Source organism: Fischerella sp. JS2, assembly GCF_032393985.1.
GTDB lineage: Bacteria > Cyanobacteriota > Cyanobacteriia > Cyanobacteriales > Nostocaceae > Fischerella.
In genome coordinates this window covers 4,959,756-5,017,426 of sequence record NZ_CP135918.1, presented here as the reverse complement: position 1 = coordinate 5,017,426, position 57,671 = coordinate 4,959,756, and the positions used below count along the sequence as shown (strand labels likewise).

The 57,671-nt window shown below is 40.6% G+C and carries 42 protein-coding genes and 1 pseudogene (1 of these 43 only partly in view); 19 read left to right on the top strand and 24 right to left on the bottom strand.

The features are described from left to right. Positions 1–556 precede the first annotated feature (556 nt). Positions 557–2,542, top strand: coding sequence for an AAA-like domain-containing protein (locus RS893_RS21325; RefSeq protein WP_315787701.1), 1,986 nt, complete (start codon positions 557–559; stop codon positions 2,540–2,542). Here RS893_RS21325 and RS893_RS21320 read toward each other — a convergent pair. Together RS893_RS21320 and RS893_RS21315 are read right to left on the bottom strand one after the other, a co-directional pair. Continuing rightward, positions 2,539–2,736: a hypothetical protein gene (locus RS893_RS21320; protein ID WP_315787699.1), complete on the bottom strand. Its 198-nt coding sequence runs from the start codon at positions 2,734–2,736 to the stop codon at positions 2,539–2,541. The genes RS893_RS21325 and RS893_RS21320 overlap by 4 nt on opposite strands. A 142-nt stretch (positions 2,737–2,878) precedes the next feature. Then, positions 2,879–3,583: an ROK family protein gene (locus tag RS893_RS21315; RefSeq protein WP_315787697.1), complete on the bottom strand. Its 705-nt coding sequence runs from the start codon at positions 3,581–3,583 to the stop codon at positions 2,879–2,881. Between the two features lie 497 nt (positions 3,584–4,080). Here RS893_RS21315 and RS893_RS21310 point away from each other — a divergent pair, with 497 nt between their 5' ends. Then, a complete protein-coding gene (locus RS893_RS21310; protein WP_315787695.1) occupies positions 4,081–5,559 on the top strand; it encodes a CoA-acylating methylmalonate-semialdehyde dehydrogenase in 1,479 nt (492 codons plus the stop codon). A gap of 130 nt (positions 5,560–5,689) precedes the next feature. On the opposite strand, the gene RS893_RS21305 is transcribed toward RS893_RS21310, so the two are convergent. From RS893_RS21305 to RS893_RS21290, 4 genes and pseudogenes are all read right to left on the bottom strand, one after another. Beyond that, positions 5,690–9,262 carry an Eco57I restriction-modification methylase domain-containing protein gene (locus tag RS893_RS21305; RefSeq protein WP_396336468.1) on the bottom strand — a complete coding sequence of 1,191 codons (3,573 nt, stop codon included), beginning with the start codon at positions 9,260–9,262 and terminating at the stop codon, positions 5,690–5,692. Between the two features lie 299 nt (positions 9,263–9,561). Beyond that, positions 9,562–9,721: pseudogene (locus RS893_RS21300) on the bottom strand (DUF1016 domain-containing protein); the annotation flags it as partial. Positions 9,722–9,736: 15 nt separating this feature from the next. Then, positions 9,737–13,117 carry a helicase-related protein gene (locus RS893_RS21295; RefSeq protein WP_315787692.1) on the bottom strand — a complete coding sequence of 1,127 codons (3,381 nt, stop codon included), beginning with the start codon at positions 13,115–13,117 and terminating at the stop codon, positions 9,737–9,739. Positions 13,118–13,288: 171 nt separating this feature from the next. Continuing rightward, entirely contained in the window at positions 13,289–13,780 is a 492-nt protein-coding gene (locus RS893_RS21290) for a hypothetical protein (protein WP_315787690.1), read from the bottom strand. Positions 13,781–13,950: 170 nt separating this feature from the next. Here RS893_RS21290 and RS893_RS21285 point away from each other — a divergent pair, with 170 nt between their 5' ends. Next, a complete protein-coding gene (locus RS893_RS21285) occupies positions 13,951–15,819 on the top strand; it encodes a serine/threonine protein kinase (protein ID WP_315787689.1) in 1,869 nt (622 codons plus the stop codon). 2 nt (positions 15,820–15,821) lie between these two features. On the opposite strand, the gene RS893_RS21280 is transcribed toward RS893_RS21285, so the two are convergent. Then, positions 15,822–16,826, bottom strand: a complete 1,005-nt coding sequence (locus RS893_RS21280; protein WP_315787688.1) for a sodium:calcium antiporter — start codon at positions 16,824–16,826, stop codon at positions 15,822–15,824. Between the two features lie 433 nt (positions 16,827–17,259). On the opposite strand from RS893_RS21280, the gene RS893_RS21275 reads away from it, so the two are divergent. After that, the gene (locus RS893_RS21275; RefSeq protein ID WP_315787686.1) at positions 17,260–19,371 is read left to right on the top strand and encodes a TIGR00300 family protein; all 2,112 of its coding nucleotides are present in this window, start codon (positions 17,260–17,262) and stop codon (positions 19,369–19,371) included. A 183-nt stretch (positions 19,372–19,554) separates the two neighbouring features. On the opposite strand, the gene tnpA is transcribed toward RS893_RS21275, so the two are convergent. After that, a complete protein-coding gene (gene tnpA, locus RS893_RS21270; protein ID WP_315787365.1) occupies positions 19,555–19,956 on the bottom strand; it encodes an IS200/IS605 family transposase in 402 nt (133 codons plus the stop codon). Between the two features lie 46 nt (positions 19,957–20,002). Between tnpA and RS893_RS21265 the strand changes: the two genes are divergently transcribed. Next, complete coding sequence (locus RS893_RS21265) at positions 20,003–21,127, top strand: transposase (RefSeq protein WP_315787367.1); 1,125 nt, start codon at positions 20,003–20,005, stop codon at positions 21,125–21,127. Between the two features lie 562 nt (positions 21,128–21,689). Here RS893_RS21265 and patX read toward each other — a convergent pair. After that, positions 21,690–21,995 (bottom strand): heterocyst-inhibiting protein PatX, encoded by a 306-nt coding sequence (gene patX / locus RS893_RS21260; RefSeq protein WP_315787684.1) that lies wholly within the window; start codon positions 21,993–21,995, stop codon positions 21,690–21,692. Positions 21,996–22,105: 110 nt separating this feature from the next. Beyond that, positions 22,106–23,881 carry an FAD-dependent oxidoreductase gene (locus tag RS893_RS21255; RefSeq protein WP_315787683.1) on the bottom strand — a complete coding sequence of 592 codons (1,776 nt, stop codon included), beginning with the start codon at positions 23,879–23,881 and terminating at the stop codon, positions 22,106–22,108. 261 nt (positions 23,882–24,142) lie between these two features. On the opposite strand from RS893_RS21255, the gene RS893_RS21250 reads away from it, so the two are divergent. After that, entirely contained in the window at positions 24,143–24,358 is a 216-nt protein-coding gene (locus tag RS893_RS21250; RefSeq protein WP_315787681.1) for a hypothetical protein, read from the top strand. Positions 24,359–24,438: 80 nt separating this feature from the next. Beyond that, on the top strand, positions 24,439–27,051 hold the full coding sequence (locus RS893_RS21245) for a chloride channel protein (RefSeq protein ID WP_315787679.1): 2,613 nt from the start codon (positions 24,439–24,441) through the stop codon (positions 27,049–27,051). Between the two features lie 236 nt (positions 27,052–27,287). On the opposite strand, the gene RS893_RS21240 is transcribed toward RS893_RS21245, so the two are convergent. Both RS893_RS21240 and RS893_RS21235 read right to left on the bottom strand, forming a co-directional pair. Further along, positions 27,288–29,180 (bottom strand): protein kinase domain-containing protein, encoded by a 1,893-nt coding sequence (locus RS893_RS21240; protein ID WP_315787677.1) that lies wholly within the window; start codon positions 29,178–29,180, stop codon positions 27,288–27,290. A gap of 131 nt (positions 29,181–29,311) precedes the next feature. Continuing rightward, positions 29,312–30,571 carry a WD40 repeat domain-containing protein gene (locus RS893_RS21235; protein WP_315787675.1) on the bottom strand — a complete coding sequence of 420 codons (1,260 nt, stop codon included), beginning with the start codon at positions 30,569–30,571 and terminating at the stop codon, positions 29,312–29,314. 459 nt (positions 30,572–31,030) lie between these two features. Between RS893_RS21235 and RS893_RS21230 the strand changes: the two genes are divergently transcribed. The 3 genes from RS893_RS21230 to RS893_RS21220 all read left to right on the top strand — a co-directional run bounded on the left by RS893_RS21230 (position 31,031) and on the right by RS893_RS21220 (position 36,069). After that, positions 31,031–32,077 (top strand): zinc-dependent dehydrogenase, encoded by a 1,047-nt coding sequence (locus tag RS893_RS21230; RefSeq protein ID WP_315787673.1) that lies wholly within the window; start codon positions 31,031–31,033, stop codon positions 32,075–32,077. Positions 32,078–32,233: 156 nt separating this feature from the next. Beyond that, positions 32,234–33,619, top strand: a complete 1,386-nt coding sequence (locus RS893_RS21225) for an anion permease (RefSeq protein WP_315792059.1) — start codon at positions 32,234–32,236, stop codon at positions 33,617–33,619. Positions 33,620–34,119: 500 nt separating this feature from the next. Beyond that, on the top strand, positions 34,120–36,069 hold the full coding sequence (locus RS893_RS21220) for an EamA family transporter (RefSeq protein ID WP_315787671.1): 1,950 nt from the start codon (positions 34,120–34,122) through the stop codon (positions 36,067–36,069). Between the two features lie 485 nt (positions 36,070–36,554). On the opposite strand, the gene RS893_RS21215 is transcribed toward RS893_RS21220, so the two are convergent. Further along, a complete protein-coding gene (locus RS893_RS21215; RefSeq protein WP_315787669.1) occupies positions 36,555–36,878 on the bottom strand; it encodes a hypothetical protein in 324 nt (107 codons plus the stop codon). Positions 36,879–36,967: 89 nt separating this feature from the next. Between RS893_RS21215 and hetR the strand changes: the two genes are divergently transcribed. Beyond that, on the top strand, positions 36,968–37,867 hold the full coding sequence (gene hetR / locus RS893_RS21210; protein ID WP_016871868.1) for a heterocyst differentiation master regulator HetR: 900 nt from the start codon (positions 36,968–36,970) through the stop codon (positions 37,865–37,867). Between the two features lie 415 nt (positions 37,868–38,282). On the opposite strand, the gene RS893_RS21205 is transcribed toward hetR, so the two are convergent. Further along, positions 38,283–39,872, bottom strand: a complete 1,590-nt coding sequence (locus RS893_RS21205) for an alkaline phosphatase D family protein (RefSeq protein ID WP_315787658.1) — start codon at positions 39,870–39,872, stop codon at positions 38,283–38,285. 197 nt (positions 39,873–40,069) lie between these two features. Here RS893_RS21205 and RS893_RS21200 point away from each other — a divergent pair, with 197 nt between their 5' ends. Then, complete coding sequence (locus RS893_RS21200) at positions 40,070–40,474, top strand: nuclease A inhibitor family protein (RefSeq protein WP_315787657.1); 405 nt, start codon at positions 40,070–40,072, stop codon at positions 40,472–40,474. Between the two features lie 79 nt (positions 40,475–40,553). Here RS893_RS21200 and RS893_RS21195 read toward each other — a convergent pair whose 3' ends face one another. Continuing rightward, positions 40,554–41,399 carry a DNA/RNA non-specific endonuclease gene (locus RS893_RS21195; protein ID WP_315787655.1) on the bottom strand — a complete coding sequence of 282 codons (846 nt, stop codon included), beginning with the start codon at positions 41,397–41,399 and terminating at the stop codon, positions 40,554–40,556. Positions 41,400–41,913: 514 nt separating this feature from the next. Next, on the bottom strand, positions 41,914–42,777 hold the full coding sequence (locus tag RS893_RS21190) for a LysR family transcriptional regulator (RefSeq protein ID WP_315787653.1): 864 nt from the start codon (positions 42,775–42,777) through the stop codon (positions 41,914–41,916). A gap of 100 nt (positions 42,778–42,877) precedes the next feature. On the opposite strand from RS893_RS21190, the gene RS893_RS21185 reads away from it, so the two are divergent. Next, positions 42,878–43,759 (top strand): alpha/beta hydrolase, encoded by an 882-nt coding sequence (locus RS893_RS21185; RefSeq protein ID WP_315787651.1) that lies wholly within the window; start codon positions 42,878–42,880, stop codon positions 43,757–43,759. Between the two features lie 335 nt (positions 43,760–44,094). Here the strand turns inward: RS893_RS21185 and psb34 are convergent, their stop codons facing one another. From psb34 to RS893_RS21145, 8 genes are all read right to left on the bottom strand, one after another. Beyond that, positions 44,095–44,265 (bottom strand): photosystem II assembly protein Psb34, encoded by a 171-nt coding sequence (gene psb34 / locus RS893_RS21180; RefSeq protein ID WP_146006363.1) that lies wholly within the window; start codon positions 44,263–44,265, stop codon positions 44,095–44,097. 423 nt (positions 44,266–44,688) lie between these two features. Then, on the bottom strand, positions 44,689–45,591 hold the full coding sequence (locus RS893_RS21175) for a hypothetical protein (RefSeq protein WP_315787647.1): 903 nt from the start codon (positions 45,589–45,591) through the stop codon (positions 44,689–44,691). 102 nt (positions 45,592–45,693) lie between these two features. Beyond that, entirely contained in the window at positions 45,694–46,563 is an 870-nt protein-coding gene (locus RS893_RS21170; protein ID WP_315787645.1) for an oxidoreductase, read from the bottom strand. Positions 46,564–46,619: 56 nt separating this feature from the next. Next, positions 46,620–47,933, bottom strand: coding sequence for a carboxymuconolactone decarboxylase family protein (locus RS893_RS21165; protein WP_315787643.1), 1,314 nt, complete (start codon positions 47,931–47,933; stop codon positions 46,620–46,622). Positions 47,934–48,004: 71 nt separating this feature from the next. Next, the gene (locus tag RS893_RS21160; protein ID WP_315787641.1) at positions 48,005–49,618 is read right to left on the bottom strand and encodes a GMC oxidoreductase; all 1,614 of its coding nucleotides are present in this window, start codon (positions 49,616–49,618) and stop codon (positions 48,005–48,007) included. 14 nt (positions 49,619–49,632) lie between these two features. After that, entirely contained in the window at positions 49,633–50,652 is a 1,020-nt protein-coding gene (locus RS893_RS21155; protein WP_315787640.1) for an NAD(P)-dependent alcohol dehydrogenase, read from the bottom strand. An 18-nt stretch (positions 50,653–50,670) separates the two neighbouring features. After that, positions 50,671–51,726 carry a gluconolaconase gene (locus tag RS893_RS21150; RefSeq protein ID WP_315787638.1) on the bottom strand — a complete coding sequence of 352 codons (1,056 nt, stop codon included), beginning with the start codon at positions 51,724–51,726 and terminating at the stop codon, positions 50,671–50,673. A 102-nt stretch (positions 51,727–51,828) separates the two neighbouring features. After that, positions 51,829–52,668, bottom strand: a complete 840-nt coding sequence (locus RS893_RS21145; RefSeq protein WP_315787637.1) for an SDR family oxidoreductase — start codon at positions 52,666–52,668, stop codon at positions 51,829–51,831. A gap of 160 nt (positions 52,669–52,828) precedes the next feature. Between RS893_RS21145 and RS893_RS21140 the strand changes: the two genes are divergently transcribed. From RS893_RS21140 to RS893_RS21115, 6 genes are all read left to right on the top strand, one after another. Further along, positions 52,829–53,734: a LysR family transcriptional regulator gene (locus tag RS893_RS21140; RefSeq protein WP_315787635.1), complete on the top strand. Its 906-nt coding sequence runs from the start codon at positions 52,829–52,831 to the stop codon at positions 53,732–53,734. Positions 53,735–54,829: 1,095 nt separating this feature from the next. Beyond that, positions 54,830–55,237, top strand: a complete 408-nt coding sequence (locus tag RS893_RS21135) for a hypothetical protein (protein WP_016869945.1) — start codon at positions 54,830–54,832, stop codon at positions 55,235–55,237. A gap of 81 nt (positions 55,238–55,318) precedes the next feature. Further along, positions 55,319–56,314 (top strand): beta-ketoacyl-ACP synthase III, encoded by a 996-nt coding sequence (locus tag RS893_RS21130; RefSeq protein WP_315787631.1) that lies wholly within the window; start codon positions 55,319–55,321, stop codon positions 56,312–56,314. 32 nt (positions 56,315–56,346) lie between these two features. Then, positions 56,347–56,775, top strand: coding sequence for a holo-ACP synthase (locus tag RS893_RS21125; RefSeq protein ID WP_016869943.1), 429 nt, complete (start codon positions 56,347–56,349; stop codon positions 56,773–56,775). A gap of 21 nt (positions 56,776–56,796) precedes the next feature. Further along, a complete protein-coding gene (locus RS893_RS21120) occupies positions 56,797–57,579 on the top strand; it encodes an alpha/beta hydrolase (protein WP_315787629.1) in 783 nt (260 codons plus the stop codon). Between the two features lie 68 nt (positions 57,580–57,647). Then, positions 57,648–57,671 carry the start of an acyl carrier protein gene (locus RS893_RS21115; protein ID WP_315787627.1) on the top strand. It continues 240 nt past the right edge of the window, so 24 of the gene's 264 nt are visible here — the first part of the coding sequence; its start codon is at positions 57,648–57,650; its stop codon lies off the right edge, out of view.

The window sequence follows — 57,671 nt, the reverse complement described above, 5'->3', positions numbered from 1 at the left end:
TTGATTCCACAGCATATTAGTAGGGTATATCAGATATCAAAAATTTATTGCTGATTACCGATTTATCAAATAGTAGCGCACTCTACCAGATAGCTTGAGTGTGACACACAGCTTTAGCCCTATGAGTATTCAGCAAGGAACAAAAAAGAAAGAAAAATAGACTTTTTATAAAGTAACTAAGCGTGAGAAATGGGTAATGGTTCAAGACTCAAGAGACTTTTAATCGTTCCTCAATACTATTTCTCTCTATTTTTGTCAGTTTAATTTTTATGCATGTTTGTATATATAGTTTCTGACTAGTTAACAGGAAAAAGCAGAGTCAACAAAGCAGAAGTATAAAATTTTTCTTAATTAGCCTGAATATCTTATTTTCATGAGTTATTTTCCAAACATTATTACAATTTTTGCTGGTAAGAGATTTTTCAATTTGCATAGCTGCTGGTACGATGATAAAAATATCCTATTTTTTCTAGTAAATTGTAAAATGTTTTAGCACCCCGATAAATGGAAAGAAATAATTTGAGGCAAAATTATATACAATAAGAGCCGATGACTGATGACTATAGATGAAGTAATACTTCTATTAAAAGCAACCTTACCCAATGCATTGACTCCACTCCAAGAATTAGTATTACGTTCTTCTTGGGAAGGAAAAACTTACACTAACATAGCGTCAGAAGCACACTACGGAGAAGAGCGAGTTAGGAAAGTTGCTTCTCATCTATGGCAATTAATGAGTGATTTTTGGAAAGAACCGATTAACAAATTAAACTTTCGTCCAACTCTGGAGCCTCGTCCACTCAGTAGAATGCAGCACCAGTTGATTAGAGAATATAATCGTGCTGCTACAGCAATATCCTTAGAATTCCCAGCAGGGCCAGTATCTCTTGATTCTAGATTTTACATTCCTCGCCCACCAATTGAAGAATTAGCGTACACAGAAATTGCTGAGCCAGGAAGTGTGATCTGCATCAAAGCCCCTAAAAAAATGGGTAAAAGCTCCCTAGTTTTAAGGATTTTGGCTCATGCAACCAATCTTGGCTATAAGACTGTGAGTCTGGACTTTCAACAAGCAGATAAAGCAGTATTTGTCAATCTTGATAAATTTTTGCGCTGGTTTTGTGCCAATCTCAGTAGAGAGTTACAGCTAGAACCGAAACTCAACGAGTTTTGGGATAAAGATATGGGCAATAAAATTAGCTGTTCTTTGTATGTTCAGACATACTTGCTACAGTCAATCAAAACTCCCCTGGTTTTGGTATTGAATGAAGTAGATTGGGTATTTGAGTATCCAGAAATTGCCTCAGAATTTTTACCATTATTGCGTTCTTGGTATGAACAAGCAAAACGAGTGGAGATTTGGCAAAAACTCCGCATGGTAATGGTTTGCTCTACAGAAATTTTTTTGCCTTTGAAGGTAACTCAATCTCCATTTAATATTGGTTTACCATTGCGGTTGCCACCGTTTACAAAAGAGCAAGTGCAGAATTTAGCCCAGTGTCACGGATTAGACTGGACAGATAACTTTGATGCTGACAAATTAATGGCGATGATAGGTGGACATCCTTACTTAGTCAGGTTGGTATTGTATCATCTGATCGGTAAGGGGGGCTTAGAAAACGATTTAGGACAGATATTACAACAAGCACCCACAGACACAGGAATTTATAGAGACTATTTGAATCAGTACATGCTGATGCTGCAACAGGAAACACAACTAGCAAATGCATTTCGTGAAGTAGTTACAGCTATAGAGCCTGTAAAAATAGAACCAATACTGGCATATCAATTACATAGTATTGGGCTTGTGAAATTAGAAGGCGATCGCGTTAGTGTAGCATGTGAATTATTTCGCCTATATTTTCAAGAAAAACTCAATACAAGTAATAGTAACAATAGTTGGCGTGTGGCAGAATTGGAAAAAGAAAACCAACAATTACGTATTCTTTCTAGTTTAGATGAATTAACGCAGTTAGCTAATCGCCGTTATTTTTATACTTATTTGCAACTGGAATGGCAACGTTCAATGCGCGAACGTACTCCCTTATCAATGATTTTATGTGATATAGATTATTTCAAAATTTATAATAAAACCTACGGAAATAACGCCGGAGATCTTTGTTTGCAGCAAATTGCTTATACTATCCGTGAGAGTATTAAGCATTTTTTGGTAAATAATCATCTTTCCTATGTCAGCACAGCTTTAGGTGCGGAAAATTCTCGCAATCTGAATATGAGACATGAAAATAACTCATTATTAGTGGCTCGTTATGGGGGAGAAGAATTTGCAATTTTGCTGGATGTGGATGCAGTTACTGCTGTATACATTGCGGAAAAGATTCGCGAACAAGTCAAAGCTTTAGCAATTACCTGCGAGTATCCTGGTATTGGTGGTTTGCCAGCTAACGTTTTAACTGTGAGCTTAGGTGTTGCTAGCATGATTCCTGAAGGGGAAAGCGAACCTGAGATTTTAGTTAATACAGCAGAAAAAGCACTTTACCAAGCCAAAAGAAAGGGACGCGATCGCGTTATTCTCAGTTAATCAATTACCCGAAATTCACTACGAGTCAAAGACACCAAAATATTTTCATCATCTACTTTAATTAGCCAGCGATCGCTTGGTTGATCATCAGAAGGTTGTTCAGGACAAAAAACAACTCCAGTTTTGCCAGCCACATAGGCTGGTTCGAGAATTAATACTCTGGCTCCTACTTGAACATTCTCTGAGTTATGCAATAGCTCTGTTAGTTATGTAAGTAAAATCCGATGTTAATCATAACCTAAAATTAACCTTCTCTTAATCAAAATATCTATTTTCTCTGTTTTTCCAGCATAACAACGCTTGTTGACTATATACCAACAACAGACTGATCAGAAATTAATCGCGCCACAAAGCAATTCCACCCAATAAACCAGTAATGTTAGGAATAATTTTTACATTTGTCGGCAACTGAATTTTGATCCTAGTGGCTTCACCGCCACCGATATACAGATAATCATAATTAAATAGATGTTGCACAGTTGCGATCGCCTTAAGTAAACGCCTGTTCCATTTGTCATTCCCGACTTTTTCTAAAGCTGCTCTTCCTAGCTGTTGTTCGTAGGTTTCGCCTTTACGGAAAGGATGATGTCCCATTTCCAAATTTGGCACTAATTTCCCATCCACAAATAAAGCTGAACCAAACCCAGTACCCAAAGTAATCACCATCTCTACACCTTTACCTTGGATTGCTCCCAAACCTTGCATATCGGCGTCGTTAACAACTCGCACAGGTTTACCCAAGCGTTGTGATAACACACCAGCCAAATCAAAGCCAATCCAATCTGCATCTAAATTGACAGCAGTTTGGGTGACACCATTGCGTACCACACCAGGAAAACCCACCGAAACCCGATCAAATTCACCTTGAGTAGAAGCTAAAGTTGCGATCGCACTAATAACAGATAATGGTTTGGCAGGTTGGGGTGTTTCTAAACGCGACCTTTGAGTCAAAGGATTGCCTGTAATATCTAAAACAATTGCTTTGACACCACTACCACCAATATCAACCGATAAAGTCCGGAATTGCTCTGTGTTTTCCATTATGCTTTATGCTGTTTAGTTCCTATATTGACTGGTGATAATTGTCACTAATATAGGTAAAATTTTTGTTAAGACCTCGTTATTTTCTTTTGTTACGAAAAAGGTAGCTGGGCAAAAGATTTAAATTATGCGTACACCAAAACATAGGAAAACTCTTCGTGTCTTGGTGTCTTAGTGGTTCAAGATTTTTTTACCACCAAGACGCAAAGTCACCAAGTATTTTCATGCTAGACGGTCGTGTGATTTATCACAAAACGAGGGTATAAAAATATGACTCCTCCTACACCCCTACACCTTTATACCCCCACACCCATTTGATGAAAATTTGAACGTAGACGCGCAAGCGGCTTCCGTAAGGTACACAGAGATACACACCGATGGATTATGGGTTTGCTGTTAAGTTAGTGAGAAGTCTCTGACTACAAACAAGGGAATTTTTGAAGGACTAAGATATTTATATTCTTAGATTTTTATTTTGGGAATAAAATATCTGGCTAATGGCAACAACTATCACATTACCTAATTACATCAACGGTGAATGGTGTGCATCTAATGCTACAGAGTTTCTCGATGTAATTAACCCAGCGACGACAGAAGTACTGGCAAAAGTCCCGCTATCAACTGCATCAGAGGTTAATCAAGCCACAGAAGTCGCCGCCACAGCTTTTGTTACATGGCGACGGACTCCACCTACGGAACGGGTACAGTATTTATTTAAACTCAAGAATTTATTAGAAGAAAACTTTGAAGATTTAGCCCGTACTATAACCCAAGAATGCGGAAAGACTTTGGCTGAGTCGAAGGGTGAAATGCGCCGCGCCATTGAAAATGTCGAAGTCGCTTGCGGTATTCCCATGATGATGCAGGGGACAAACCTGGAAGATATCGCCCGGGGAATTGATGAGATCATGATTCGCCAACCACTGGGAGTATGTGCGGTGATTGGCCCCTTTAACTTTCCGGGGATGATTCCATTTTGGTTTATGCCTTATGCGATCGCTTGCGGTAATACTTACATTGTTAAGCCTTCAGAAAAAGTGCCACTGACAATGCAAAAAATCTTCCAGTTATTAGACAAAACTGGTTTACCTAAAGGTGTAGTCAATCTCGTGAATGGGGCGAAGCAAGCTGTAGATGCAATTTTGGATCATCCCCAAATTCGGGCAATTAGTTTTGTTGGTTCTACACCCGTAGCAAAGTATATTTATAGTCGGGCAGCAGCAAACGGCAAGCGTGTCCAATGCCAAGGCGGCGCGAAGAATCCGATTATTGTCTTGCCTGATGCAGATATGGAAATGACAAGACGCATTGCTGCTGATAGTGCCTTTGGTTGTGCAGGACAACGTTGTTTAGCAGCATCGATCGCTGTCACAGTCGGGGAAGCACGACACACTTTTACAGAAGCGATCGCGGAAACTGCCAAAAAGCGGGTGGTAGGTAATGGTTTAGAACAGGGTGTAGAGATGGGGCCAGTGATTTCTGCCCAAAGCAAAGAACGAATTGAGGAATTAATTCAAAAAGGCGCAGACTGTGGCGCAAATTTGTTAGTAGATGGACGAAAATCAAATATTTTGGGGCATGAGAAAGGGTATTTTGTCCGTCCGACAATTTTGCAAAACGTCGATCCGGCGAGTGAAATAGCTAAAACCGAAATTTTTGGGCCAGTACTGAGTTTAATGCATGTGAATACTATTGATGAAGCGATCGCTCTCGTCAACAGTAGTCAATACGGTAACATGGCTTGTTTGTTTACTACCAGTGGCGCAGCCGCACGGAAGTTTCGCTATGAAGCAGAAGCTGGGAATATCGGTATCAACATCGGCGTTGCGGCACCGATGGCATTTTTCCCCTTTAGTGGTTGGAAAGAAAGCTTTTTTGGTGATTTACACGGTCAAGGTAATCATGCAGTTGAGTTTTTTACGCAAACGAAAGTCGTGGTTGAACGCTGGCCGAGTGAATGGTCACGTCAGTTTTGATCGGGGATCGCACGGTGGTTTCATACAACCCAATAAAAATTCACCAATCCCTACCAACTAGCTTGAAAGTAATCTCACCCCGTCCTCTCCGCGAGTTCGGAGAGGGGAGGGGGTGAGGTTTTTACGCAGTTCATGACGGCTTGTGAAACTCTTGTGTTCTTTGCGGCTGAATTAATGTCACAATTTCTGCATCGCCAGACAGGGGTGCAAAGGTGCGATACGCTGCTAATGCATCCTGTTTGACTTGTTCTGGAACGATGGGAAATGTGCTGAGAATGTAAGTAAATTCTGCTTCGGTGAAGCCGTACAGGTGCGCTATGATTCCGTCGAGTTCGGCGCGGAGTTTAGCGCGAGTGCTTTCGTCGGTAACGCCGTTTTTGTGGGAACCGAGTCCGACTTCTTGCGCGAGTTCGTCAAATTCTGGAGTGGTGCAGATGAGTTTGGCGGCGCGTTGTACGATGTCGCAGAAATAGCGATCGGCTTCTGTTAGGCGTGGGACAGGTAACTGGTAAACAAAGAACATATTGAGGTTAGTAGTTACCTTCTGGCGCAAATAGTAATCAATTACATAACTATTGAATACTGCTGCACTAAATAGCATCTCTAAGTTATTCAGGCTGATTTGATTATCTTCTGAAAACCTCAATGATATTAAAAGTGAGTTTCCACAAAATACTGATTTAGGTATAATACTCGCAATCAGCGATCGCTCATTTGTACTAGATGCCACTGACCTAAAAGCAAGCCGATAGAATTGATAATCGAACTTTTGACCTTTATCACTCTCATTTCTTCCTAATAAAGCTTTCCTTGCTTCCTGTTCATCTACCCAATATCTCGGTTCAGCAAATTGGTGAGTAAACTGATGAATCATCTTACCTTCATAAAGTGGTAATCGTCCCTTTCCTGGTTGCTGATTAAATAAATGACTATCATTAGTCATGTGAAATTCCGCAGATAACCGCAGATTCCACTTACCATCAATCCTTTCCCCCAACAAGGGAAACTTGAGCATTTTCTCCGCAATGCGGATGTCTGACTCGTTTTTAAACTCCATAACTGATAGTGAGTCAGGAGATAAACGCCAAACTAGTGGAACTGAAATATGAACTTGTTCATCTTTATTTTTGAAAAATTTTTCTAACTGTTCTACTCTAATTGCTTCACGCGGATTAATGCGAAAAGCAGCAGGAAATGTATTAGTTACTCTACCTTTCTCAAAAGTCAGTAAAGAAAACTTGAAACGATGATCTACAGCATCAAAAATAAATCTTTCATTAGATAATCCAAATAAAGTATCAATTTTAGTCTGGGAAAATAGCATTTCTCGTAGCTGCTTTGCACCCAGGTCTGTGTAAATACCTGATGGCACAATAATTCCACATAGTCCACCATTACGTAGCAGATTAAAAGACTGTTCTATAAAAATTTTGTAGAGATTAATATCCGTACCTGCTTTCTTACCCTTAACAATGGAAATCTGATTTTTATACTGTTCTGCTGAACGATAGTAAGCACTAACATGAGGAAATTGACTTTGATATTCTAGCCAAGCAGTAGCAATTTCATGGTCATTTAATAGTTTTTTCTGCTCTTCTTCAAAAGCCTTAATATCCATTTTTTTCTTCATAACCAAGTTGCTATACTCGGCAAAGAACTCTTTAGCATTAGGTTTGAATATTTCCCAAGGTGGATTAGTGATAATCGCATCAAAACCACCCCGTTCTAACACCTTGTCAAAGTGATAACCCCAGTGAAAAGGCTTCAAAGCAGTAATATCTTTAGCAGTCAAAACACGCTTCTTTGACTTACCATTTAACTGCACTTCCTCATATTTAATACCTAAACGCTGACTAAACTCATCCAACAACAAAAGGTTTAACTTTTCTTGTGATTCCTGGTTGAGTTTTTCAATATGTCGCCGCAGATTTAACAACCTTGTATCTTGATGGGTTCCCTCATCACCACCAGCTAACTTTTCCTCACCAGGAATAAAAGCGTGTTTCTTGTAAAGTTCAATCGACTTATTTTTATCTTCTAAAATAGCCTTGTAATTAGCAGCAGCTAGCGCCTGTAATAAATTCCCTTGTTTGGTATTCCCTACCATATCAAATGCAGTTTCATCTACTCGTATCAACCCAATCAGCGAATTCCCCGCCATAATATTAAAATCAATATTAGGTAGCGGTTCTAATTCCTCAACATCATGAGCAGAAGAAACCAACGCCAAGAAAAGACGTAATTTAGCAATTTCTGTCGCTTCCTCCATAATGTCAACACCATAAAGGTTGTCAGTTACAATTCGCTTTTTAATGTAATAAGATAATGACTTATGTAATTTTCTTGTGTCTTCAAGTTCCTTTTTTAAATTTGCATCTCCCATTAAATCAATAGTGCCAATCACCGCACTATACACTTGAATTAGTGTTTTTAATCCAGCGATGAGAAATGCACCTGAACCGCAAGCCGGGTCAAGAATTGATAAATTGGGGAGAATATCTTTAATCAGTAGACGACAGATATTAGCATCTAATTTGAGGAACAGTTCGTTAATATCCTCAAATTGTTTATACTTGTCTGAAATAGAATCATTTACACGGTCAACTATTAACTTGTGAATCGTTCTATCACAAAGATATTCAGTAATCTGCGGTCTGGTATAGTAAGCACCAAAAGCCTTTTGGTTAATATATTTTTCAAAAATATAACCCAACACATCGGGGTTAATTTCATCATCCTTTCCCTCTGGCGTATCATCCAAGTTCCAAGAATAACCAGCAAATAAATCTAGAACTTGTTCAAACGCCTCATCGGCTATAGCAATATCATATTCTTGCTCAATTCTATGCTTTAAAAATAATCCCCCATTGAGATATTTAATATTTCCTACCAATGCTTGTACAGATGCATCCCGGTCAGACTCTGGTTTAGCAAAACTCTCAAAAAATAACGCTTTGAGAAATTCACTATAAAAGCGATTTTCGCCTCGCTGCTTACTTTCTTCAAGTTTATTTTGCAGATAATTTAAATCACCATTATCAATAAATCTCTTCCGTTGGAGAAAATAAACAAACATCATCCGATTGAGAAGCACCGAAGTATACCAACGTCGGTCATGAGGATTATTAATCCCTTTAACATACCCTAAAAACTGCTGATGCTGCTCTTGAAATTCCTTATAAAACTGTTTAGTAACCCGCTCAACATCAAAAGCCTTTTGCAGTCGATAAGCAATTTTGACAACTGATAAACTATTATCCTCCAGTTCAGTGATATCAATAACGAGAGAACCAAGCTTACTTAAAAATAAATCTCCCGGTTGACCCTTTACATACAAATGGTCACGAACTGTAAAGACGCGATTAATCGCGTCTCTACGTTCTCGCTTTACCCAATACCAAAGACTGCGAGTACGTTGATTCCCAATAAAAATCAGCAGATTTTCAGCTTTTAATTTAGTAATCTCTTGGTGAATAGCAGCGCGAATTTTCGCTTCTGGAATAGCACCATCTGCTGCGGTCACTTCAAAAACACCTACACCAGAACTCTCAGCAATAGGCTGGTATTCATAGGTCTTGTCCTCAATCTCCAACAGAACAGGCTTTTTACGTGTCGGTTGTGACCAACCTAACTCCTCTATAAACAAATCCTCAAATTGAAAATTATAGAGTAAATCCCGTGTACGTTGAAAATTCAGTGCTATAGTATACGCATTAATCCTACGCAGTTTAGGCCCAATATTTAAGCATGAAAAACTTGCTCCAACAGACATATAGCCTGGAGCTAAAAGCATTTATTTAAAGATTCAAAATGTAATAACTTTATAAAGTAGCGATCGCCCTGTATCTGTAATAATTGTTTTTATTACAAATAGCTTCAGTATCTATACTTAAAATAGTACTGACTTGTAAATACGCAGGCATAAGCTTACTAGCTGACTTAAGGTCTTGGTGGTGAAAAAATCTTGAACCACTAAGACACTAAGAGTTTTCAGGCTAATTAAGGCCAAGAAAGCTTGTTGACGAATATTTTCTGGAACAGTTTGGTCAAAATTAGTTTGATTTAATAAAGTTTTCTCATAACTTTGGTTTTCAATCTGGTTAATTAAAACATTTTTCGTCCAGTCAAACTTCCACGTCATGCGGATATAAAATTCTCGTTCTCAGTCGTCTTTAGACTACTCCTGAAATAATCCCAGCGAACAAATAATTTGAGGTTCTCGTTTCTCTAGTTCTTCACTGACAATACACAAACGGTCATCCATCCGCAGGGCTACTACTAATTCTGCCAATTGCTGATTACTAATGCCGCTTCTGATTTGCCGATTTAAAGTATCAATGGCTGACTGTCGTAACGGGTAACGATAAATATCATCAATTGCTTTTTCCAATTCTTGAGTAACAAATAATGTCCCTTTCATTTCGCGAACATAACTTTTTAATCGTTCATAAGTGCGGAATCTTGCACCTGATGGTCTTCCCAACTGACCGCCTGCATTTTTTTCTTCCTCAGCAATCAGTTCAGCACCTTTTTTAACTAACTCGTGATGCTGTTTGTCTTTGGGAATGGCAGGGGTAGTTTCTTCACACGCCACTATTTTTAAAATTGCTAATTGCGACTGAGTGACACTATTTCCTTCGCGATCAACATAAATTAAAGAATCATTACCCTCAGTGGTTTTCATATAAAGCAGTACCCCCTCTGGTTGCATAGGTTGGGGAGTATGGCCGCGAGTAGAATAAACCACATTTGGCATTTCCTCAATCATCTTTTTCAAAGCAGGATTATCATCTGTGGCTTTTTTCCAAATTTGAAATGCTTCTGAAGTTAAGTCTACTTCAGTATCCTCTTCGCCATCCAAAATCCCAGATTTTTCATTGTAGAGGTCGAGAATTACTTGAGTAGAATCATCTTCAAAAAATGCTTCATCAGTTCCCACCACCTCCGCATTTTCTTGTAGTCGCTGGCGCAATCGTCCCCGCAAATTAATAATGCGTTCTACTCCCTCTGCTGGTAAGAAAGAATAACAGAGAATTTTTTCGGCATTTTGTCCAATCCGGTCTACCCGTCCCGCCCTTTGGATCAGCCTAATAATAGCCCAGGGTAAATCCCAATTGATGATAATTGCACAGTCTTGCAGATTATGGCCTTCACTGAGAACATCGGTAGCAATTAAGATACGTAATTCTTGAGAAGGGGTGATGCGATCGCGTTTTCCATTACTCATAGGACTAAACCTTCCCGTCAGTTCCGTAGGGTCTTTTGATTGACCTGTTACCCCTGCTACATGAGTAATATTTGTTGCCTGTAAATTCTCAGTTAGATAACGTACTGTATCGGCAAACTGGGTAAAAACTAGTATCTTATCTTTTGGATGAGTTTTTGTTAGTAATTCGACCAAAGCGGCAAACTTTTTATCTTCTTGACAATTCCACTTACCCCAGTGTTGCAACACATTGATTAGTGCTTTAGCATCTGCCAATAAATCCCGTTTTAATCTTTTAATATCAAATAGTGTAGAACGCAACCACTTAAATCGCCGTTTATATCGGGTTGCATAGAGAGTGTAAATTGACTCTGCTTTTTGTCGAAAACTTTTTTCTGTTAAGTTTTCTGCCTCTGTTTCCTCTTGTACAGAGGATTCATCAACATCATCTTCAGTTTCTGTATCAAACAAAGTTGCTACAATCGAATCAGCATCTTCATCGTTATTACTTGTATTTAATAACTCAGCCTCCTGAGTACCAATAGGAATATCAAGTCCCTGTTCTAGGGCATATAAATAAATAAAATTCCGTAAAATATGGCGTTCAATTGATTGGATAAAAGCAATTCCACTACTTTCTAAACGTTTAAATAAATTGGTGCGAGAAAATCCCATCAATCTACGTCCACCCCGAAATAATGCATGAAGCTGGCGTTGTTCAGTTTCTGTGGGTGATTGTTTGTATTTATTGACAACGTAATTTCCTAACCCATAACGAGGTAGATTAAGTTGATTAATTATCTCTACTATTGACTCAGAATAAAGGCGAGAATAAACGTCAGTATCAGATCCTTCTAAAGTAAACTTGACAGTACGAGGAATGCGGTCTGGAAAATAAGAACGACTGCCATCAGAAAATTCTAAATATTTACGTCCAGTGGCATCTGTGTGGGCATAATTATCTTTAATAAACGATCGCGTTCGCCGCACCATGTAGCGTTTCATCAATTCTCGCCAGTCGTCGGGATGTTCGCTTTTTTCAAAAGCCGCTAAAGAACGTACAGAACATTGATGTCTTCTAATAAACTCTAATTCTCCAAGTTCATTGATTAAAGCTTCTGGTCGAAAGCCTAAATCTTGGTCTTCTGGCACAAATAATCTTAATTGGGAAGAAAGATCAAGATAGGTTTTATTGTAAGGTGTAGCAGAAAGTAAAATACATTTACTTTCGTTGGCAGTAATATATTCTGCGATCGCTCTATATCTTTTCCCTTCCCGATTACGTAAATTGTGACTTTCATCTATTAACACAACTCGGTAGCGGCGTAATTCTGGTAACTGATTCTGCACTTTATTAATCGGCAACACTTTGGCATAAAGCCGATATTTATCAACATATTCCTGCCACATTTGCACCAAGTTCTTGGGGGAAATAATCAATGTTTCTAAAAAACAATCTTCCTGTAAGATTTTGGCAAGGGCAGTTCCCACTAAGGTTTTACCTAAACCAACCACATCCCCCACCAACACACCACCACGTCTGGTCACATGCCGCGCTGCTAGCTGTACTGCTGCTTTTTGGAAATCAAACAAATTGTTAAATTCACGGGGAATGCGGAATTCTGAAAGTCCAGCGATCGCCTCACCAGATAAATGATAAGCAATCTTTAGGTAAATGTGGTAAAGCGGGATTAATTCTTCCCTTGCCCAACTCTCATCAATAATTTCCGCTAGTTCTTTGGAAATATCTACACAACCGTATTCTTGCCAACGGTCATCAAACCATTTTTGCAGTTTGTTGCCAGCATCGTGGTCTAAAATATCTACATTTAATTCCCCTTGTTTCGCCAGTCCCGGCAAAGTCAGGTTACTACTACCCAAAAATCCGACTATTGGTGCATTTGGATCTTGTCGGTGTATAAGGTACAACTTAGCATGGAGGGGGTGACGCAGAAACAGTTTAATAATTAGTTTCTTCGTTTTTAGCTGCTGACTTAACCGCCGCAACCCTGCTTCATCTTGATTCGTAGGCGCACCGATAGTTAACTGCTTGCGAAATTCAGCCGCCATCCGTTTTTTCAGCCGGGCGATCGCACTATTATCAATCCGCCCGTCACCACTACTAAGAGTGAAAGCTGCATGGACTTCATCACTCTCACGACTTTGCATCCCAATCAGCAAACGACAACAAGCTTTTTCGCTGCCAACATACTGTTCAATCAAATCATCTATTTTTCGCCAACCTCTAAGATTGAAGTAGCCAACGCAAAAATCTGCCCGATAAGAAACTTTGAGAGTCTCTCGCAAAATCGGTAGCAGTTGCAAATCTATGTTGTCAAAAATGCGTGGCATGGTTTCATACTCAATAGCAGATGTTGTGGTGAGTTATTCACCGACAATGTTCTACGAGTATAAGCAACAGAAAGTTGTGAATACCATATTGGACAAAACGAGAATCCCCTTCGCCCCTAATCCCCACTCCCTTTAGGGAGTGGGGGCTGCACCTTCCCTAATTCCCGATCCCTATGCCGACGGTAAAGAAGCAAACACCTGTTCGACTAACTGCTTAGCCTTATTATCTAAACGTTGCCAATCCACATCGCCCACCTCATCAATTAAACTAGTATCAATCTCCACTACATCATTGTTGGGTAAATTGTAATCAAGGAAACAAACTTGATAACATAATTCCCATAAATCTACGCTAACTTCTTGCTCTTGACGCTGCAAACACAAATGATATCCTGGATGGGGAATTGGCAGATGAGCTAGTGTTTCCCTGATTTCCACAGCTTTGTCTGGTGTTGCAGTTTCTAGTTCTTGCAAAAGCTTCGTAACGACTGCTTTTGTGTCTTCTGTGGTTTCTAGGGGCCAAATCAGTACATCCTGGTAAGTTCCTTTCCAATCAGATAGATCAAGCAGCTTGCGAATGTTATCAACAACGCGAATGAAAGCAGGTTGCATGAGGAGTTCAGCCTGCTGCCACGCGACTGAGTTTGTTATTTTAGGCGGCATGGTTACTAAAAAATGTTATTGAAAAATAAATTAACAATGGGTATCTATTCAAAAACAGTTTTTTACGTGCAAATCTTTTCTCAAGATAGCGGATTTTATCGATGAAAGGTTGGAGATATTTATTACCATTCAGCAAAACTGGGTGTTAACACTGGGGAGGGAAAGGGAATATGATTGGCAAGTTACTAGATCACCGATACCAAGTTATCCGCGTTTTGGCAACAGGGGGATTTGGAGAAACCTACATTGCCGAAGATACGAAGCGTCCGGGTAATCCTATTTGCGTGGTTAAGCATCTCAAGCCACTCAGCACCGATCCTTCAGTGTTTGACACCGCCAAGCGACTGTTTCACAGCGAAGCCGAAACCTTAGAAAAACTGGGCAATCATGACCAAATACCAAGGCTGTTGGCTTATTTTGACGAAAATCAAGAATTTTATTTGGTACAAGAATTTATTGAAGGACATCCCCTCAATGATGAACTAGTTCCTGAGGAAACTTGGACTGAGGGCGAAGTTGTTGATTTATTAATAGAAGTTCTGAGTATCCTAGAATTTGTTCACAGCCAAGGGGTAATTCACCGCGATATCAAGCCAGATAATATCATCCGTCGTGCCTTTGACAATAAACTAGTTTTAGTAGACTTTGGGGCTGTCAAAAAGTTACGTTCTGCTTCTGGATATGCCCCGGGATTGGGTGGGGGATTCTCAGCCACAGTGGCGATTGGCACTCCTGGTTACATGCCTACAGAACAAGGGCAAGGCAAACCCCGACCCAACAGCGATATTTATGCTTTGGGTATTATTGCTATTCAAGCGCTGACCGGAGTAGCGCCAATAGATTTGCAAGAAGATACTCATACTGGCGAAATTCTTTGGCAGGATTTACTACCTGTCAACCAAAATTTAGCAGCAGTGTTAAACAAGATGGTACGCTATCATTTTAAAGACCGCTACCAGACTGCCACAGAAGCACTGCAAGCATTGCATTCTCTTGGTATGCATTCTCAGTCTGTAGCCAACCCCAGAAATTCTAGCTACCAACTGATTAAATCTCCATCGGTTCAGTCTCAGCAAAAAACTCTTGCCGTTGCACCTGTAAATCATGCAGTTGCAAAAAAACCAGCAACCCCCCAGCATACAGCTATTCCCAGAAGTTCTCATAGCCCTGATTTACTACAGCTATGTATTCTGGTGGTTTTAGCAGGTAGTGCGGCTGCTGTCGCCCCGGCTGTAGTCAAAAATGTCGAAAATTTCACTACTAGTTTTGTAGGGAGTAGTGACGCTAGTGCGAATAACTGCTTTGTTGAGATTGGAGTTAACAAAGCCAATCTCCGTTATCAACCAAATGCGATCGCCAATGGCAATATCATAGAAACTGTTAGCAGTGGCAAGAAGTTAGAAGTCACTGGCAAGCGGACAAAACGCGGCTGGGTAGAAGTAAAAATCGACCCCAAGAATTCTGCTTGGATATATTCTGATGTCATTAAAAATCAAGAAGAATGGGTTACTTGTCTGCGAGACAGAGGTCTGGCAGTCAAAACAGTAGATGATAATAGTGTGATTGCTAGTCGTCCGATTCCCAGATCAAAAGCTGTTGTTGATGTGGAAACTTCACCAGCAGAAATATCAGAACCTTCAGTATCACCCAAATTAGATTCAGAGAACTCACACAATAAAACTTCTCATAAAAGTGCTACGGAACTTTTAGAAGAAGCGAGACAGGAGTATGAAACCGGAGATTTAGATAGGGCGATCGAACTTCTGAAATCTATACCTTTAAATGCATCTGACTTTCAAGAAACAGCAGAAATGATTACCCAATGGCAGCAAGATTGGACAAAGTCAGAAGCTTTATTCAATGAAATTAATAAAGCACTAGATAATGGGCAATGGGATAAAGTTTTAGCTTACAAAAATCAACCAGAAAAATTACCTAATATTGAATATTGGCGAAATAAAATTGAACCATTATTTAAACAAGCTGCCAATAATCGGGCTAAAGAAAAAACTACTAATCCTAAAGCTACTCCACGTTAGAATTAACTGCGATAGATAACATACATTCCGCCAATGTATAGCAATATCAATGCCATTCCATCCCAGGTAAGATATATTCTGGACGGACGTGCAGCGCGGTAAATTAGCCCAATGATCGCCACCGAAGTCATCATCATTGCCACAATCGCAGTGAAGATATGCACAGAATTGATGTTTGACCACAAATCCCCTTGTAAGTAAGTTAGGTCATAGATACTTAAGATACCCATATTAAAAATATTCGAGCCAAATATATTTGATACTGCTAGATCGACTGCATTAAGTCGAACTGCTGCGACGCCGGTAACGACTTCCGGTAATGAGGTAGTGGCTGCTAATAATAATGCTCCAATAAAACTTTGACCTAACCCTGTGACTGTGGCAATGCGATCGCCCAATGATGCTAGCCATACTCCCAATACCACAATTGCCAATGCTAGCAAAGCAAACATTAGATATGATTGCTGGCGGCTGATGTGTTCGTATTGAAAAACTTCCACTTCCTGTTCCAACACTTGTGCACGACGTTGTAACTCAAATTGAGCAATGATTCGGGCGCTAACTAAATACAGTACAAGCAACACAATGCTAGGAATACCAACCCAGCCCAGGATCAAATTGTTGTTTGTTTGAGCTAACAAGATCCCAACTGCGGCAATCCCGAGCAATATAGATCCCAACCCTGCTGCTAGAACATGGCTAATTTGCGCTCGTCGCAATAATGGATCTGGCCCAGTCACAATATCTAACAGCGCTAAAATAAATAGGTTAAATAAGCAACTGCCAAAAATACCACCTGCTGCCAAATCCGGCGCATTGAAGACAACTACTGCGCTGATACCAACTGCCAACTCTGGTAAGGAAGTGGCACCAGCAAGTAAAATTGCACCTACCCAACTACGTCCTAAGCCTGTCTTTTCAGCAATAATATCGGCACTCCGCGATAACCAGGTACCCACGATAACTACTAGTAAGACACACACAATAACTTGGATTAACAGCAGCATTCAAGGACATTTTTTCACTTCCAACATCATATCGTTCAATACTTTCTAGGAGGACAAGGGAGACAAATAATTCAGTTATCAGTTATCAAATTAAACTGGTCACTGATTTAGGACATGGAAGGGGGAAACAAAGCTATTTTTTCTTGTATTTCTGGTTTTTCTATACTCAGTTCAGTCGTCTAGCTGCTAGAAATTTTGCCTGTTCAAATTACTCAAGCCGGATAAAACTTATTAATTCTTGATTTTGCTCACTCTATATTTAGGTATTAAAAATTTATCTTGTATGTCTACGGATATATAAAATAGAAAGAAGCTTTTTGATAGAGTTCAACTATCAAAAGATATAAATTTAGTATCAATTTTTGCAGAAACGGTTCAGCAACAACTAGTATTCAAGAGAGACCACCGCATCTATACGCTTGTGATATTTTTTATGACTTCCCAGATTCGCTATTTGATGTGTCCGCCTGACCACTACGATGTTGATTATGTAATTAATCCTTGGATGGAGGGGAATATTCATAAGTCATCGCGCGATCGCGCTGTGCAGCAGTGGCATCAACTTTACCACATCCTCAAAGAACACGCGATCGTAGATTTAGTGTCACCCCAAAAGGGTTGGCCAGATATGGTATTCACGGCTAATGCTGGTCTGGTATTGGGAGATACAGTAGTTTTAAGTCGCTTTTTGCATAAAGAGCGTCAAGGAGAAGAACCGTATTTTAACCAATGGTTTGAGGAAAACGGCTACAAAGTCTATGAACTACCCAAAGACTTGCCGTTTGAGGGAGCAGGTGACGCACTCTTAGATCGAGAAGGACGCTGGTTATGGGCGGGATACGGCTTCCGTTCAGAATTAGATTCTCATCCTTATTTGGCAAAATGGCTGGATATTGAGGTGTTATCCCTACGGTTGATAGACGATCGCTTCTATCACTTAGACACTTGTTTGTGTCCGTTAACAGATGGTTATTTACTTTACTATCCTGCGGCCTTTGATTCCTACTCCAACCGTCTTATTGAAATGCGAGTAGCACCAGAAAAGCGGATAGCGATTGGTGAAGCTGATGCGGTGAACTTCGCCTGCAATGCGGTGAATGTGGATCGCATCGTGATTATGAACAAAGCTAGCGATCCTCTCAAACAGCGTCTGGCTGATGTTGGTTTTCAAGTTATTGAAACACCGCTCACGGAATTTCTCAAGGCGGGTGGTGCAGCAAAATGTTTGACTCTACGAGTCACAGAACCAGTCAGAGAAGAAATTCATGCTACTGTGTCGGTGGAAAGCCGCATTCTCCGCATGGAAGGACACTTGCTTGATGCTGGCTTAATTAACCGCGCTTTAGATTTAATCGTAGATAACGGCGGTAGCTTCCAAGTTCTAAACTTTAACTTGGGAGAACAAAGACAAAGTACCTCAGCCGCAGAGGTGAAGGTATCTGCACCTTCCCATGAGGTGATGGAAGAAATTATCTCTCAACTTATTGATTTAGGTGCAGTAGACTTACCACAAGATGAACGAGATGTCAAGCTAGAACCAGTGACGATTCCTGGTGTAGCTCCCGATGATTTCTATGTCAGTACGATTTATCCCACCGAGGTGCGGATTAATGGTCAGTGGGTAACGGTGCAAAATCAACGCATGGACGGAGCGATCACTATTTCCCAAACTCCCCAAGGTTTAGTAGCAAGGTGTAAAATATTACGGGATCTCGAAGTTGGCGAACAGGTGGTTGTGGATGTCCAAGGTATCCGCACCATTCGCAAAACAGAATCACGGGAAAAACGCAATGCTGAGGAATTCAGCTTTATGTCGTCCGGGGTTTCCAGCGAACGGCGTGTGGAATTAGTCGTTGAACAGGTAGCCTGGGAATTACGTAAGATTCGTGACGCAGGTGGTAAAGTTGTGGTCACAGCCGGGCCAGTGGTGATTCATACTGGTGGTGGCGAACACCTATCACGGCTGATTCGCGAAGGATACATACAGGCACTTTTGGGAGGAAATGCGATCGCTGTTCACGACATCGAACAATCAATTATGGGTACTTCCCTCGGTGTCGATATGAAGCGGGGTATAGCAGTTCGCGGTGGACACCGCCACCACTTGAAGGTAATTAATACCATTCGGCGCTACGGTAGTATTGCCAAAGCTGTAGAAGCTGGGGTAATTAAGAGTGGCGTCATGTATGAGTGTGTGAAAAATAACGTGCCTTTCAGTTTAGCAGGTTCAATTCGGGATGATGGCCCCTTGCCTGATACCCAGATGGATTTAATTAAAGCCCAAGAAAAATACGCCGAACTACTCAAAGGTGCAGAGATGATTTTGATGTTGTCATCAATGCTGCATTCTATTGGTGTGGGCAATATGACACCTGCGGGTGTGAAGATGGTGTGTGTGGATATCAACCCAGCAGTAGTGACAAAGTTAAGTGACAGAGGTTCAGTTGAATCAGTTGGCGTGGTGACAGATGTCGGATTATTCCTGAGTTTGTTGATCAAGCAGTTGGATAAATTGACAAGTCCTTATACCGCCAAAATGGGGTAGGAAAGTAGGGACAAGGGTAAAGGGAAAGGGGAAAAGGCAGGAGGCAGAAGGCAGAAGGCAGGAGGCAGAAGGGAATTCTGATTCCTACCCTCTGCCTAATTCCGTTTTTGGCGCTTTACGAATCGTGATGCGTAAAGCCGCCTTTTTCTAAAGGGCGGATATAAGCGAACATGATGAATTTATTCATCCGTGAAGGGGGTCATTAATATACTCTAAAACCTTCTGAGTACTAATCTTTCCAGTCGTGTCAAACATATAAGAATGTGTCCATAAGCTAGGTAATCTCAATAATTCTGGAAATTCTTTTCTTAGTAGTCTTGATGACCTTCCTTTAAAAGCTTTAACTATTTGAGATATTGAGTGGTGCGGATCATATTCAACTAGTAGATGTATATGATCCGGCGCAACTTCTAATGCTTTGATAATCCACTTCTTGTCATTAGCAACAGACTGGAATACTTCAATGCATCGAAGTTTTAAGTTTTCGTTATTAGCGAATACACGAGCGCGTCTGCATGGTATCCAGATTAAATGGACAGTAGCTAATCCAACAGCATGATTGTAATGATTATAAACAGTTTTCATGTAGATGAGTATTGATTATCTACACCACTGATGATATCATAATCACATGAAAACCCTGAAGTTTAAACTGTATCAGCACAAAAGAAATAGATTCCTCAAGCGCATGATTAACGCGAGTGGGATAATCTACAATCATTGTATTGCCCTACACAAACGCTACTATCGAATGTGGGGCAAACACTTAAGCTGTGCAAAACTTCAATCTCATATTGCCAAACTGCGGAAATGTAATCCATTTTGGCAAACAGTAGGTTCTCAATCAGTACAAGATATTTGTCAACGCATTGAGAAAGCCTACCAATTATTTTTTAAACACAACAAAAAAGGAGTTAGACCGCCAGGATTTAAAAAAGTTAAGAAATACAAATCATTCACTCTTAAACAATCTGGATACAAGTTTTTAGGTGGAAATCGAGTCAAGATTGGGAACAAAGTTTATCAATTTTGGAAGTCGAGAGAGATAGAGGGAACAGTCAAAACCTTAACCATAAAACGCACTCCTTTAGGCGAGCTATTTATGATTATAGTTGTTGATGATTGTTCTAATTCAAAAATCAAGTTTGCGACTGGTAGAATAGCGGGATTTGATTTTGGATTAAAAACATTCCTCACTTGCTCGGACGGAACAAAAATTGAGTCTCCCCAATTTTTAAAACAATCATTAAATGCCATTAGGAAAGCTAGCCGACAGCATTCTAAAAAACTCAAAGGTTCATCAAACAGAGAGCGATTTAGAAAAAATCTAGTTCGCAAATATGAGGATATTTCTCATCGTAGACGTGATTGGTTTTGGAAACTCGCTCATAAATTAACAGATAATTTTGATGTGCTTTGTTTTGAAACCTTAAATCTTAAAGGAATGCAACGTCTTTGGGGTAGGAAAATATCAGACTTGGCGAGGCGTGAATTTCTGCAAATTCTAGAATGGATTGCTAAGAAGAAGCATAAACAAGTAGTGTTTGTAGATCAATGGTATCCATCCACAAAAACTTGTTCTAGCTGTGGACACATTTTAGAAAAATTGGATTTGTCGATTAGACGCTGGCGTTGTCCTTCATGTCAATCTGAAAATGATAGAGATGAAAACGCCAGTCTTAATATTAAAAGAGTCGGGAGTTCGACTCTAGGCGTAGGAGATGTTAGACAGTCTCAGACTGCAATCTCTGTTTGATGCCTGAATCCCCCGTTTTCAAAACGGGGGAGTGGCTCAATTATTACTTGGTTCTTTTTACTTGTTAATCCCCTACACCCCTATTTCTTGAACGTATGAGCAAGCACAAGCTTTGATTCGGTAATAGTAATGTTGTTTGCAACCTCAACAAAATTCTAGTTTCCCGATGCAAGATACCAGTAGCTCAACACATACAAAAGCCTGAGTAGTCTGAAACAGATGTGCTGGCGCGGAACTGGTAGACGAAGTGACACCCTTTTCCTGATTATTTGAGCTTTGCGATCGAGATATATTTACTTGCTTTGAGGAGTGATGCTGTTTGCAGTACGGATTATGGTTGATTTTGCCTTCTGTTCGCAAGGGTGGAAGACCCTTTGTTTACACGGAGATTACAGAATGGATACAGAGCTATTACCTGATTTTGTTGTGTCTTAATTGTTATATACTTGCTATAGAAGGTGTGTAACAGATGTTTAAGTAAAACATCGTGTTTGGGTGTAATCTGAATTCCTTGCTACCAACAAAACTACTAGCCTAAAAGATTATTTTGAGTATGTAGTTATTAGGCAACAACATGCTTATTACCAGAATGTTCCATTAAATCTCTACGTGAACCACCCTTCGCGGGACGGTTTTTGGGAGGATTGGCTTTTGAAGACAGTAAAAGATAAGACACTCTTTCTCTGTCTCGATCGCGTCCACTACCTCGATATGGAGACTTAGAGGGTTTAGATTTTGCCGAGATTAACAGGTAAGAACTAGAGTGAGATTGCAACATATGGGATAGGGAATTGGTAACTGTTTGGCTGTTCGCAGCTAGGCTGCTCAGTAACAGACCTGTAACCAAAAGTGAAATGGCAGCACGCATAACAAGTGTCTATTTTAAAACTCTTCATTTCACTGATACTGAGTTTTTTTTACTGCTTCCGGACAATTTGGTAAAAAAAGTATTGTTTTTAACTGAAAAAAATATTTGATTTAGCAATGAGTATTTTCTACTAGTAACCAATGACCAGCATGATTGAGGCGACCCCAAATCTTGAGTTTTTGCCCGTGAGATAATGTTTGTAGCCGCTCGTTGATGTGCGATCGCAGAGTCACAAGCTGCCAAATTTGGCCTTTGTATGAAGCTGGAATCGTGATCGTGAATCTGTAATCTTGCTGATCTAAACGGTGAAAAATACCTTGAAAACAGTTAAAATGTTGTTCTTGTACAGTTTTTATACTGTCGTAAAAATACTGATTATCAAAATTATTAGGACAACATCCACTACATGAGTAGGCTTCTGGATGGTCTAAGTAATAGCGTTGCCAGTGTAACCAATTTCTATCGGTGGGTGAAAGGTTGAATAACGGAATCACAGCCGCAGGTGCTATTTGATCTAGTAGTAAAGCTGTTTGTAGGACTCTAACGGGTAAATCTCTGGGCTGGCAATTCAACTCTACACAAATAGCAGCAGCCATCCCTGCTGCTTGACCAATACCCATAACAACAGGTTGCAATCTAGTTGCGCCATTGGCAATATGAGACACAGAAATATTCTTTTCACACACCAGTAAACCGTCTGTCTCTACCGGAATTAGACAACGATAAGGAATAGTGAAGGGAGTCCCCGTCCAGCGCCCTCCCCAACGAATGGATTTTGGTTGTAGGTCGAACTTAACACCAGGATAATGATGGTCGTTGGCGTAGTTGCCAATCGCGATCGCATCTATATTTAATGCTGCTACCCTACCCCCTGCTACTGGTAAAATATCCTGTTCTCTAATAGTAGTTAACCCTACTAGACGACGACTTTCGCGGTAGTAGGGCTGTAAAGCATAAGCACTTGTTCGATTTTGGGTTTGGGGAAAAATACCATTTGCTAAACCATAGCGACGACCAAGCTGATTTTGAATAAAATGGGCAAAATTCTGACTATGCCAAAGGCATTCTCTTTGAAAATTTCGCCTTGCTGATTCTGACTTAATTAATAGCCCTGTACCTTCACCATAATCATTACCGTGAATCGGCCAATTGATCATGAACCTGTTTCCTGGTAAGCGTCCATAGTTTAAAAAATTTTCAGCACCATAGCCATCCCAAGCACCAGCAAACAGTGATGGATCATAGTTTGGCACAGGCGGGATTTCTGGGGCAACAGTTTCACCGTAATCTTGCATCACCACTACCCAGGTCGGGGCTTGCACAGGATATTTTGTTGTGAGAGAATTAAAATCAGCTGGGGCGCTAATTTCTCCAAACTCCGACTGCAATTCCCAACCCCAGCGATGAGATATATCTGCTAAAGCTAATAAATCCCCTAATTCCGTAGCGTCGAGAGTCACTTTGGCTTTAACAGTAAAATCTGCAAATCCAACGCCAGTTATACAATCTCCTTCTCGGAAAACCTCCAAAGGCACATATCCAGAAATCCAAAGCAGATTTGGTAATTCCCGCACCCAATCCGCAAAAATATCTGCGCCTATACACGGATCATAACTAAAAAAACTGACCCAACTATTATCTAATCCTCCTGGTTGTCGCTGTTGTAATTCTCGTAAAAATGCTCCCCATAAACCTGTTTGCAAAGCTTCTAATTCATTACCATCCGGTGCAGACACACCAGCAGAAGTTAGCATTCCTCCCAGCCAAGAAAATTCGCTGACCAGGATAGTTTTTGCTCCCCGTCGCGCTGCTTGGATAGCAGCAGCAGTTCCACCAGTCCCACCACCGACTACTAAAACATCAGCTGTGTATGTTTGATTATTCATCTGTACCTCTCAGGAAAATATGGGAAAAAGAAATACGAAATCTCATTATTTGTCATCAGCGTGTCATGGGAGTGACAAACAGACTTATTAAAATTAGTTAGAGCAAAAATCTCAAAATTTCTGTGTGGATATTTCACTATCAAGACAGATGCGTCGACTGTTGGATGCTTGAGAAATTAATGAAGTATCACTTGCATCTCCAAACATTGGCATAGCCATCTGTGTGAGGTGAAGTACCATTCATGCAAGTGGAGAAATTCTATGAAACATGATCGGATTCATAATAATGAAAATCTACGTTCATCCGGCTTGACAAAGAACTTATTTTATAGATTTGGACGGACAGAACTATTGCTGTTGCTGTTACTATTTACTGCTGGGATTTTTGTAGATTACTGGTTTAATCATCATCCATTGCCTTGGCAATCATCAAATTCTCATGCACAAGTGTTTACATCAGTGCCATTAAATGCATAGTAGAGAGTGCGATCACCTCACAGGAATAATTGTAGATTTATGGATGAAGTGGCTAATTCGTGGTCAAATTTTAACTCAAAATGATACGCCTGGGACATATTCTTTGGAAGCGTCTATCCCGCATGGTACTAAGACCCAAGCGCCTAGCTATTTTTGAAGCTTGCCTCATTGGTTTAGTCTCTGGATTAGCTGCGGCCTTATTAGGACAAAGCGTGGGATGGCTGGGTGGATGGCGACAACGTGCATCTGATTTATTTCCTGTTTACTATGCATTACCACTAATTGGTCTGGTGGGAGGATTTTTAGCAGGGTGGTTGGTAGAAAAGATTGCTCCGGCAGCTGCTGGCAGTGGGATGTCAGAAGTGAAGGCTGTGCTGGCAAAGGTTCCCATGCCCCTTAACTTGCGAATTGCGTTAGTGAAACTAGTCAGTGCCACATTAGTCTTGGCATCTGGTATACCTCTGGGGCGAGAAGGGCCAACAGTTCAAATTGGAGCAGCTTTAGCTAATCAATTTAGTCGCTGGTTTCCCACCTCGCCTGATCACCGTCGCCAATTAATTGCAGCTGGAGCGGGAGCAGGACTAGCGGCTGCTTTCAATGCTCCGATCGCTGGGGTGTTGTTTGTAGTAGAAGAACTCTTACAAGATGTCTCTGGCATTACTTTAGGAACAGCAATACTAGCTTCCTTTATCGCTGCCGTTGTTGCCCGCATCTGGGGTACTCATAGTCTAGATTTGGATCTAAATTTAGTCACACCTAACACCAGCTTTTTTGCTCCAGAGATTCCTTTTTACCTGCTGTTAGGGATTTTGGCAGGATTAGGAGGTGTGCTATTTAATCGAGGCATTCTTGCCAGTCTTAGTTTCTATCGTCGCTTTCTCAACATTAGCTTACCTTGGCGAATTGGATTAGCAGGATTGGTAACTGGCATCGCACTCGTGGCTCTGCCTACAGTGTTTCGGGATAATGCGGGATTACGGGAACTGTTGTTAGCAGGTGATGCCAACTGGCAACTAGTCATACTAGTGTTCTGTATTCAATTCTTGCTGATAATTTTTACCTATGGTTCCGGTGCGCCTGCTGGATTGCTAGTTCCGACTCTGGCGTTGGGGGCAGCCTTGGGTTATTTGATTGGCATTTGGGAACATCAATGGCTGGGGTTAAGTTTAGCGACAACTTATGCTCGTGTAGGGATGGGGGCATTTTTCTGTGGGGTTGCGCGAGTTCCTATCACGGCGGTCATTATCGTGTTTGAAATGACCACCGATTTTAATTTAGTGTTGCCGTTAATGATTGTTTCAGTGACTGCTTATCTGGTGGCAGAAGTTTTGGAGACAGGGTCACTATACGATAAACTGCTGGAATTTAAAGGTATTCATCTTGGTAAAGAAGCTGATTCTCAAGGCCCGTGGACAGAACTAACAGCAGCTGATGTTATGCAGCCTCGTGTGGAAACTCTCTCTAGCCGCATGAGATTGGATGAGGCATTGCAGGCATTTTCCCAATCTTCCCACCGGGGCTTTCCAGTATTAGAAGAGGGGAGATTGGTAGGTATTCTCACGCAAAAAGATGTTGCAAATTTTTCTCAAAAGGGATTGAGTGGCGATCGCACTGTGGCAGAAGCAATGACTCCAGAACCTGTCACTACTCATCCTAAAGATACCCTTGCCCACGTCCTACACTTGCTCAATCACTATAATTTAAGTAGTTTACCTGTAGTGGAAGGACGCCGCTTGGTTGGTATTATTACCCGCAGTGATATTATCCGCGTAGAAGCGGCCTATATTAATGCTCAGGAAGATTTGCCAGGGCCAAAAGCAGAACCTTCACAAATAATTTACCGCATCCGGGCGTCGGAAACTGGACAAGGACGCTTACTTGTACCATTGAGTAATCCCAAAACAGCTGGAATACTATTAGCAATGGCTGTGGCAATTGCCCGCGATCGCCATTACGAAATTGAGTGTCTGCATGTGATTGTTGTACCTCGCCACCAATCTTTAGCAGAGGCTCATGTAAGTATGAGAGTTGGTCAACGTTTGTTACGTCAGGCCATGCGTTTAGGACAAGCATGGGATGTACCAGTGCATACCCAAATCCGTGTTGCTCATGATTTATCGGAAGCAATTTTGCAAACTATTAAAGAGCGTCATATAAATCTAGTGCTAATGGGTTGGAAAGGTAGCACAGCCACACCTGGAAGAGTTTTTAGTCGCGTTGTAGATACGGTGATTCGCCAAGCAGCCTGTGAGGTGGTACTAGTCAAGCTCAAAGACCACAGTCAATTTGAACGTTGGCTAGTACCAATAGCAGGTGGACCTAATTCCCAGCAGGCGATCGCATTGCTACCAGCACTAACTTCACTGAGTAGAACACCGACAGTCAACTTATGTCAGGTATTCGAGCAAGATGAAATCAAACCAAATACTACATCTTTAACAACAGCTGCTGATTTCCTCAAACAACATCTTGATGGCTCAGTCACAACAACTCCAGTCCATGCTACTTCCGTTACAGATGCGGTGTTGGAGTGTGCCAAGCAGAATCACAGCGATGTAATTATTTTAGGAGCTTCTCGTGAGGGGTTATTACAGCAAGTAGTACATGGTAATATTCCCGCAACTATTTCCCGTAATAGCCAGCAGACGGTAATTTTGGTGCGGGCTGCATCTACTGGTAGAGGACAGAATTAGGTCTTATTTCAGATATTGCGTTTATGTAATATGAGGTATTATAGGACAATATCTCATATTATTCAGTCACCATTAAGACTATGATCTCTAGGTCAAGCCCGCCTGTAGAGTCGGTGATGGCTAAAGAACAAGAAGCATCATATCATGGCTTTGATGATGCAGTTTAAATTCTCCTCAGAGCATTAACACAAACAAAAATCTTAAAATTCATAGCCCAAATCACGCTTGAGGACTAATTAAGGCTTGATCAGATTTTTCTCAGACTGACGATATTTAGTTATTAATCTGTGATGCTTGATAGGCGCATAAAGTTGTCCATATAACAAGGGTATTCCTGTTATTCCCAGTGTCAATATAGTAGCTAGATTAAAAAAGCCGCCAACAAAACCAAACCCTACACTAATTCCAAATGCTGCGGCGAGTAGCGACAACCAATCATTTATTAACTTCAGAATAGTCACGATTAAAACACTGCTTATAAACCCAGTTATCAATCCAGCGATTCCACCAACAATAAAAGCGCCAAAGCCTCCTACTATAATCCCCCCTATCGACATTCCAATAATACCCACTAAATCACTAGGTCTTGATGAACTGAAAATCGTTCCATACACACCACCAACAATAATCCCCAGTACACCAACAATCACAACTCCGCCAAACGAAGCTGTGGTTGTAGATTCCCAAGAATCATTTGAATATGAGTTAGAACTTTTTGATGTTTGCTTATTTTGCTCAACAAGGTCGTATATTCCACCAATTACAGCACCTATTACAGCCCCAGCGATCGCTCCTACTGTACCAAAAACTCCAGCCCCAGAAATACCATCAGCGATCTCAGGCACATTCCAGAATGCGATATTGTGAGATGCTAAAATCCACGGTATAACTCCAATGAGCGTCACTGTAGCTATCTCACCAGTTAAAAATGCCCAAATTAAACTTGCATAAGATTTTGATTCTCTCCTTTCAATTGGAATAGCAGCAGTCTGTATTTTCACAGTCAAAGTATGAGTTTCTGGTTCTCCATTTGTATGTAATACCAGCTGGCGCTTATATAACTTATCTGCCATCAAATTACTCGTATTCACTTCGATATCAAACTTTTTATAATTACCTATAAACTTCCTAGGTATGATGCTAATCCAAGGATGGGACTTTGATGTATGTGGTGGATCATGGGGATGGGGAGCAACTTCCCAATGACCTTCAAGTAGTGTGTCTGGTATCGGATTTTCAATAGTGATAGTTTGCTTAACTTTTTCACCTAAGTGTGTTGCTTGGAAATCCTGTATTTGATGACTGAACTTAACTTGGGGACAGCGAGTTAAATCAAGAGGTATCAAAGCGTTGAGTGCTTGTTGTGCATTTTCAAAGCGGTCTTTAAGTCTTGGTTGTACCATCTTTTCCAACCAGTCCAAAAAACGCAGGCTAAGTTGGGGTAATAAATGTCGAAATCGAATTTGGTAGGGATCATCTTCATCCATTAAATTTTGAACTTGATTTGATTGGGTTCCTGTTAGCAAACAAATCAATGTCACCCCCAAGGCATACAAATCTGTAGCTGCTGTAGGCTTTAATAATTGCTCTGGTGGAATAAAACCGGATGTTCCTACGAAAACGCTACTACCTGATACTTCTTGACTACCAATACGAGCAAAACCAAAGTCAATCAAATAAACATTTAATTCTGCGTCTACCAAAATATTTTCTGGTTTAATGTCTCGATGAATTATATAAGGAAAACGACTTTGTAAATAAGAGATAATTTCTAGTAGTTTGAGTGCAATTTTTTTTATTTGTTCTGGCTGAAAATTGCGAGAAATAGCTAAAGAAGGAGCATCGATATATTCCTGAACTAGGCAAAAGCCATTCGATGTAGGGAAGGCTCCTAAATATTTAGGAATCTTTGCGTGATTGAGTCCTTTTAATACTTCTATTTCGCGTTGATATGCATTAAATCCTGACCAAGTAGAATCTATTTGAGCAAAAGCATACTGTTTGATGACGACTTGCTGATCTGTCGTCAGAGATGAAGCTAGCCAAGTAATTCTTCCTCCTTCTCGGTTACGTCCAAGTTCTTGGATAATTTGATAGCCATGTTCTGAATAATCTAGTTTGTTGTTCATAGTTAATATCAAGCTAATTTGATATGATAAATTTTGCTGTGCTAATAATAACTACAATAGATGAGACAAGGGCTAAAGCCCTAACTAGGAACTAAGACATATACTCATGTTTAATTAAAAATATTTATCTATTATTTAGTGTTAATTTGCTGGAGATTAATATTATTCTCTTCAACACGAGTAGCCAAAATACTGCCATCAGGACTAAAAGCGAGAATATCACCTTGGATTTTAATAGTATTTTGTAAATTACCTGTTGCTACTTTCCAAGTCTGAATACTATTCTCAACCTGAGTAATTAGATTTTTAGCATCTGGACTAACTGTGACAAAATAGAAGTAGCTATCTAAATCTGAATTTTGTTTTTTCGGTGGCTGAAGAGTATATTTCAATTCCCCAGTTTGCAAATTCCATACTTTGACATCATTTTTATTTAAATAAATTGTATTTGTCTTCCAACTCACAAGCGTATTGTTATCAGGAATTAAAACTTTAACTACATTATCTGTGTATGACTGAATTTGATGTCCGGTAAAGGTTATTTTGAGTTTGCCAGAAGCCACATCCCAAATTTTAATTTGACCATCCTTGTCAGTACTGACAATAGTCTTTTCATCTGGACTAATAGCGATAGATTTAATTTCAAATTCATGTCCTATCAGCGTTTTTTGTAATCTTCCTGTTCGCAAATTCCAAATATTTAATTTCCCTGTGTTATCGCCACTTACTAAAATATTTCCACTGGGACTAATCTCAACTTTAGTCAATAAGTTATCATTGACAATCCGACTGATTGAAGTACCAGATTGTAAATCAAAAACATTGATTATATATTTTGTGATTTCTGTTTTATAGCTATAACCAGATTGATCCACTTTTGTAGTCTTGATAATTTGAGTACCACCGTCCATTACTATGGTTTTACCATCTTGACTAGTTTCAACAAAATTAATTGTTCCATTTGGATTTTCTAGTTCACGTATGAATGCGCCAGTTAGCAGGTTCCAAATTCTGATATTTTTCGATTCAGCACTAACTATATACTTGCCATCAGAAGTAACGCTGAGATAATTTACAACTCCTGTATGACCCGTGAGAGTGCGCTTTAATTGACCAGTTTCTAAATTCCAAATTTTGATAGTATTATCTTCACTACCACTAATTACGGTCTTATTATCAGTAGTAATAGCTGCAGAACTTACTTTTAATGCGTGACCTTTGAGAGTAGTTTGTAAAATATTGGTTTCTTGTGAGACTTCTGGTTTTGAGGCATTCTTGTGCGCTGTACGGGATATAATTGGAATTACTTTCCATAGCAGTAATTGCACTACCAAAAATATCATTAATGCAGTTAGATTACGCTTCATAGAAATTCCTTTTACTTTATACATTTTTATAAATCCCGCTCTCAGTAGGAATAATTAATAGAAGCAAGTAGTAAAAATAACCAAATCACATATGCAACAAACCAATTACCAATTACCAATTACCAATACAAATTACCAACCATATCCTAAGTAATTAGCCACACTTGACTTGATATAATTGCTATTCAGGATGAAGTGCCACAATATATTCATAACGTTACAAATCTTCAATTTTTCTTTGCGAGATCAATGTTGTATTCGTAGCGAATTCCATGCAGAAAAACTCTGTGTCCCTCCGCGTTTAAGTGTTGCTACGACTTCACGTAAAGCTATACTAAGTCCTGAGTAACATCAGACTTGTAGCTTTGATGATGCACTTTAAATTCTCTTCAGAGCATTAACACAAACAAAAATCTCAAAATTCATAGCCCAAATCACGTCCCTAGTGTTAAATCTAATATCGTTGAGCGGTGAGATATCAACGTGAAAGCACAGGTATTTAGAGGCGTTAATCAACTTTCCTACGAAGAAATCCCTGTACCCGAACTACAACCGGATGAAGTGCTGGTACAAGTACGGGTAGTGGGTTTGTGTCAATCGGATATCAAGAAAATTCGTTATCCCCTGTATGAACCACCACGCATTTTTGGACATGAAACTGCGGGAACCATTGCAGCAGTAGGTGCAGAGGTAAAAAATTGGCAAGTCGGACAACGGGTGGCGGTGATGCACCACATCCCTTGTATGCGTTGTGATTATTGTCTGAATGACAATTTTTCAATGTGTGACACCTATAAAAATATCTGCACGACAGCCGGATTTGCACCCAGTGGTGGCGGCTTTGCTGAATATGTCAAGGTTCCTGGTCATATTGTCCGCAATGGTGGGTTAATTCTCATCCCCGATAATATCAGTTTTGAAGAAGCAAGCTTTGTTGAGCCAACTAACTGCTGTCTCAAAGCAGTGAAAAAAGCCCAAATTATACCCGGACAAACAGTTTTGATTACTGGTGCGGGGCCAATTGGGTTGATGTTTGTGATGTTGGTAAAATATTTTGGGGCAAAAGCGATCGCTACTGACTTGATCCCCTCACGAATTGAAAAAGCTTTAGCTGTGGGTGCAGAAGCGGCTTTTGATGCCCGTGATGCTGATTTACCAGCTAAAATTCAAGCACTCACCAATGGTTTAGGTGTGGATGTCACTTTACTCGCTGTTCCCAGTGAAAAAGCTTTCTTCCAAGCCCTTGACTGTACCCGCAAAGGCGGTAAAATTCTCTTTTTCGCCGAGTTTCCCGATGAAGTGGAAATTCCTCTAAATCCCAATATTCTCTATCGCCGAGAAATTGATTTGATGGGCAGCTATAGTTCATCCTACCGCTTGCAAAGCCTCTCGGCCGATATTGTGTTTAATAAACGCATTGATGTACAGGCATTAATCAGCGATCGCTATCCATTGCAAAATTTATCTCAAGCCGTAGACCAAGCGATCGCACCAACACCAGAAACATATAAGATTTTGATTTATCCCTAATACCTAATATTGGGGATCGGGGACAAGGAGAAAAAGAGGGAAATGGAAGACAAGCCAGACATGGAGGACAAGGGAAATATCACCCTCCCCCCACTCTCCCCACTCCCCCCCACTCTCCCCACTCCCCCCACTCCTCATACTCCCCCCACCTCCCCCATGATCTTCATAGTCATCCTCCTCGCTTTCTATCTCGCTTTTAACCTTGGTGCTAATGACGTTGCTAATGCAATGGGAACTTCTGTCGGTTCCAAGGCTGTAACTCTGAAACAGGCATTGATTATTGCTGGTGTCTTAGAATTCACAGGTGCGGTATTGTTTGGACAGGAAGTATCAGAAACTCTTGCAACAAAAATTGCTAATCCTGACTTATTTGCCAGTACACCGCAGATGTTAATGATCGGGATGATCACTGTGCTGATTAGTTGCGGTTTATGGTTACAGATTGCCACTGCACGAGGTTTACCTGTATCTTCTTCTCATGCAGCTGTCGGTGCGATCGCAGGCTTTAGTTGGGTAGCTTTAGGAGTAGATGCGATCGATTGGTCATCGATTGGTAAAATCACTCTCGGTTGGATTGTGACGCCAGTCATCAGTGGTGCGATCGCTGGTTTGTTTTACAGTCAGATCAAGCGTTGGATTTTAGAACAACCGCATCAATTATTACAAATGAATGAGTGGATTCCCTGGTTAAGTGCGATTTTACTAGGGATTTTTGGTGTGATAGTTTTACCATCAGTTACTCAACCACTGGCAAATTTTTTGATTGAGGAAGTTGGCGTCAAAATACCCACTCATGATATTTCGTTATGTGTGGGAGGAATTGCCGCAGTTGGGTTGAGTTTGTATAGCTGGCGGGAATTGGAGAGGAGGAGTGAGGGACAGGGGGGACAAGAGGGACAGGGAGGACACGGGGGAACTCGGGGTCCCCTCTGGGGATTAGGGGGCGAAGGGGGACAAGGGGAACACGGGGAAATGGTTAACAACAAACTACCAACTACCAACTACCAACTACCAACTGTTGAACGTCTATTCGCCAGATTCCAGTTACTGAGTGCTTGTTTTGTGGCTTTTGCTCATGGTTCTAATGATGTCGGTAATGCGATCGCTCCTTTGGCGGCGATCGTCTATATTCATAACACTGGTACAGTACCCATAGGCGGGATCGCTATTCCCATCTGGATTTTAGTGCTTGGTGGTGTTGGTATTGTTGCTGGTTTAGCAATTTGGGGTAAAAAAGTCATCGCTACTATTGGCGAAAGTATTATTTCTTTACAACCCAGTAGTGGATTCTGCGCTGAACTTGCTACTGCTACCACAATTTTGCTTGCTTCTCGTTTGGGGCTACCTGTTTCTACTTCTCACGCACTCGTGGGTGGTGTAGTTGGTGTAGGACTGGTACAGAACCCTAAATCTGTTCAATTTAAGACTCTCCAAGGAATCGCCACCGCTTGGCTAGTTACAGTTCCCGTCAGTGCAGGACTTAGTGCTGTAATCTTTAGCATTGCCCGGATTTTAGATTTTGGATTGGTTAGTGGGTCGTGAACACCAAAAAATTAATTCTCCAATTCCTGCATCGCCCACAAATTCTTCTCCCGTATCTCCCGTGTCTCCTTTGTCCAAGAAAATCGGAGATTTTTTTATTTGGAAGTCTCCTAGTGGGTAGTGGTTGCTGGAGAGAGCCTCACCAAAGTAATAAAACTGATAACTGATAGCTGATAACTGTTAAAATGCTTTACGGGTGATCGCAAAACTTTTAACTTGCACAAAATACTTAAAAATTAATCTTGAGTTTTGTAGGCAAACTGTCATTAAATTTACATTCTTACATGGTAAATGTATTTTTAGGAAACTTTGAAGTACCAAAAGAATTTATTAGTTTTTATTTCGACCACATAAATTTCTGTAATATTTTTATTCAGAAAAAAACAATACCAGATAATGATTGATTGAATCTAAAAAATTATCAAAAATTATACAAAGCCTGAAGCCATATCAAAATTCTGCAATTAAGACTGGAACCTTAGGTCAGAGGTAACAAACTAATGGGGCGATATGAGAAGCGGCCAGAAAACTCACGAGCAGGCGATCAACTTACAGAAGTAGATACCGCTCTACGAGCTGTCACCGAGGAATTGCAAATTATACAACGGACTTTACTCAAGTCTTTACAAGAAGATATCAAGCGTTTACAGACGGAAAGACTCCGCTTAGCTGACGATATAAAGCGTCTACAAGAAGAAAAAGAAGAACTACTACAAGGTAGGCAATTAAGTGAATTACAAGTGTTGTTGCGTCAACTCGCCAATATATTGGCGAGTCACATATCCTCACAACTGCAATCTTCTCTAGAAACCTTAGCCAAACAAGCTGTAGAGAAAGACAGTGAGGACAATGACAAAAGCAACGCCGTTGTCAATCATCTGCTTGGCTCTTTAGATGATACCCTCACTATCACTTTTAACACTCTCCAGCAGGAAGTAAAGAACTATCAAAATAATCTTTCTCAACAGTTGTCTCAGATGTCACTGCAACAACAGCAAGGGGAAGAAATTTTAGCAGAGTTAGTAAATCGCCTGCGTGGAGAACTCATACGTGCAGAACTAGAAAAAACCACACAACGATTCCCGCAACAATCTCCTCCAACAGTCATCCAAACAACACCATACCTTGCTGAGGAACCAACCCAACAACAGGAATCAACATTCTGGGAAACACCACCCCATCCTACCGACGAACCAACCCAACAGCAGGGATCGAGTTCCTGGGATATACCGACGCAAATAGAAACAGACAGGATTCGAGAGTATAGAGGGGCAGAAACTGATCGATCAGAAGAATCTGAAGTTTTTGCATCAACTAAAGATAATCTTGTCGCAGTCAATTCTTCCCAAGACAGTGACACAATATTTTCTATGAATGGTGCATCACCAAGCGAACAAGTAACCGCAGCTGCACCATCCCGAAGGAGAAGAAATTCATCAGTTGCACCAATGGGTTTACTGTTGATTTTGGTGTCAACAGTGGTGATATCACTTTACAACGTCGCCATCAAAGTTATTTTCAACTCAACTTCGCTAATTTTTGGAGTCTTTGAAGTAGAAGGTTTACTGGCGCCTACTCTTGGTAATTCTCTATTGATTTTAATGCTCAGGATGCTGGTAGTTGTACCATTGATGTTGGTTTTAGCTCCTATACTGTATCCGCAAGTATGGCAGGACTTGCAAAGTCTAGTGGGATCACGGCGAACAAAATCTACCACTACTAATGTAAAAGCTAAGCAAGTATTGCTGTTGTCGATTGTCAGCGGATGCTTTTTATTTTTGTCTCAGGTCTTAATTTATATTGCTATTAGCCAAATTGCGACGGGAGTAGCGATCGCCTTAATGTTTGTTTATCCAGCCATTAGCGGACTCTTAGCATGGTCTTTACTGAGAGAGCAACCTACTTCTTTACGTTTGAGTGCGATCGCCTCTATTTTTTTGGGGCAGATGCTGATTTTAGCAGGAGATACAAGTATTGGTACAGGAAACGCTTTTTTAGGTAGTATCACAGCTGTTGTTTCTGGAATAGCTTTTGCTTTCTACGTGATATTAACAAACATCTGTGCTAGCAAACTCCATCCTGTTCCTTTTACTTTAATTAATTTTGCTACTATGCTCGTGTTGTCTTGCATTGGTTTGATCATACCTTTACCTATTACCTGGAGCCTTCAAGTCAATCCAAGTAAATTGTTGGAATTGATTTTAAGTGCCTTCATTTTGGGCGTACTGACATTATTTAGTCATGTTTTTAATAACGTCGGTATTCGCAAACTTGGAGCTACGCGATCGGCAATTTTAGGTGCTACTGTTCCTGTAATAACTGTGATTTTGGCCGGGTTGATTATTCAAGAAACACTACTACCTGCACAGGTATTAGGAGTTTTATTTGTGACGGGTGGTGCGGCCGTTGTTAGCTATGAAAAAATGCGGAATCGCACCAAAAAGGCGTAAGGGTATGAGGATGTTAGAGTGCAGGAAAATATTTTTCATACTTGGCAGTGAATCAAAAGTTTAAAAAAAACAAAATTTTTATTAACAATTTTTAAGCAAAAAGTCTAAACTTGTAATTTAGCAGAAGCTTCTAAATAAAACTTTTAGCAGAAATAGCAAATTTGTAAATGTTTTTACATATGCACTGGCTAAAAATTGCTAAAATCAGCAAAAATCTTGTTGAAAATAAAAAGATTTTTTGTTTTTTGAATTATTATCTTAATTTTGAGGTCTATGACTTTCCCTCAATCAGATCCGCCTTATCATCAGGACAGCATCATCCTTTGGCCATTACAAAGCAGTTCACCATACGCTGCGTTTTTAGTGAGACTGCTAAACATGCCACCTTCATCTTCTTAGGCTAGCTCTCTTGTCACAGAACATATACAGCACAGGGTTGCAGCCAATGACCTAAGGAGTAATACTTGTTCTGTACGAAGTTGAGCTTAATTTCGACCTTCTTGGCAAGGGTAGACGCCACAGACAGGAGTAATTAGTAAAAAGGAACAGGGACTGTATATGGTAGAGGCAGGTGAACCCCCATTAAGACTCTGCCATTGACCATTGTCCAGCCAGGCAATAAAGTAAGGAGATTTTCCTCCCTCTTTCCTATTAAGAGTTGCCTGTTGCCTATTGCCTATTCCCCGTTCCCTTTCTTTTTGTTGAGCAAACCTACCAACTAAGTTGATTCTGCCAATTTGCCAGAAAATACGGACTAAATGACAATTATGACTACCAAGAACACCCATACTTAACGCATAATAGATCATCTAAGTAAAGACATCGCCTTCAGTCGGGTGTATACTACATACTTTCCATTGACTGATTACTGTAAACGTGATATTTAATTGCCTGTTATATGAGTAACGACGTAGATCTGATCAAACGTCTTGGCCCCAGTGCGATGGATCAGATCATGCTTTATCTGGCTTTTAGTGCCATGCGGACTAGTGGGCACAGGCATGGGGCCTTTTTAGATGCAGCCGCAACCGCAGCCAAGTGTGCAATCTACATGACCTATCTAGAGCAGGGACAAAACCTGCGGATGACAGGGCATTTGCATCACTTAGAACCAAAGCGAGTCAAAGCCATTGTCGAGGAAGTTAGACAAGCCTTGACTGAGGGCAAACTGTTGAAGATGCTTGGTTCTCAAGAACCACGCTATCTGATTCAGTTTCCCTATGTCTGGATGGAAAAATATCCTTGGCGACCTGGACGTTCGCGCATTCCCGGTACAAGTCTAACTAGCGAGGAAAAGAGACAAATTGAGCAGAAGTTACCTTCTAATCTACCAGATGCTCATTTGATCACCTCGTTTGAATTTCTAGAGTTGATAGAATTTCTGCACAAGCGATCGCAAGAAGATTTACCCAAAGAACACCAGATGCCTTTGAGTGAGGCTCTAGCGGAGCATATTAAGCGCCGTTTGCTTTACTCTGGTACGGTGACACGCATTGATTCTCCTTGGGGAATGCCCTTCTACGCTCTCACCCGTCCCTTTTATGCGCCAGCAGACGACCAAGAGCGTACTTACATCATGGTGGAAGATACTGCCCGCTTCTTCCGAATGATGCGAGATTGGGCAGAAAAAAGACCAAACACCATGCGCGTCTTGGAGGAGTTAGATATTTTACCAGAAAAAATGCAGCAGGCCAAAGACGAATTGGATGAGATTATCCGTGCTTGGGCAGATAAGTATCATCAAGATGACGGAGTCCCTGTGGTATTACAGATGGTATTTGGTAAAAAAGAAGACTAATATTCTAAAGACAGATATGGTCTTGAAATTTTCCTGGGTAAAATTCCCAGCTAGTACCATCAACGACAGTCCCACGCTATACAACAAGTACTGAATAGTACAGTGTTGTTAGTGTGGGACACATGCAAAACTGAGTAAAAATATATTGTTGTAGATTGACACTCCCATGCATAATTTAACTGCGTTGGACATTTAGGATTGCTTGCTTTTCATAAAGATAGATGGTATATGGGAAACAAGCCCTCAAAAGTCAGGATAAACTATACTCTTGATATAAAAATATAAAGTGAGCGATCGCTTCCTTTATAAAGTGGTGATTGTATTTAAACGTAGGGCAATACTTTCATACTGCTTACAATTTTACCTCCACTTAGACAGTAACATTCCTCGCCGACAATAATCTATTCTCGCTACATTATGCTTGAATGCCTGGACGACCATTCTCAACAATAAAAGAAGCCAGAGTATAGACGGGTGCATCTGCGCGGCTTACGGTTTCGACGACACGCAGATCGGTTTGCCAACGCTCATGGTTGAGGTTAACTCGGAAGTAGCCGCGACGATCACCGTCGAAGAACTTAATGTGTGGGTTTTCGGGGATCATAGGGCCGTAGTAAGGACCGTAGACGATGGCATCACCATTGCTGGTGAGTGAGGGAGTTACGAACTCTGTGGCGATTGTTGGAGAGTTAGGGTTCTTGAAATCAAGCTTAAGGTCATTAACGAATGTCGAATGCCAATCGCCAGTAATGACGACAGGATTGGAGATTTTTTGAGTCGCGATCTGGCTTAAAATGCGATTACGTGCAATAGGGTACCCATCCCAAGAGTCGTTCCAAAATACTTCGCCCGCTCCAATTTTGTGATCTAGCTCTGCCATCAACACCTGTTGAGCAAGTATATTCCAGCGTGCTTGGGAGCGGTGAAGACCTTTGAGTAACCAATGCTCCTGCTGTTTGCCAAGCATGGTCTTTGAGGGATCAACAGCCGCTGAGCAACGAGGTGTTTCACCATCGCCGCACGGGTGATCGCTGCGGTACTGGCGGGTATCAAGTACGCTGAACTCAGCCAGATTACCAAAGGTCAACCGACGAAACAGTCGCATATCTGACCCTCGGGGTAGAGAAAATCGACGCAGTGGTTGATGTTCATAGTAGGCCTGATAAGCAGCCGCACGTCTGTTGAGGAAATCTTCGACCGGATCGTTATTTTCAGAGATATTATTAGTGTAATCGTTGTCCACTTCATGGTCGTCCCAAGTTACCACAAAGGGGAATAAGGCGTGAGCCTTTTGCAAATCTGGGTCGGTTTTGTATAGGGCATACCGAAGGCGGTATTGCTCAAGCGTCTTGGTTTCCTCCGAGAACTGCTCAGGCAAAGAAACGTTACGTACACCACCTGTAGAAGGGATACCATATTCGTAAATATAGTCACCCAAATGAAAAACTAGGTCTAGGTCTTCCTCAGCCAAGCGATGGTAAGCCGAATAGTAACCATCCTCCCACTTTTGGCAAGTAACGAACGCAAATTTAAGCTGATTGAACCAACTGTTGATGGCTGGAGCAGTACGAGTGCGACCAATCGGGCTAACTTGCTTACCTACTTTAAACTGATACCAATACCAACAATCAGGCTCTAAACCACCTACATCCACATGAACAGAGTGTGCAAGTTCAGGGACTGCCATTACTGTACCCCGTCGCACGACTTTTCTCATATTCTCATCCAAAGCAACTTGCCATTGCACTGGCACATTCACCTGTGGCATACCACCACCATTTAACGGGTCTGGAGCTAGTCGCGTCCACAGCACTACACTATCTTGTAAGGGATCACCAGAAGCCACACCAAGACTGAAGGGATAAGCAGAAAATCTCGGTTGTGCAACAACTTTATGAGTCCAAACAGTGGCGAACATAGTTGCTGTAACTGTCCCAGCACCAATCAGAAAGCGTCGCCGTTCTACCTTAGTAGATAGCAAGCGCTCGAAGTGAAAACGCTTCATAAATGTCTGTTTTAGAATAGTAAGGAACAGGCAACTAGTTGCTATATGTATTGATTACCAAATCTGGTTTAAATACAGCCTAAGAAGTTATTAATATTAGATAGTTTTTGTTAGAGCTTAACTTTTAAAAGCGATCGCACTTCAAATGTGAATTATATAAATTCATAATTCAACAAAATACTTGGAGAATTTAGTCAATGAATAATGCAGAAGTTGCTGCAAAACTTAAAGAAGCTGCTGATGGTTTATTAATGCCTAGTGAATCAGAATTTCCTTTTGAATCGGTTTACTGGCAAATTACTCAACAAGAGCCTATTACTTATACAAAGATTCTAGAGTTCACAGATCATCCCTTAGATGTACCAGTAGAAGTAGTAGATTTAGATTATTTTTTTAGAAATGTTGCTGTTGAGCAAGAATGGCATGATGAACAACAAAAAGAGGATGTGAAAAAATATCAAAAGCTTGTTGAAACAATAAAAAGTAACCTCAGCGACGTTCAAGTTTATCGTGTTGGAAGAATAAATATTGATGTCTATATAGTTGGCAAAACACAGTCAGGTAATTTAGCAGGCTTATCAACCAAACTGGTAGAAACCTGATAAACAAATATTAGGAAGTAACAAAAAGAATTACCCGTCTAATATTAAGACGGGTAATTGTTTGAAGTGCTATTAACTTTTACTGATTATCAACTCTAGCTTCAATTGTATTTTCAATTATATCCGAAACATTGGAAAACAAGTTGTAACCTGTTCTCGCTTCAATTGTATCTACACTCACTCTGTACCAACGCCAGTCGTTGTTTCTAATTCCTTGGTCATTAGGCATATCGACAGCGATGACTCGTGTACTAACTGTTACACCGCTAATTCCAAGTCCGGGTCGATCCAAGACTATAATAGCCTTCCAAACTCTGTCTGGTACTGTAACTCTACCACTTGAAATTGTACTAGCTCCTCCATTGGAGCCAGTTCCACCTGAGCCGTATCCGCCAGAAATGATATATAGTTCTTTTCCCTCGTAAACTACTAAATCTCTGCTGTAATTTTCTAAAGCTGCCCAAGGACCCTGATTATTATCAGGAGCTTGAGGAACTATATTTGTCATCAAAAATGTTGCGGAATTGTTCGCAATTGTGTTTGTCCTATCTGCTGAGGGTGTCATATGCCCTCTATCAAATCCACTGCCTGTATAATCAGAACTGCTGACTCGATAGCAACCACTTGGTAGTGTGGTATCAGCACGGAAATCATCTTGGCGAGGCGCACTTCCTAGCCAAGACGAATTCAATTGCCAACTAACCCAGTTTGGTATACCTCTATTACAGTGATGTGATGTTGCGTATTGTGGTTTAACTAATAAATAGTTACTTAGGCTAGAAGTCCCTGCATTGCTAGGATTACCCATCGTTAAATGCACGGAATTTTGGGCAGGTGCAGGAGTGGATATAGTTGCAAGTAAAACAGCAAGCGGACAAGCAGATGCACAAGAAATCAGGAAAGTCGAAAACTTCGCTTTCTTCATGAGTATTTATTTGAAGTTGTACTTCATCTTGAAAGTTTTTCTCTCATGAAAAATATTAATATTTATAATTTAATCCTGAGTTAACTGAAAAATAAGTGTTAATTAATTAGTTAGTGAATTAATTAACATTCATTTAAGAGTAATATTCGGAATTTGTTAATCTAATTTAAATTAATAAACTAAATTGTATGAATTAATAGACAGTTTAATATCAAAAATTAAATATTACTAAATACATGTAAACATAGCTCTAAATTATGGTATTAACTATGAAATGAAAATCCAACTCTAAATAATAGATTAGTAAGGTATTAAATAAAATTTCTTATTTCTAATCTTGTATAAATAAACTTTGACTTCATTAATTCTATCGTTGGCTTCGATTATGCCATCACTGGAGCGATCGCTCGTTATATTTGGTTAGGTGTTTTGAGTTGCAACCCCTAACTGTTCGACTATCTTATTGAGCATTTCTTTGTGTGTAGCGCCTTCAATCAGGCTTTTAACCACAGTATTATCCCTGCCAATAATGGCTTGCTGCAAAGGCACAGAATTTGTTAATCACCACTGATTCTTGCTTTGCTCGCCAAATTAAACCGATTGCACGCTGTAATGGTAAGTCTAAAACAGGGATGTAAGTAACTCCTGGAATACCTTGCCACTCTGGCATGATCGACATTCCCAGTCCGGCAGCAATCAGCGAAATCACCCACTCTTCATGATCTGCTTTGTAGATAACTTGGGGTTGAATGTCTTTTGATGCAAACAAATTTTGTGTTTCTCCCCACAGTTCGCAGTGCAATCGATCAATATAGGGTTGTTGATTCAGTTCCATCAACCGTACACTTCCTCGTTGGGCAAATGGGTGAGAGGTTGGCACTGCAAGCATACGGCGTTGTTTGTACAAGATCATTGATGTTTTTGGGTCTTCTCGGTTATCCAGGACAGTAATTGCTAAGTCTATATCACCTGACTCTAAGGTGTTGCGTAAATCTTCGATGGTACCGTCCACTAACTCGATCAGCATATTGGGATGCTGTGCTTGAAAATCACGAATTAGCCCTGCCAAACTGCTAATACGAATTGTTCGCAAAGTACCCAAACGCAGCGTTGGCTGGTGGTGAAATCCCTTCAGTTCCCGCAACGTTACCTGGTACTCATTCAGAATCGTCTTTGCCTTTTCCAAGAAAAACTTTCCTGCTGGTGTTAGAATCGCCCGTCGCCCACCCCGCTCAAATAACGTCACTCCTAGTTCTTGCTCCAGTTTCTTGATACCTGCCGAAAGTGAAGGTTGGGAGACAAACAGGCGTTCAGCAGCTTTGGTGAAACCACCTGTTTCTGCGATCGCTAGAAAATAGCGAATTTGGTACATATCCATAGATATTGTCTATGACTTTAATCTTAAAAATAGTCTTGCTCTATAAGTTTATCTGCTTGAGTATAAGAGTGTAAACCTCACAACACCACTTTTAAACGCAATGACTAGCCAAACGACTTACCACATCATTGAGGTTGATGGACTCAACATCTTCTATCGTGAAGCTGGAGCGCCGAACAATCCTACTATTTTGCTGCTTCACGGCTTTCCAACTTCATCTCACATGTTTCGCAATTTAATTGTTGCTCTTGCTGATCGCTTCCATTTGATCGCACCTGATTATCCTGGCTTTGGTAATAGTTCCATGCCAAAAGTCGATGAGTTTGACTACACGTTTGATCGTCTAGCGGAAGTGATGGAAAAGTTCACTGAAGCGGTTGGTTTAAGCAAGTACAGTCTTTATGTAATGGATTATGGCGCTCCGATTGGATTTCGACTAGCGACGAAACATCCAGAGCGAGTTGAGGCGTTGATTGTCCAAAATGGTAACGCTTATGAGGAAGGTTTAAATGAATTCTGGGAACCGATTAAAGCGTACTGGCGCGATCGCTCATCAGAAAATACCGATAAGTTGAGGCAACTTCTCACTCTTGATGCCACCAAATGGCAGTATACGCATGGTGTTCGTAATCCTCAAGTTATTAGCCCTGATAATTGGATTATCGATCAACACTTTTTAGATCGACCAGGTAACAATGATATTCAACTTGCTTTGTTTGACAGCTACGGTTCCAACCCGCCGCTATATCCCCAATGGCAGGAGTATTTCCGTACCTATCAACCACCGACATTAGTTGTTTGGGGCAAGAATGATTTCATCTTTCCCGCTGAAGGCGCTCATCCCTATCAGCGCGACTTGAAAAACATCGAGTTTCATCTGCTAGATACAGGACATTTTGCCCTCGAAGAAGATTTGGATGCGATCGCCAGTCATATCCGCCGATTTCTGGCAGATCACACCAAACAGATCACCCAACTCTAGTGTACGTGAGCGATCGGCCTGCAATGTCTAATTGGGGTGCGCTGAAGCGGATCCCCCACAACAAACAACCTCGGTGTTAAGTACCGAGGTAAAACAAAAGTACGAATGACAATTGAGAGATATAGCGAGAAACAAAAAATCTGGCTTTGCATATTTGCGGGATGATTTTACTTTTTCTGCCAATTAAAAAACTTAATTCCTAGCGTTCTTGGCGGTTCATTATACCCTGCGGGAAGCCCTACGGGTTCGCCAGGTGCTTTATGCCGGGGAACCCGTCCACCGCACTGGCTCACCGCTACGCGTCTACATGCCCATTTTATGCAACGCCAAAAATCTTAACTAACACTAAAACCAACTAAAACTAGAGTAGTGACAATTAAAGATGCAAAAACAGCTTGGATAACGTATTTGCGTTGTTCCCAAATTGCAGGGTACTCGGAATAGTACATCTTGGGTTCAGTTGGGTAATTATTCAAAACGCCGTCTTCATTAACTGTTGTATACATAGCTTGTTTCCTTTATTTGTTTCTTTATGTAAATAAATATAACAATATTGTTACAAATAGTCAACAAGACTTGACAAAAAAGGACTGATACCGTTCATAAGAACCGCTTATCAGGAATGAGGGCGATAAACCTCCGGTACGCTATGCGATCGCAAGCGCTCTTGTGGGTAGTTGGTGCAACCAAACAGGAAGTGTGACTTCTATCAGGCTCTACACTGATACAACACCCTTGTTTGCAGCCACTACCTAACCCTTCGCACTCAGGAGCGTCGCATATTTCCAAAATGCTTTGCTTGTTGAAACTGGTGCAAGTTATCAATTCTACCGAACTTGCATCTACAAAATTTCAAGGTCTTTGGGGTGATTGATGTTTAAAGCCCCTGCTTAATTGTTGCCTATTTCCCCCGAAAAAAATCGCTCTGTTTAATTCAGCTTGAGAATAGCAACCTTGTTATTCAACGTCAGCGGCAACCACAGCAAACCAGCTTTTGGTTGATAATAAAAATCCGCTGGCCCGTTAATTTCGATTGGTAACTTGAGTAAATCTGCTTTCTTGGTGTTGGCATTATAGATGTAAATTGCTCCTGGGGTTGGCTTTTGAATTCCCACCCAATCTGAGTAGATTAATCGATTGTCATTGAGAAGAGCTATGCCATCAAAGAAACCAGGTAGGACACTAATCTGCTCAAATTGTGCAGTGGGTTTAGCCATAGTAAGTTTATAGATACCCCCCTTGCCATTAAAGTTTTCTCCTAATCCGACAACATATATACTCTTGGTTTGACTATCGTAGCTGATACCATTGGCCCCTGGAATCTGACCTGATAGAGCTACAAATTGTTTATTAGGAATAGAGATTTGATAGACAGTTCCGGTATCTGAAGCCGATGCTAGTAGAGTGTTTTCATCTATTGTTGCCAAGTCATTTAGAAAGGATGTCTTGGCAGATAAGTCCAAAGAAAAGACTTGTTTACTGTTTTGGAGGTTGAAACCAACAATCCGATCTATATCAGCTACATAAAGAACGTTATTCACGACGGCTAAGCCTTTTGGAGCATTCAATGTTCCTTTTGGGTTGAAGAACTTGCGTTTGACAGTTCCATCTGCTGATAATTCAGTAATAAAGCCATCTCCATCTTTGGCAGTGGGTTCCATCTTTTCACCAATGTTGGAGACAAAAATTCTTCCTGTGGAATCAGCAGTAATACTTTCAGGATGTGAAAATCCCTCTATTAGATTTGCTGCCTCAGCAGGATTGACGATTAGCAAAGATAGGGAAAAGAAAATTCCCAGATAATAAACCAACTGAAAGAAATTCGGTTGCATTGTTATCGTTGCCTATTTTACTAACTTTCAAAAACTAAATAGATACAAACTTTGCCAACAAAGGAACTATTTCTAGGTGATAATATTTAGTAAACTTTTTGCCTATCCACCGATCGCTCCCACTTCAACTCCATCAAATGTCGTATCACATGCAACAGATTTCCAAGTATCAAGTTCTTCTTTAACTGACTTGAGCTTAGCATCAATGGCGTTGACAGCATCTGCTCCCAGAGCTAACCTCAAGGGTGGGTGGTTACTTGTAACGGCTTGCATAATGGCAAGAGCTGCTTTATCTGGATCGCCTGGTTGTTTGCCGTTCATATTGTGAATCCATTGCAGAAATTCACCACTAGTAGAGGCATAATCGTCGATGAGTGTATCAGGTGTAACTAGCGATCGCCCATTGAAGTCTGTGCGGAAAGCACCAGGTTCAATAATTGTTACTTTAATCCCCAGTGGAGCCACTTCTTGAGCTAGTGCTTCTGATATTCCTTCCAACGCAAACTTGGTGCCGCAATAAATTCCGGTTCCCACAAATGACACAAAACCAGCTACCGACGAGACATTGATGATATGACCATAGCGCTGTTTTCGCATTACTGGAAGTACTACCCGCATGACATCAAGCGCTCCAAAGACATTGGTCTCAAATTGCTGTCGGATCACCTCATCACTGAATTCTTCTATAGCTCCCAAAGCACCGTAGCCAGCGTTATTAACCAATACGTCAATACGTCCAAAGGCATCAAGAGCGGCGTTAACCGCATTACGAACTTCCTGTGGTTTAGTAACATCCAGTTGAACAGGTTTAACTGTCTCTGGATACTGAGTGATAAGGTCACTGAGTTGCTCTGGTTTACGGGCTGTTGCCACAACGCGATCGCCATGCTTAAGTACTGTCTCGGTCAAAGACCGTCCGAATCCAGTTGAGCTACCAGTGATCAACCAAACTTTTTTTGTATTCTCAGCCATGATTAAATTTATATTTATTCTCAAATGAATTCTTTACTGCAACCGCTTTCAACCTTTCACACCGTCAAATTCCGTTCCTTAAACACTTCTTTGGCAGTATTTATGGCATTCTGAACAACAGGAAAGCCAGCGAAAGGCAACATATGAAGAATTGCCTCAATAATTTCCTGTGTGTTAGCACCGACGTTGAGCGCACCATTAATATGAACTTTAAGAGGACCTTGCACTGCTGTCGTACCTATTGCAGTTAGTGCGGCAACTGTGGCAAGTTGCCTTGTCCTCAAATCCAATTTAGGGCGCGAGATGATATCCCCATAGGCAAACTCGACAATATAGCGTCCTAGTTGGGGAAGAATATCGTTGAAACTCCGCACAACTGCTTCACCAGATGCTTTGGTAACTCTCCCTAAAGTATCTAGTCCACGCTCATAACGAACTTGTGAAGTTTCTGTTGTGTACTTTGTAACAGCAAAATTACTTTCCACGTAATTTTGCTGTTGCTGATAGTACTCCTGAAACACTTCCTGAGCAATGTTAGTACTGGTGATCGCAGCAGACCAGCCGACATAGACACTCATCTGCATCAGCAATTCAACAATCTCCTGCTGAGTGCAACCGACATTGAGAGCAACTTTGATGTGAAACTTCAGCAAGGACTGCTGATTACCAATAGCAGTAAGAGCTGCGACAGATGCGATCGCTCGCGACTTGTGACCTAATCCAGGACGTGACCATATATCGCCATAAGCAAACTCAATAATGTAATGAGCCAGATCGGGAGCAATATCAGTGAACTGTTCAGCTATCTGCGTACTGTTTTCGCCGACAATCTCCTCTAGATTTTTTATGCCTCGCTGATAACGGCTTTCATCCTGTTCCGTTTGGGCAACGTCAATATTTGTAACAATGTTACGCTCCCTAAATACCTCACGAACAACATTAATACCATTTTGTGTAGCAGGGAAACCGCGGTAGATAATTACATGTAGGATTGTTTCTAAGACCTCTTGAGGGGTACAGCCGACGTTAAACATACCATTAATATGGTGTTTTAGCTGCGTTTGAGCGTTACCAAGGACAGTCAATGTGGCAACATTAGCGATCTCTCGGTACTTTAGATCTAAGCCAGGACGGGAAAAGATATCCCCATAAGATTGTTCTATATAAAAGCGTACTAGATCAGGAGAGAAGACTCGAAGGCTAATGAACGTACTGTCATCAGTCCCTGCACCAGCGATTTTGTTCAGTACCTCCAGACCACGTTTGTAACGATCCCGAGAATGTGGAAGATAGGCATTGCTCTGGTTTGCTCTAACACTGGTGGTAAAGGCAATAAAAGCTGATGGTAGGGCGGTAAATGTAGCTAACATTTCTATAAACTTTCGTCGCTTCCACGCTAGGCTTTTGCATGTCTGATTGGGTATTACCTTCTTATATAGTTTCATAAGTTTCTCTTGACTTGGATCGGGGTATTTTGAAAGCGGCGCTCAGGAATTTCTGTCAAAAATTTATCCATACAACGTTCTGCAAGAGCAGCAATAGTAAAGGAAGGATTTGTACATCCTGCTGAACCAGCAATCAGCGCACCATCAACAACATAAAGTCCTCTATAACCCAATACCCGTCCATAAAAATCACAAGCTTTCCCCAAAACTGCACCTCCTAATGGATGAGCAGTTAGCCCAGGAGTCACCATTGTTGTAGGTTGGCTACTTGAGGTAGTATTTGCCCGATCTAACAGGCTATAAGTAAATTCTGCTGCTTGCTTGACTTTTTGAACTTCCAAAAACTCAGAGGGCCAGAACAATCTAACTGAATCTGTAGCCGCTTCATAACTGAATTTTCCAACAGCTGGTGGGATACCCATACTCAGAGATGGCAAAGTTCCCTCAGGAGCGTTCCAAATGGGAGTAGTAACTAAAGTCGTTGGACTAATTGGATTATCATAGTGTTCAATAACAGCAACAGCTGGTCCTCCTTCACCTGGATTATTAGGAGGCATACCAGTACGATTACCAGAAGCATCTCCGTTATCTCCCCAAAAGAGACCAATATTAGAATTTAACCTGGGCAATGTACCTAACGCTTTGGATTTGACCAATAATGCCGAAGTTCCCATAGAACCAGCTGCCATAAATAAATAGCGACAAGCAAAAGATTTCCTTCGGATAACTTCGCCAGAGTCGTTGATTTGATTAGACAAAACACGGAAGCAATACCCAGAATTGGAGGGGGCTTCAGTAATCAATGTGACTATGTGTAATGGGAGAATTTTCACATATCCTGTTGCTTCTGCTCTCGGTAAGTAGTTCTGATCCAAGCTTTTTTTAGAGCCACTGTTGATGCCATACCATATTTCGCCAATGATAGTGGAAGCTACCTTAGTTCCATTAATTTCTTGGCGGACTATATCCCAGTCTAAAGCTATATCTAGTAAATGGTTTGGCAATCCCGCTCTACTTGCCTGCTCCATAAATACGCGTGGAGATTGATAGAAGCTACTAGCTAATATGTCTTCTGGAATCACTGATGGCTGGAGTATTGCTCGAACGCGAGGGTAGTAAATTTTATCCATTTCCTCGTAACTGATTGCACGAGGAAGAGATTGATAGAATAATTTGTGTGGGGGTTGATAAGTAACACCATTGTAAACTAGCGAACCACCCCCAACTCCAGCACCACATAGAACAGAAATTCCATATTCATCTTTTCGTTCTAGAACCCCCGTATAGATATCTATAGGTACTGGTTCAAACATTATTGTTTTCGGACTGAGCCAGGCAGAACGACCATCAGGTTTGCGGTAAGTAGCAAAAGTATCTTGGGCAGAAGTAATTGGCCATGCAAGACCTCGCTCCAGTACAACTGTCTCAATACCGGCTTCTCCTAAACGTAGGGCTGCAACTGCTCCACCAAAACCACTACCAATAACAATAGCGTCTACTAGTTCATCACTAGCATTTGCATACTGCGAATAGTAAAGAGGGGCTGCTAAACCAACAGAAAACATAGTAGCTTGAAGTAAACTACGACGATTAAATTTGTAGTGAAGCATAATCCTTGTGGTGATTATGAGACGGTAATCACAACTTTTCCAAAGTGACGACCCTGCTCTAGATATTCAAATGCCTCTTGAGTTTGTTCTATGGGGAAAATCTTGTCAATGACAGGATGAATTTTATTAGTTTCGATTTCCTGATTCATTGCCTCAAAATTTTCTTTCCCCCCTACTTCCATGCCTTTAATTGTAGCCTGTTGGTGTAATAGTGTTAATGTATTGACACAGGTGTTAAAGCCGTCTAGTAAACCTACTATTGAGATGTGTCCTCCCATACGCAGTGCATTAAGTGATCGCTGCAAATTTTGACCACCTACTGTCTCAACAATGACATCAACTCCATTGTTGTAAGTAAATTCATTTACAATTGCTTCCCAATCAGGTGTTGTTTTGTAGTTAATCAATAGGTCAGCACCCAACTGTTGCGCCCGTTTGAGTTTTGCATCACTGCTGGAAGTGATAATCACCTGTGCGCCTCGCGCTTTTGCAAATTGCAGCGCAAAGATAGATACACCACCTGTTCCATGCAACAATACTGTTTCATCCGCTTGCAAATTACTGTATTGCAGTGCATTCCAAGCGGTTAGTCCGGCTATTGGTAAAGTTGATCCTTCAGTAGAAGAAAGATGCGTTGGGCTATGAACAAGCTGATTGGGGTGGAAGCATTTATATTCCGAGATTTGTCCTGGAATTGTACCCAAGCCTTGTCGAGTTGAATAGTCTGTTGTTTGGCGAGTAGGTTTGCCATTCACCCAATCAGGAATAAACGTCGTCACAACCTGATCACCAGGTTGAAATGCTGTAATCCCCTCACCTACCTGTTCCACAACACCTGCTCCATCACATACAGGAACATAAGGCAAAGATAGATTTGGATCTAGCAACCCTTTAACTACAAGTAAGTCTACATAGTTGAGGGAAACCGCTTCCATTTTGACTAGTACTTCCCCTCTGGTTGGGTTGGGTTTTGGTAGCTCCACAAGTTGCAAGTTTTCGATACCAAATCCATCACTAAGTTCAATTGCTTTCATCACGTTACCTCAATACTTTCATTTCAAGGGTTCGAGCATAGATGATGATGTAGAGTTTTCCATTACGTCATTAGCAGCATTTGCTGGCAGCATAAACCGACGAATCAAGAAGCGATCGGGAATTTCTTGTTCCTTTCCTGGCAAGAGGCGATGACGAATTCGTGCTTCAGTCACCCAAACCTCGCGACCTGCCAAAGTCAAGTTGACTGGTGATTCCATACCTGATGCAATAATTTCGATTGACTTGGGCTTAGTTCCTGAGGAAAGTGCATCAATGCGTAAAAGGCGACCATTACCGCTTGCGACAGCACCTTCTGTAACTATTAAGGAACCATCGGGTGCAAACTGCATTCCATCAGGGTTTTCCAACTTGCGCTCAAGGGGTATAGCTTCAACTTTTACACCACCTCGGGACTGAGGTATAACTTTGTATAAATTTCCACTGGAGAACAATCCTACAATGGTAACTCCATCGGATCTACGAGCAATTCCCGACAGCCCTAATTCATTGGAGGCGAACCTTTTATCCTCTGCCCAAATTTGTAATTTATCTGCTCCAGGTGCAAGATAGTAGATACGAGGACGCATACTATCTGTAAGATAAACACCTCCATTTGGATCCAGTGCCATATCATTTCCAAATCCACCATCGGGCATCAAAATGACGCGCAAAACTTTCCCTGTACGGGTATCAATTGCAAAAATCCGGTGTGGGCGGCGCGTCATTTTACCATTTGAATCACGAACTCCCAGAAAATCAGGAGAAGTTCCCCAGAGGATTCCTCGTTGCTCGTCTAGCCGCAGAGCTGTGGCAGCAAAAACTTCATCACTTCCAGGAAAGAAAGTTTTGAGTTCGCCTTTTGGGCTGATACGCAGTATCCGTCCACTTACAATCGAACCGATATACAACGTACCGTCACTAGCACGTGTAATTCCATTTGGGTACTGGAAATTAGCAGGCAGATTGATAGGAGTTAATGTGCGTACCTCTGCTGCAACACATTGAACTGAGCTAACAGTAAAGACCACAAGTGCAGCTGTATGCAGAAATGTCTTAAAGATAAAATTAGACATACTGTTATACTGTATCGTTTGTTCTACTCAATTGCTAATTTTGAGAATTTGCCAACCAGCATTAACAAACTCTGGTGTATTCAATCAAGTTCAAGCCAGGTTTTATCTTCTTACACTACAGACCGAATTATATTGATTACTATTGTTGCTAAAAAATTCAAGTGAAATACCACGGTTGAGGTATTCGTTGATATCGACTATCTGACCATTCAGATCACTTCGAATTATATCGATCACAACCGCAGCTGGAATTTTGGGATCGCGAAGCATACCTTTGTTATAAAATCCTTGGAAAAGATTGTGCATAGCCTCACCTACAACCTCTACAGGAGCTGAGCGAGCTTCTGCTTGCATTGCTGTATCGATTGTCCCCGGACGAAAGGCGTTCATTTTGACACCAGTTCCTTCTAGTTCGGCTGCCAAATTCAGAGTCATCATCTCTAAAGCAGCTTTACTTGTAGCATAAGCATTTCCACTTGGTGTACCTGTACCCGTGGCAGCAACGCTTGATATGTTAACAATTCGTCCCCAACCTTGTTTAATCATGTTGGGTAGGACAACATGGATGCATCGGAAAGCACCGTTTAAATTGATTTTAATAGTGCGTTCCCAAGCTACTGGATCAATTTCCACAGTACGTCCGAGTGGCGCAATAATCGCTGCGTTGTTTACTAATATATCGACAGAACCTAGTTGCTCAGCAACTAAAAGGCAAGCTTTCTCAATTGCATCAGCCTCGGCCATATCACATTGAATCGGAAAAGCTTGACCTCCTAATTTTTGAATTTCATAGGTTACATCTAAAATTTCTGCTGATGTCCTGGCTATAACACCAACCCTTACACCTGTCTTCGCCAGTGCTAAGCAAACAGCTCGACCTAGCCCCCGTCCGCCCCCTGTGACAATTGCAGTTTTGCCTTGGAATGATAATTTTGATGTCATTACCGTGTTTTTTGCTGTCAGTTAGTTAAATATCTTAACTAATGTATCCAAATTAATAATCATAGTTATGTGCATTTCAATGTTGCATGTGGTGCATTAATAGTTAATAAACATATATATACTTTTTAGGCAGCAATATAGAATGAGGCTGTAACAGTGCATGATCGAAGATCGTTTTGAATCTATTCGTAGCTTTGTAGTCGTTGCCCAAAGACTTAGCTTTGTTGAGGCTGCTGACACACTGCGCGTTGATCCATCTACTTTGAGCCGACGAATTCAACGTCTAGAAGAAACACTAGGTGTCCGGCTGTTCAACCGTAATACCCGTCGCGTTGTACTTACAGAAGCTGGTGCAATTTACTTTGAGCGTTGCTTAGACATTCTTGCAAGATTAGATGAGGCTGATGCAACAATATCTAGTCTGTCTGGGGAACCACGTGGATTGTTGCATGTCACATTACCTGTCACCTTTGGACAAAGGCATATTGCCCCAGTGCTACCAGAGTTTTTAACTCTTTACCCACAAATCAGCGTTGACATATCATTTAGTGATCGATTTGTCGATGTATTAGAAGAAAATGTTGATGTTGCTATCCGTATAGGCAAACTGAGAGATTCACAACTTATTGCACGCAGATTAGCTCCTAACCGCCGTGTTTTATGTGCTTCTCCAGATTATCTCAACCATTATGGATACCCAAAGAAGCCAAAAGATTTGGAAAAGCACAATTGTCTAATTTTTTCGTTGCTTGCTACGGGTGACACATGGCATTTATCGTGTGGAGATAAACAGGTAGTTGTTCCAATTCAAGGCAGGATCAGGTCTGATAATGCTGAAGCATTGTATCGAGCAGCTTTGAATGGCTGTGGTATAGCATTATTAGCCACCTTTATCGTGGGTGAAGATTTGAAATGCGGACGATTGCTAACTATTCTTGATGAATGGACTACACCAGAGACTGATATTTTTGCTGTATTTGCACCAGGAAGATATATTCCTTCTAAAATACAGGCTTTTGTTGACTTTCTAGTCAAGCGGTTTCGTAGCATTCCTTACTGGGATTAACGAAAAAATTAATGGAACTGTTTCAAAGGAAGTGGTTGTTATCAGCGATCGCTTCCTTATTAATTAAAAACACTTATAAAAAGCGATCGCACATCATTACATAGCAATTTAAAAGTAAGTGAATTTTGTCGATGCATCTATAAGTAGAAATAAATTTATGTCTATTCATCTCATAATGCTTGCTAATGCCAAACAAATTGCTCATTTTACAAATGAACGTCGTTGTATTCTCCAGTTTCTTATTACTCCTTGCCAAAAATATTATCCTACTCTCCTAAATAGACCTGCGAAATTATGGGTTATTAATCGTTTTAATACTTTTTTAAGATATATCAATTGTTCAGTTTAAAATTTTAACCTTAACAATTTCTATTTTTATTCACTGTTTTTGTTCTTTAAGAACAAGTATCCATCTTGAGAAGGATTTTTTTAAAAAACTTAATACTTTTCAAAAATCAGTTTTTTTAGAGTAAGGGTATAGTTTTTTACAAAAATTTTAATCTTTATAATGGAGTTTTTGTTATCTTTTCGTAGAATTTGCACTAGTGATTACAATATTTTCTGGTATAAACTTTAACTATTTAATTTTGAATAAATAATTTTAACCTAAATTTTAACCTAATAAGAAAAATAAATTAAGTATCATTTGAAACACAAGATTAAGTATGTTCTTTTTTGAAGAATAAAGCTAATATCAATATGGCTAACACGTTTTGATGTAGTTGCTAAATACAGAAGCTTTATTAGCAACGATTTAGCTTGAAGCTGTCATTTATCTTAATTAATTCTCAATCAGAGTTTACATAAGCAGCAATATCCGCATTTCTCACAATCTGTGTGAGTGCGATTGTTAGAAGTTTTATCCAGAGAAAGTTTTGGTCATTTTTGATGCTTAAGAAATTTTAACAGAGTATTGAATGGCTTATTTTGCTGTCAAATATGTTCCATAATCCCTGTGGAGTCTTGCTGAGAAATCCTGTCCACTATATTAATATTTCTGGTTAGCTTTTTGTTGATCTGTAGAAGCATTTATTTATATACCTGATCAAGATTCTGACAGCAATACAATCCTTGAGTAGGAATGTGAATAGTGATATGTTTGAACAAACACTAGATCTGGAAGTTTGCAATATTCAAAAAGCAGTAAATCTTCTCGGACTGAAACTTTCTGATACAGAATTGAATGAGTTAAAATCTGGCAAGAATATTTCTTTAGAAAGCAGAGGCTTAAGTGAAATTGGCTCCGTATTCATTCTTGCAGAAGCTCTTTTAAGAACAAATCTAGTTACAGTTAAGAATGTAACTTTTTGCGATCTCCAAAAAGCTAAGGAAGAATTTTCGCAACATTCCGGTATTCCAATCTACTGTTGGGATTCTGAAACTGGTGATAAGTGCTGTCTTCTACTGACTTTAGTAGATGGTAAGCCTGTAATTAGGGTTTCATACTCTAACCAGGAAGCAAGTATCGCGATGGCTGTACCTCAAATAATACAGTCAGTTTGACACAATTTTGCTGTCAATACATAAGCATGTTTAGATAGCAATCCAAATCATAATCATTAGATATTTTCATAGGAGATATGTGTGATACCTATCAAATTGTCTGCTTTAGGAATCTACATGCCTACTAAAGTCATGACAAACCACGATATAGCAAAAATCGTGGATACATCTGATGAGTGGATTAGAACCAGAACAGGGATCATTGAGCGTCGGATTGCTGCTCCCGAAGAAAACACATCTACTTTAGCAACTGCTGCTGCAAGACAAGTCTTAAGCAAGCATGGAATCGATCCATTGGCAATAGAAATGATTTTAGTGGCGACTATGATGCCAGATACTCCATTTCCATCAGTTGCTTGTAAAGTACAAAATAGTATAGGGGCAACTAATGCCTTTGCCTTTGATATCTCAGCAGCGTGTTCGGGATTTGTTTACGGTCTTGAAATAGCAGCACAATTCATCAAAACTGGTGCAGTTCGTAATGCCTTAGTTATAGGAGCAGAAGTTCTTTCCAGATGTATAGACTGGCAAGATCGTTCTACATGTGTTTTGTTTGGGGATGGCGCAGGAGCGGTTTTGCTTGAATCAGGACAGGAAAATTGTTTTTTGAGTTCTGTACTTCGTGCTGATGGTTCAGGTCAGGATCTATTATTTATGCCTGCTGGTGGAACTGCACTGCCAGCATCAATTCAAACTGTCGAAAATAGGCAACACTTTTTGAAAATGAAAGGAAAAGAATTATTCCAAGCTGTAGTGCCTATAGTGTGTGATGCCATCATCGATACCTGCGAACAAGCAAAGATATCCATTAAAGACGTTCAGCTGATTGTTCCTCATCAGGCAAATTTTCATATTATTGAAGAAGTGGCTGTATTTCTGGGAATTCCATTTGAGCGTTTCATGTGTAACTTGCATAAATATGGGAATACATCTGCTGCTTCAATTCCACTAGCTTTATTTGATGCAGTTCAAGAAGGGAAAATTGTACCCGATGATTATGTAATGATGCTTGGGTTTGGAGCAGGACTGACTTGTGCAGCGAGTTTAATTCGCTGGGACAAATCCTTTGTTTGCTAAATAGTTGTTTACATATCAAAAATCGAATGTTTATGGAAGACAGGCTTTGTGCATCTTCTAGTGAGTCTTCTATCCAAATAAAGACTGGAATAGATATAGTCTGTATCAAAGATATACAAGAAATGATAGATGCACCAATAGGAGTCTGGCTTACAGAAAGAGAATGGAAGGATACTATAGCTCTTGCTCACGAAACTCATCGACTGCAACGACTAGCAGGTAAGTTTGCTTGCAAAGAAGCAATTTTAAAAGTTTTGGAAAGTAGTATTAGCGAGACTGAACTAGTAGATATAGAAGTTCTACACAATAGTTCTGGAAAACCAATAGTTTTTTTGCAAGGATCTGCTCTTTCGTATTGGATGAAAATGGCAGCCATTCATCTAGATGTGAGTATTAGTCATGAAAAAGATTTTGCAGTAGCGATCGCAGTAGCAATGTGCTGGAAAGATTGCAAAATTTAAGCATCACAAGAGGTATATCATATGCCAAAAATGGAAGCATTCGTATTTCAGAATCAGCGCGGTCAAAATCTTGTTGGTGTTATGCATCACGGCCAAGGAGATCAACCAAGACCTTGCTTAATTACATGTCATGGTTTTGCTGGTACAAAAATTGGTGGAAGCCGAAGGTTTGTGGAATTTGCTCGTTATGCAACCAAATACAATCTCTCGGTATTTCGATTTGACTTTGCAGGTTCAGGTGATAGTGATGGTGATTTGGTAGACCTGACCTTGGATAGAGAATTAGAGGATTTACAAGCTGCGATCAATTTAGTTACGACAATAGATGGCGTTGACCCGAACAGAATCGGACTGGTTGGACATTGCTTGGGTGGAGTGAGTGTAATTCGAGAAAGCGCTAGAAATTCACAAATATATAAGACCGTAGCATGGGCTCCATTTACTGATTTATCAGGTGCTGTGTTGCGGCTGATTGGAGAAGATGCATTTTCTATACTGCTAGAGGGTGACGAAGCAGAATTTATCTATCATGGCGAACTAATGCGATGTGGACCTGAACTTCTCAAGCAATCTTCCGAACTTGATATGCGCCAGGAAATTGCTCAACTCATCCAGCCTTTATTAATCATTCATGGTACTGAGGATGCCACTGTTCCATTACCAGAGATAGAAAAACTTGTAGAACAAGCACAAATGAATTTCCAGAATCCACCAAAGTTACAGATCATAGAAGGAGCGCATCATTCATTTCCATTTCATCAACAAGAACTGTTTGAGTTAACAGTCAATTGGTTTAACAACTAGAAATACTATATTTCAACATCAAGTTAATCGCTTAGTACTTCTCACGAGGATAGTAAAAGAGGAAGCTTATGATTGCAATCAATGATAAACAT

Bases quoted from the DNA above. Each gene is read 5' to 3' on its own strand.
- RS893_RS21150 (WP_315787638.1), bottom strand. From the start codon at position 51,726: ATGTCTAATTTTATCTTTAAGACATTTCTGCATACAGCTGCACTTGTG.
- RS893_RS21140 (WP_315787635.1), top strand. From the start codon at position 52,829: ATGATCGAAGATCGTTTTGAATCTATTCGTAGCTTTGTAGTCGTTGCC.
- RS893_RS21160 (WP_315787641.1), bottom strand. From the start codon at position 49,618: ATGCTTCACTACAAATTTAATCGTCGTAGTTTACTTCAAGCTACTATG.
- psb34 (WP_146006363.1), bottom strand. From the start codon at position 44,265: ATGTATACAACAGTTAATGAAGACGGCGTTTTGAATAATTACCCAACT.
- RS893_RS21310 (WP_315787695.1), top strand. From the start codon at position 4,081: ATGGCAACAACTATCACATTACCTAATTACATCAACGGTGAATGGTGT.
- RS893_RS21325 (WP_315787701.1), top strand. From the start codon at position 557: ATGACTATAGATGAAGTAATACTTCTATTAAAAGCAACCTTACCCAAT.
- RS893_RS21240 (WP_315787677.1), bottom strand. From the start codon at position 29,180: ATGAACAACAAACTAGATTATTCAGAACATGGCTATCAAATTATCCAA.
- RS893_RS21290 (WP_315787690.1), bottom strand. From the start codon at position 13,780: ATGCCGCCTAAAATAACAAACTCAGTCGCGTGGCAGCAGGCTGAACTC.
- RS893_RS21165 (WP_315787643.1), bottom strand. From the start codon at position 47,933: ATGTTAGCTACATTTACCGCCCTACCATCAGCTTTTATTGCCTTTACC.
- RS893_RS21155 (WP_315787640.1), bottom strand. From the start codon at position 50,652: ATGAAAGCAATTGAACTTAGTGATGGATTTGGTATCGAAAACTTGCAA.
- RS893_RS21295 (WP_315787692.1), bottom strand. From the start codon at position 13,117: ATGCCACGCATTTTTGACAACATAGATTTGCAACTGCTACCGATTTTG.
- RS893_RS21220 (WP_315787671.1), top strand. From the start codon at position 34,120: ATGGGGCGATATGAGAAGCGGCCAGAAAACTCACGAGCAGGCGATCAA.
- patX (WP_315787684.1), bottom strand. From the start codon at position 21,995: ATGCGTGCTGCCATTTCACTTTTGGTTACAGGTCTGTTACTGAGCAGC.
- RS893_RS21175 (WP_315787647.1), bottom strand. From the start codon at position 45,591: ATGCAACCGAATTTCTTTCAGTTGGTTTATTATCTGGGAATTTTCTTT.
- RS893_RS21285 (WP_315787689.1), top strand. From the start codon at position 13,951: ATGATTGGCAAGTTACTAGATCACCGATACCAAGTTATCCGCGTTTTG.
- RS893_RS21255 (WP_315787683.1), bottom strand. From the start codon at position 23,881: ATGAATAATCAAACATACACAGCTGATGTTTTAGTAGTCGGTGGTGGG.
- RS893_RS21170 (WP_315787645.1), bottom strand. From the start codon at position 46,563: ATGGCTGAGAATACAAAAAAAGTTTGGTTGATCACTGGTAGCTCAACT.
- RS893_RS21245 (WP_315787679.1), top strand. From the start codon at position 24,439: ATGATACGCCTGGGACATATTCTTTGGAAGCGTCTATCCCGCATGGTA.
- RS893_RS21125 (WP_016869943.1), top strand. From the start codon at position 56,347: ATGGAAGACAGGCTTTGTGCATCTTCTAGTGAGTCTTCTATCCAAATA.
- RS893_RS21315 (WP_315787697.1), bottom strand. From the start codon at position 3,583: ATGGAAAACACAGAGCAATTCCGGACTTTATCGGTTGATATTGGTGGT.
- RS893_RS21185 (WP_315787651.1), top strand. From the start codon at position 42,878: ATGACTAGCCAAACGACTTACCACATCATTGAGGTTGATGGACTCAAC.
- RS893_RS21280 (WP_315787688.1), bottom strand. From the start codon at position 16,826: ATGCTGCTGTTAATCCAAGTTATTGTGTGTGTCTTACTAGTAGTTATC.
- RS893_RS21275 (WP_315787686.1), top strand. From the start codon at position 17,260: ATGACTTCCCAGATTCGCTATTTGATGTGTCCGCCTGACCACTACGAT.
- RS893_RS21235 (WP_315787675.1), bottom strand. From the start codon at position 30,571: ATGTATAAAGTAAAAGGAATTTCTATGAAGCGTAATCTAACTGCATTA.
- tnpA (WP_315787365.1), bottom strand. From the start codon at position 19,956: ATGAAAACTGTTTATAATCATTACAATCATGCTGTTGGATTAGCTACT.
- RS893_RS21135 (WP_016869945.1), top strand. From the start codon at position 54,830: ATGTTTGAACAAACACTAGATCTGGAAGTTTGCAATATTCAAAAAGCA.
- RS893_RS21120 (WP_315787629.1), top strand. From the start codon at position 56,797: ATGCCAAAAATGGAAGCATTCGTATTTCAGAATCAGCGCGGTCAAAAT.
- RS893_RS21200 (WP_315787657.1), top strand. From the start codon at position 40,070: ATGAATAATGCAGAAGTTGCTGCAAAACTTAAAGAAGCTGCTGATGGT.
- RS893_RS21265 (WP_315787367.1), top strand. From the start codon at position 20,003: ATGAAAACCCTGAAGTTTAAACTGTATCAGCACAAAAGAAATAGATTC.
- RS893_RS21195 (WP_315787655.1), bottom strand. From the start codon at position 41,399: ATGAAGAAAGCGAAGTTTTCGACTTTCCTGATTTCTTGTGCATCTGCT.
- RS893_RS21145 (WP_315787637.1), bottom strand. From the start codon at position 52,668: ATGACATCAAAATTATCATTCCAAGGCAAAACTGCAATTGTCACAGGG.
- RS893_RS21215 (WP_315787669.1), bottom strand. From the start codon at position 36,878: ATGATCTATTATGCGTTAAGTATGGGTGTTCTTGGTAGTCATAATTGT.
- RS893_RS21225 (WP_315792059.1), top strand. From the start codon at position 32,234: ATGATCTTCATAGTCATCCTCCTCGCTTTCTATCTCGCTTTTAACCTT.
- RS893_RS21190 (WP_315787653.1), bottom strand. From the start codon at position 42,777: ATGGATATGTACCAAATTCGCTATTTTCTAGCGATCGCAGAAACAGGT.
- RS893_RS21205 (WP_315787658.1), bottom strand. From the start codon at position 39,872: ATGAAGCGTTTTCACTTCGAGCGCTTGCTATCTACTAAGGTAGAACGG.
- RS893_RS21250 (WP_315787681.1), top strand. From the start codon at position 24,143: ATGAAACATGATCGGATTCATAATAATGAAAATCTACGTTCATCCGGC.
- hetR (WP_016871868.1), top strand. From the start codon at position 36,968: ATGAGTAACGACGTAGATCTGATCAAACGTCTTGGCCCCAGTGCGATG.